The 56511-nt window shown below is 63.0% G+C and carries 53 protein-coding genes and 1 other RNA gene (2 of these 54 cut by a window edge); 30 read left to right on the top strand and 24 right to left on the bottom strand.

From position 1 onward, the window contains the following. Together fnrA and RYH74_RS06395 are read left to right on the top strand one after the other, a co-directional pair. Positions 1-581: the 3' portion of a Crp/Fnr family transcriptional regulator FnrA gene (fnrA, locus tag RYH74_RS06400; RefSeq protein WP_015271145.1), read on the top strand. The gene continues 154 nt to the left of window position 1, outside the view; only the last 581 of its 735 coding nucleotides appear in the window; the start codon falls outside the window, past its left edge; it ends in the stop codon at positions 579-581. A 55-nt stretch (positions 582-636) separates the two neighbouring features. Then, the gene (locus tag RYH74_RS06395; RefSeq protein ID WP_009683910.1) at positions 637-1185 is read left to right on the top strand and encodes an adenine phosphoribosyltransferase; all 549 of its coding nucleotides are present in this window, start codon (positions 637-639) and stop codon (positions 1183-1185) included. A gap of 135 nt (positions 1186-1320) precedes the next feature. Here the strand turns inward: RYH74_RS06395 and recR are convergent, their stop codons facing one another. The 3 genes from recR to dnaX all read right to left on the bottom strand — a co-directional run bounded on the left by recR (position 1321) and on the right by dnaX (position 4695). Continuing rightward, positions 1321-1923 carry a recombination mediator RecR gene (gene recR, locus RYH74_RS06390; RefSeq protein WP_003259670.1) on the bottom strand — a complete coding sequence of 201 codons (603 nt, stop codon included), beginning with the start codon at positions 1921-1923 and terminating at the stop codon, positions 1321-1323. A gap of 293 nt (positions 1924-2216) precedes the next feature. Then, a complete protein-coding gene (locus RYH74_RS06385; RefSeq protein WP_003259671.1) occupies positions 2217-2552 on the bottom strand; it encodes a YbaB/EbfC family nucleoid-associated protein in 336 nt (111 codons plus the stop codon). A 64-nt stretch (positions 2553-2616) separates the two neighbouring features. Beyond that, positions 2617-4695, bottom strand: coding sequence for a DNA polymerase III subunit gamma/tau (dnaX, locus tag RYH74_RS06380; protein ID WP_317409110.1), 2079 nt, complete (start codon positions 4693-4695; stop codon positions 2617-2619). A 123-nt stretch (positions 4696-4818) separates the two neighbouring features. Here dnaX and RYH74_RS06375 point away from each other — a divergent pair, with 123 nt between their 5' ends. Then, the gene (locus RYH74_RS06375; RefSeq protein WP_317409109.1) at positions 4819-5586 is read left to right on the top strand and encodes a substrate-binding periplasmic protein; all 768 of its coding nucleotides are present in this window, start codon (positions 4819-4821) and stop codon (positions 5584-5586) included. A gap of 181 nt (positions 5587-5767) precedes the next feature. On the opposite strand, the gene RYH74_RS06370 is transcribed toward RYH74_RS06375, so the two are convergent. Together RYH74_RS06370 and RYH74_RS06365 are read right to left on the bottom strand one after the other, a co-directional pair. Continuing rightward, a complete protein-coding gene (locus RYH74_RS06370; protein WP_013973508.1) occupies positions 5768-6043 on the bottom strand; it encodes a hypothetical protein in 276 nt (91 codons plus the stop codon). 359 nt (positions 6044-6402) lie between these two features. Then, positions 6403-6891: a DUF2938 domain-containing protein gene (locus tag RYH74_RS06365; RefSeq protein ID WP_085664012.1), complete on the bottom strand. Its 489-nt coding sequence runs from the start codon at positions 6889-6891 to the stop codon at positions 6403-6405. An 82-nt stretch (positions 6892-6973) separates the two neighbouring features. Between RYH74_RS06365 and RYH74_RS06360 the strand changes: the two genes are divergently transcribed. The 3 genes from RYH74_RS06360 (at position 6974) to RYH74_RS06350 (ending at position 8535) form a co-directional block, all read left to right on the top strand. After that, positions 6974-7396: a helix-turn-helix domain-containing protein gene (locus RYH74_RS06360; protein ID WP_286100267.1), complete on the top strand. Its 423-nt coding sequence runs from the start codon at positions 6974-6976 to the stop codon at positions 7394-7396. Between the two features lie 137 nt (positions 7397-7533). Further along, positions 7534-7959, top strand: a complete 426-nt coding sequence (locus tag RYH74_RS06355) for a hypothetical protein (RefSeq protein WP_085592845.1) — start codon at positions 7534-7536, stop codon at positions 7957-7959. Between the two features lie 249 nt (positions 7960-8208). Further along, entirely contained in the window at positions 8209-8535 is a 327-nt protein-coding gene (locus tag RYH74_RS06350) for a hypothetical protein (protein ID WP_075045883.1), read from the top strand. A 63-nt stretch (positions 8536-8598) separates the two neighbouring features. Here RYH74_RS06350 and ffs read toward each other — a convergent pair. The 5 genes from ffs to RYH74_RS06325 form a co-directional block, all read right to left on the bottom strand. After that, positions 8599-8695, bottom strand: an RNA gene (gene ffs / locus RYH74_RS06345) — signal recognition particle sRNA small type. A gap of 314 nt (positions 8696-9009) precedes the next feature. Continuing rightward, entirely contained in the window at positions 9010-11340 is a 2331-nt protein-coding gene (gene ligA, locus RYH74_RS06340; protein ID WP_025340021.1) for an NAD-dependent DNA ligase LigA, read from the bottom strand. A gap of 239 nt (positions 11341-11579) precedes the next feature. After that, a complete protein-coding gene (zipA, locus tag RYH74_RS06335; RefSeq protein WP_015271153.1) occupies positions 11580-12470 on the bottom strand; it encodes a cell division protein ZipA in 891 nt (296 codons plus the stop codon). Positions 12471-12675: 205 nt separating this feature from the next. Beyond that, positions 12676-16164: a chromosome segregation protein SMC gene (gene smc / locus RYH74_RS06330; protein WP_317409108.1), complete on the bottom strand. Its 3489-nt coding sequence runs from the start codon at positions 16162-16164 to the stop codon at positions 12676-12678. A gap of 3 nt (positions 16165-16167) precedes the next feature. Then, complete coding sequence (locus RYH74_RS06325) at positions 16168-16827, bottom strand: GntR family transcriptional regulator (RefSeq protein ID WP_015271155.1); 660 nt, start codon at positions 16825-16827, stop codon at positions 16168-16170. Between the two features lie 268 nt (positions 16828-17095). Between RYH74_RS06325 and xdhA the strand changes: the two genes are divergently transcribed. The 4 genes from xdhA (at position 17096) to guaD (ending at position 23270) form a co-directional block, all read left to right on the top strand. Continuing rightward, a complete protein-coding gene (gene xdhA, locus RYH74_RS06320) occupies positions 17096-18550 on the top strand; it encodes a xanthine dehydrogenase small subunit (RefSeq protein WP_317409107.1) in 1455 nt (484 codons plus the stop codon). After that, the gene (gene xdhB / locus RYH74_RS06315; RefSeq protein ID WP_317409106.1) at positions 18543-20942 is read left to right on the top strand and encodes a xanthine dehydrogenase molybdopterin binding subunit; all 2400 of its coding nucleotides are present in this window, start codon (positions 18543-18545) and stop codon (positions 20940-20942) included. Before xdhA ends, xdhB begins: the two co-directional genes overlap by 8 nt. Positions 20943-21109: 167 nt before the next feature. Next, positions 21110-21955 carry a xanthine dehydrogenase accessory protein XdhC gene (gene xdhC, locus RYH74_RS06310; protein ID WP_317409105.1) on the top strand — a complete coding sequence of 282 codons (846 nt, stop codon included), beginning with the start codon at positions 21110-21112 and terminating at the stop codon, positions 21953-21955. A 10-nt stretch (positions 21956-21965) separates the two neighbouring features. Further along, a complete protein-coding gene (gene guaD, locus RYH74_RS06305) occupies positions 21966-23270 on the top strand; it encodes a guanine deaminase (RefSeq protein ID WP_075045889.1) in 1305 nt (434 codons plus the stop codon). Here guaD and aqpZ read toward each other — a convergent pair. Further along, a complete protein-coding gene (gene aqpZ / locus RYH74_RS06300; RefSeq protein WP_046615033.1) occupies positions 23267-23965 on the bottom strand; it encodes an aquaporin Z in 699 nt (232 codons plus the stop codon). The genes guaD and aqpZ overlap by 4 nt on opposite strands. 232 nt (positions 23966-24197) lie before the next feature. After that, entirely contained in the window at positions 24198-24953 is a 756-nt protein-coding gene (locus RYH74_RS06295; protein WP_003259493.1) for a GntR family transcriptional regulator, read from the bottom strand. Between the two features lie 282 nt (positions 24954-25235). Here RYH74_RS06295 and RYH74_RS06290 point away from each other — a divergent pair, with 282 nt between their 5' ends. Beyond that, on the top strand, positions 25236-26585 hold the full coding sequence (locus RYH74_RS06290) for an NCS2 family permease (RefSeq protein WP_013973528.1): 1350 nt from the start codon (positions 25236-25238) through the stop codon (positions 26583-26585). Between the two features lie 244 nt (positions 26586-26829). Here the strand turns inward: RYH74_RS06290 and uraH are convergent, their stop codons facing one another. Then, complete coding sequence (uraH, locus tag RYH74_RS06285; RefSeq protein ID WP_003259496.1) at positions 26830-27183, bottom strand: hydroxyisourate hydrolase; 354 nt, start codon at positions 27181-27183, stop codon at positions 26830-26832. Between the two features lie 400 nt (positions 27184-27583). On the opposite strand from uraH, the gene puuE reads away from it, so the two are divergent. The 7 genes from puuE to RYH74_RS06250 all read left to right on the top strand — a co-directional run bounded on the left by puuE (position 27584) and on the right by RYH74_RS06250 (position 34595). Further along, positions 27584-28510, top strand: coding sequence for an allantoinase PuuE (gene puuE / locus RYH74_RS06280; protein WP_025340029.1), 927 nt, complete (start codon positions 27584-27586; stop codon positions 28508-28510). After that, positions 28510-29025 carry a 2-oxo-4-hydroxy-4-carboxy-5-ureidoimidazoline decarboxylase gene (uraD, locus tag RYH74_RS06275; protein WP_075045890.1) on the top strand — a complete coding sequence of 172 codons (516 nt, stop codon included), beginning with the start codon at positions 28510-28512 and terminating at the stop codon, positions 29023-29025. The genes puuE and uraD overlap by 1 nt, the downstream gene beginning before the upstream one ends. A 56-nt stretch (positions 29026-29081) precedes the next feature. Then, a complete protein-coding gene (locus tag RYH74_RS06270; RefSeq protein ID WP_003259500.1) occupies positions 29082-29585 on the top strand; it encodes an ureidoglycolate lyase in 504 nt (167 codons plus the stop codon). Between the two features lie 59 nt (positions 29586-29644). Beyond that, entirely contained in the window at positions 29645-30973 is a 1329-nt protein-coding gene (locus tag RYH74_RS06265) for a urate hydroxylase PuuD (RefSeq protein ID WP_286100281.1), read from the top strand. A 209-nt stretch (positions 30974-31182) separates the two neighbouring features. Continuing rightward, positions 31183-32538 (top strand): nucleobase:cation symporter-2 family protein, encoded by a 1356-nt coding sequence (locus RYH74_RS06260; RefSeq protein WP_085593158.1) that lies wholly within the window; start codon positions 31183-31185, stop codon positions 32536-32538. A 136-nt stretch (positions 32539-32674) separates the two neighbouring features. After that, complete coding sequence (locus RYH74_RS06255; protein WP_075045891.1) at positions 32675-33460, top strand: outer membrane protein OmpK; 786 nt, start codon at positions 32675-32677, stop codon at positions 33458-33460. Between the two features lie 352 nt (positions 33461-33812). Beyond that, the gene (locus RYH74_RS06250; protein WP_025340033.1) at positions 33813-34595 is read left to right on the top strand and encodes an outer membrane protein OmpK; all 783 of its coding nucleotides are present in this window, start codon (positions 33813-33815) and stop codon (positions 34593-34595) included. A gap of 137 nt (positions 34596-34732) precedes the next feature. Here RYH74_RS06250 and RYH74_RS06245 read toward each other — a convergent pair whose 3' ends face one another. Continuing rightward, positions 34733-35647, bottom strand: coding sequence for a DUF808 domain-containing protein (locus RYH74_RS06245; RefSeq protein ID WP_075045892.1), 915 nt, complete (start codon positions 35645-35647; stop codon positions 34733-34735). Positions 35648-35779: 132 nt separating this feature from the next. Here RYH74_RS06245 and RYH74_RS06240 point away from each other — a divergent pair, with 132 nt between their 5' ends. Further along, positions 35780-36391, top strand: coding sequence for a TetR/AcrR family transcriptional regulator (locus RYH74_RS06240; RefSeq protein ID WP_013973538.1), 612 nt, complete (start codon positions 35780-35782; stop codon positions 36389-36391). Between the two features lie 122 nt (positions 36392-36513). On the opposite strand, the gene RYH74_RS06235 is transcribed toward RYH74_RS06240, so the two are convergent. Further along, the gene (locus RYH74_RS06235) at positions 36514-36954 is read right to left on the bottom strand and encodes a GlcG/HbpS family heme-binding protein (protein ID WP_013973539.1); all 441 of its coding nucleotides are present in this window, start codon (positions 36952-36954) and stop codon (positions 36514-36516) included. 257 nt (positions 36955-37211) lie between these two features. Here RYH74_RS06235 and gcl point away from each other — a divergent pair, with 257 nt between their 5' ends. The 8 genes from gcl (at position 37212) to RYH74_RS06195 (ending at position 46988) form a co-directional block, all read left to right on the top strand. After that, positions 37212-38987 (top strand): glyoxylate carboligase, encoded by a 1776-nt coding sequence (gene gcl / locus RYH74_RS06230; protein WP_015271168.1) that lies wholly within the window; start codon positions 37212-37214, stop codon positions 38985-38987. Between the two features lie 68 nt (positions 38988-39055). Then, positions 39056-39838 (top strand): hydroxypyruvate isomerase, encoded by a 783-nt coding sequence (gene hyi, locus RYH74_RS06225; protein ID WP_085593168.1) that lies wholly within the window; start codon positions 39056-39058, stop codon positions 39836-39838. A gap of 181 nt (positions 39839-40019) precedes the next feature. Then, positions 40020-40913: a 2-hydroxy-3-oxopropionate reductase gene (locus RYH74_RS06220; RefSeq protein ID WP_025340037.1), complete on the top strand. Its 894-nt coding sequence runs from the start codon at positions 40020-40022 to the stop codon at positions 40911-40913. A 243-nt stretch (positions 40914-41156) separates the two neighbouring features. Beyond that, on the top strand, positions 41157-42431 hold the full coding sequence (locus RYH74_RS06215) for a glycerate kinase (RefSeq protein ID WP_025340038.1): 1275 nt from the start codon (positions 41157-41159) through the stop codon (positions 42429-42431). Beyond that, entirely contained in the window at positions 42428-43843 is a 1416-nt protein-coding gene (gene pyk, locus RYH74_RS06210; protein ID WP_025340039.1) for a pyruvate kinase, read from the top strand. Before RYH74_RS06215 ends, pyk begins: the two co-directional genes overlap by 4 nt. Before the next feature lie 187 nt (positions 43844-44030). Next, positions 44031-44903 carry an urea transporter gene (locus RYH74_RS06205; RefSeq protein WP_025340040.1) on the top strand — a complete coding sequence of 291 codons (873 nt, stop codon included), beginning with the start codon at positions 44031-44033 and terminating at the stop codon, positions 44901-44903. A 45-nt stretch (positions 44904-44948) separates the two neighbouring features. Next, positions 44949-45770 carry an ion transporter gene (locus RYH74_RS06200; protein ID WP_013973544.1) on the top strand — a complete coding sequence of 274 codons (822 nt, stop codon included), beginning with the start codon at positions 44949-44951 and terminating at the stop codon, positions 45768-45770. A gap of 216 nt (positions 45771-45986) precedes the next feature. Continuing rightward, complete coding sequence (locus tag RYH74_RS06195) at positions 45987-46988, top strand: sulfate ABC transporter substrate-binding protein (protein WP_015271174.1); 1002 nt, start codon at positions 45987-45989, stop codon at positions 46986-46988. 124 nt (positions 46989-47112) lie between these two features. On the opposite strand, the gene RYH74_RS06190 is transcribed toward RYH74_RS06195, so the two are convergent. Together RYH74_RS06190 and RYH74_RS06185 are read right to left on the bottom strand one after the other, a co-directional pair. After that, positions 47113-48039 carry a class I SAM-dependent methyltransferase gene (locus tag RYH74_RS06190; RefSeq protein WP_075047025.1) on the bottom strand — a complete coding sequence of 309 codons (927 nt, stop codon included), beginning with the start codon at positions 48037-48039 and terminating at the stop codon, positions 47113-47115. Positions 48040-48184: 145 nt separating this feature from the next. Beyond that, positions 48185-49081 (bottom strand): DMT family transporter, encoded by an 897-nt coding sequence (locus RYH74_RS06185; protein WP_024087447.1) that lies wholly within the window; start codon positions 49079-49081, stop codon positions 48185-48187. Between the two features lie 134 nt (positions 49082-49215). Between RYH74_RS06185 and RYH74_RS06180 the strand changes: the two genes are divergently transcribed. The 3 genes from RYH74_RS06180 to RYH74_RS06170 all read left to right on the top strand — a co-directional run bounded on the left by RYH74_RS06180 (position 49216) and on the right by RYH74_RS06170 (position 52489). Beyond that, the gene (locus RYH74_RS06180) at positions 49216-49653 is read left to right on the top strand and encodes an Lrp/AsnC family transcriptional regulator (protein ID WP_075047026.1); all 438 of its coding nucleotides are present in this window, start codon (positions 49216-49218) and stop codon (positions 49651-49653) included. 558 nt (positions 49654-50211) lie between these two features. Further along, positions 50212-51744: an NCS1 family nucleobase:cation symporter-1 gene (locus RYH74_RS06175; RefSeq protein ID WP_075045895.1), complete on the top strand. Its 1533-nt coding sequence runs from the start codon at positions 50212-50214 to the stop codon at positions 51742-51744. Between the two features lie 16 nt (positions 51745-51760). Continuing rightward, complete coding sequence (locus RYH74_RS06170) at positions 51761-52489, top strand: aspartate/glutamate racemase family protein (RefSeq protein ID WP_075045896.1); 729 nt, start codon at positions 51761-51763, stop codon at positions 52487-52489. Between the two features lie 204 nt (positions 52490-52693). Here RYH74_RS06170 and RYH74_RS06165 read toward each other — a convergent pair whose 3' ends face one another. The 7 genes from RYH74_RS06165 to RYH74_RS06135 form a co-directional block, all read right to left on the bottom strand. After that, a complete protein-coding gene (locus tag RYH74_RS06165; RefSeq protein ID WP_075045897.1) occupies positions 52694-53356 on the bottom strand; it encodes a histidine phosphatase family protein in 663 nt (220 codons plus the stop codon). 238 nt (positions 53357-53594) lie between these two features. Next, entirely contained in the window at positions 53595-54101 is a 507-nt protein-coding gene (locus tag RYH74_RS06160) for a hypothetical protein (protein WP_075045898.1), read from the bottom strand. 7 nt (positions 54102-54108) lie between these two features. Continuing rightward, on the bottom strand, positions 54109-54291 hold the full coding sequence (locus RYH74_RS06155; RefSeq protein WP_137164507.1) for a hypothetical protein: 183 nt from the start codon (positions 54289-54291) through the stop codon (positions 54109-54111). 99 nt (positions 54292-54390) lie between these two features. Continuing rightward, the gene (locus RYH74_RS06150) at positions 54391-54729 is read right to left on the bottom strand and encodes an FKBP-type peptidyl-prolyl cis-trans isomerase (protein WP_003254365.1); all 339 of its coding nucleotides are present in this window, start codon (positions 54727-54729) and stop codon (positions 54391-54393) included. Between the two features lie 113 nt (positions 54730-54842). Continuing rightward, a complete protein-coding gene (locus RYH74_RS06145; RefSeq protein ID WP_317409102.1) occupies positions 54843-55250 on the bottom strand; it encodes a GFA family protein in 408 nt (135 codons plus the stop codon). A 174-nt stretch (positions 55251-55424) separates the two neighbouring features. Continuing rightward, positions 55425-56213, bottom strand: coding sequence for a PhzF family phenazine biosynthesis protein (locus RYH74_RS06140; protein WP_075045901.1), 789 nt, complete (start codon positions 56211-56213; stop codon positions 55425-55427). Between the two features lie 50 nt (positions 56214-56263). Beyond that, positions 56264-56511: the end of a 2-hydroxyacid dehydrogenase gene (locus RYH74_RS06135; RefSeq protein WP_075045902.1), read on the bottom strand. 691 nt of this gene lie beyond the right edge of the window; only the last 248 of its 939 coding nucleotides appear in the window; the start codon falls outside the window, past its right edge; its stop codon occupies positions 56264-56266.

Genomic DNA, 56511 nt, shown 5'->3' with positions numbered 1-56511 from the left:
TCCTGTTCCGCCAGGGCGACAATTTCGGCTCGGTCTACGCGGTACGTTCCGGCGCGCTGAAAACCTTCAGCCTCAGCGACAGCGGCGAAGAGCAGATCACCGGCTTCCATCTGCCCAGCGAGCTGGTCGGCCTGTCGGGCATGGACACCGAAGCCTACCCGGTGTCGGCACAGGCCCAGGAAACCACCTCGGTGTGCGAAATCCCGTTCGAGCGCCTCGACGAGCTGTCGGTGCAGCTGCCGCAGCTACGCCGCCAGCTGATGCGGGTAATGAGCCGGGAAATCCGCGACGACCAGCAGATGATGCTGCTGCTGTCGAAAAAGACCGCTGACGAGCGTATTGCCACCTTCCTGGTCAACCTCTCGGCGCGCTTCCGCGCCCGCGGCTATTCGGCCAACCAGTTCCGCCTGAGCATGTCGCGCAACGAAATCGGCAACTACCTGGGCCTGGCGGTGGAAACCGTGTCGCGGGTGTTCACCCGCTTCCAGCAGAATGGCCTGATCCGTGCCGAAGGCAAGGAAGTGCACATTCTCGACCCGATCCAGCTGTGCGCGCTGGCCGGTGGCGCAATGGAGGCCTGAGGCCGGCGTTTAGCGGGTATACTTGGGCATTCGTTTTCCCAGGATACCCGCAACAATGCACAGCGACGCCTTCGACCTCAAAGCCCTGATCCGCCCGGTAGTGGACTTCCCCAAACCGGGCGTGATCTTCCGCGATATCACCCCGCTGTTCCAGTCGCCGCGCGGGCTGCGCTATGTGGCCGACCAGTTCATCGAACGCTATGTCGAAGCCGAGTTCAGCCACATCGGCGCCATGGACGCGCGGGGCTTCCTGATCGGCTCGATCATCGCCCACCAACTGAACAAGCCACTGATCCTGTTCCGCAAGCAGGGCAAGCTGCCGGCTGACGTGCTGAGCGAGGGTTACCAGACCGAGTACGGCGAAGCCTTCCTGGAAGTGCATGCCGACAGCCTGTGCGAAGGGGATTCGGTGTTGATCTTCGATGACTTGATTGCTACTGGCGGTACGCTGCTGGCAGCGGCCAACCTGGTGCGCCGGACCGGTGCGCAGGTGTTCGAGGCGGCGGCGATCATCGATCTGCCGGAGCTGGACGGGTCGCGCCGGCTGCAGGCGGCCGGGGTACCGACTTTCTGCCTGACCGAGTTTTCGCTCAGCGAATACTGAGTATTCGAGGGCGCTTTGCGCCCTATCGCCGGCAAGCCAGCTCCCACAAGTACGGCGCTGCCATCAGCCCTGCGGCAACCCTGTGGGAGCTGGCTTGCCGGCGATGGGCCGCAAAGCGGCCCCAACAATTCTCGATCAGAGCGAAATCGGCCGACGCCCCGCAAACGCATGGGCCAAGGTCCCACCATCCACCAGCTCCAGCTCGCCGCCCAGCGGCACGCCATGGGCAATCCGCGACGCCACCAGGCCCTTCTCGCTCAGCAACTGGGCAATGTAATGCGCCGTCGCCTCCCCTTCCACCGTCGGGTTGGTCGCCAGGATCACCTCGGTGAAGGTGCCCTGCTCCTCGATCCGCGCCATCAGCTGCGGAATCCCGATCGCCTCAGGCCCCAGCCCGTCCAGCGGCGACAAGTGGCCCTTGAGCACGAAGTAGCGGCCACGGTAGCCGGTCTGCTCCACTGCATACACATCGGTCGGCCCTTCGACCACACACAACTGGGTATCGTCACGGCGCGTGTCGGCGCATTGCGGGCACAGCTCCTGCTCGGTCAGGGTGCGGCACTGACGGCAATGCCCAACCCCCTCCATGGCCTGGGTCAAGGCCTGGGCCAGGCGCAGGCCGCCGCTGCGGTCACGTTCGAGCAGTTGCAGGGCCATGCGCTGGGCGGTTTTCTGGCCGACACCCGGGAGAATTCGCAGGGCATCGATCAGTTGGCGGATGAGAGGGCTGAAGCTCATGGGAAAGGCCTGACAAATCAATAAGAGGCGGTTTATACCCAGCGGGGGCAGTGGCGTCAAATCAGCCATGCGACCTACGCGGTCCGCTTTTTTGTGGGAGCGGCCTTGTGTCGCGAAAGGGGCGCGAAGCGGCCCCGGGATTTCAGCCTCGCAGCGTGAATTGCCGGGGCTGCTGCGCAGCCCTTTCGCGACACAAGGCCGCTCCCACAAAAAACAGACCGCGCCTGGGTTGAAATCTCTGTAAAAAAAAACGCCGCTGTCATCAGCGGCGGTTTTCGATAACGCAAATGCCCTTAGAACGGCATCTTGAAGCCCGGCGGCAGCTGCATGCCGGCGGTCATGCTGCCCATCTTGTCCTGGCTGTTCTGCTCGACCTTGCGCACGGCGTCGTTCAGCGCGGCGGCGATCAGGTCTTCCAGCACTTCCTTGTCGTCTTCATCAGTCGACATCAGGCTTTGGTCGATGCTGACACGCTTGACGTCGTGACGACCGGTCATCACCACGCTCACCAGGCCACCACCGGACTGGCCGGTGACTTCGGCGTTGGCCAGCTCTTCCTGCATCTTCTGCATCTTTTCCTGCATCTGCTGGGCCTGCTTCATCAGGCCGGCCATGCCACCTTTCATCATGGGGGTATACCTCGATTGGGTCATGTGATGCGGCCCGGCACCGGGCCGGCCGCATGGTTATCCGTTACTGGCCCTGATTAACCAGGGCTTCTACAGGCTCAATAGTATCCTGCCGCACCTTGGCGCCGAACAACTTGATCATCTGCTGGATCAACGGATCCTGCTCGATCGAGGTGACTGCGTCCTGCTGGCGCTCGGCGCGTTTGCGCGCCGCCGCCTGGGCCGGGGTTTCCTGCTCGGGCAGGATCAGCTCGATGCGCAGGTTCAGCGTTCGCCCCAGGTGCTGGTTGAGCGCTTCGTTAAGGCGCCGCTGCTGGGTGGCGTTGAACAGCGCACCCTGGCCAGGGTCCAAGTGCAGCAGCCAGTCGTCGCCATCGGCGGCAATCAACGTACAGTTTGCCGCGATGTTGCCTGTCATCCCGGATACAGGCAACTGTGGGAATAATTCCAGCCATTGCAGGGCCAGGCCGGTGGCCGGCTTGGCTGCGGGCAGCGGTTCGGCTGCCGGCTTGGGTGCTTCTTCCTGGACGTGTTCGGCCAGTTCGTCCAGGTAGCTGAAGCCGACCGGGTCGCTTTCGCCGCCGTAATAGTCTTCGTCCAGGGGCGGTTCATCGTCGCGGTCCATGCCTACTGCGGCATAAGCGGACGGGTCAAAGGGTGGCTCGTCGTCGTGTGCCGGGGCGGCAGGTGCCGGCGTGGGTGCAGCGGCCGGTGCAGGAGCAGGAGCCGGCGCAGGCTCGGCCACTACCGGTGCGGGCGCTGGCGCGGGCTCTTCCCATGGCAGGTCAACCACCTCTGCCACGGGTTCTGGTGCTGGCTCAGGTTCGCTGACCGGTGCAGGTTCAGCCGCCACCACAGGCTCGACAACCGGCTGTGGCGCTGGCTCGACCGGTGCGGGCGCCTGCACTTGTTGCGCGGCAACCGGTGCAACAGGCTCCACGACAGCAGCGGCCGGCGGCGCCACGGCAACCGCCGGCACTGCCACCGGTGTTGCAGGATCAGCTGTGGCCTGGCTGATCCCCACTGGCTTTAGTACCGGCTTCGGCGCGTCGTCGGTGTCGGCCGGGCGGAACGCCAGCATGCGCAGCAGGACCATTTCGAAACCACCGCGCGGATCCGGCGCCAAGGGCAGGTCACGGCGGCCGATCAGGCCCATCTGGTAATAGAACTGCACATCCTCGGCTGGCAATGCCGAGGCCAGCGCCAGCACCCGCTCACGGTCGCCCTGGCCGTTGTCCACCGCTTCCGGCAGCGCCTGGGCAATGGCCACGCGGTGCAGCACATTGAGCATCTCGGCCAGCACGCCAGCCCAGTCCGGCCCCTGCTCGGCCAGGTTGCGCACGGCCTCGAGCAAGGCCCGGGCATCACCTTCGAGCAGCGCCTGCAGCACCCCGTAAACCTGACCATGATCGAGGCTGCCGAGCATGGCCCGCACATCGGCGGCCAATACCTTGCCTTCGCCAAAGGCGATGGCCTGGTCGGTCAGGCTCATGGCGTCGCGCATCGAACCATCGGCCGCGCGCCCCAGCAGCCACAGGGCATCTGGCTCGAACGGCACGTTCTCGGCAGCCAGAACATGGCTGAGGTGCTCGACCACCCGCTCCGGGCTCATGTTCTTCAGCGAGAACTGCAGGCAGCGCGACAGGATGGTGGCCGGCAGTTTCTGCGGGTCGGTGGTGGCGAGGATGAACTTGACGTAGGGCGGCGGCTCTTCCAGCGTCTTGAGCAAGGCGTTGAACGAGTGTGTCGAGAGCATGTGCACTTCGTCGATCAGGTAGACCTTGAAGCGCCCACGGCTCGGGGCGTACTGCACGTTATCGAGCAGTTCGCGGGTGTCCTCGACCTTGGTGCGGCTGGCGGCGTCGATCTCGATCAGGTCGACGAAACGGCCTTCGTCGATCTCCCGGCACACCGAGCAGGTGCCGCAGGGCGTGGAGGTGATGCCGGTTTCGCAGTTCAGGCACTTGGCGATGATACGGGCGATGGTGGTCTTGCCCACACCCCGGGTACCGGTGAACAGGTAGGCATGGTGCAGGCGCTGGTTGTCCAAGGCATTGATCAAGGCCTTGAGCACATGGGTCTGGCCGACCATTTCGCGGAACGAGCGCGGACGCCATTTACGTGCAAGAACCTGATAACTCATCGAAAAACCATCGTAGCCTGATCGAGCGGAAGATCGCTAATGCTAGCGGAGCGGGGGCAAAATTGCACCCTGCGCAAGTCGTCTAAGCTTTGAAACTGGCGCGCCATCCAGGGAGGATTGCCTTTGCGAAGACTGCTGGCCCTGTTGCTGCTGTGGAGCACCTACAGCCAGGCTGAACAGCCCGTGTTGCGTTTTTCTGTCGCCGAGAGCTGGAGCATGCCGCTGGTGCGCATCGAAAGCGACCAGCCGGTAGAAGGTTTGCTGTACGACCTGATGCAGGCCTTGGCCAAGGAGGTGGGCGTACGCCCCGAATACCACGTCATGGCCCGCCTGCGCCTGCAGGAGGCGATGAACAGCGGTGATATAGATGTGCGCTGCTATGTCAGCACCCAGTGGTTCAATGATCGGCCGGGGGATTTTGTCTGGAGCATCCCGCTGCTGCACCAGCGAGACCTGCTGGTAGGCCGCGCTGGCGACAGTACTCCGCTGCCCCCGGAGCAACTGCCTGCCCAGGCGATCGGCACAGTGCTTGGCTACACCTATTCGACCTTGCAACCGCTGCTCGACCAGGGCCGCCTGCACCGCGAGGACAGCCGCAGCCAGTTGCTGGTGCTGCAGAAGCTGCAAGCCGGGCGCTATCGGCATGCGGTAAGCAACCAGCTGTCGTTGCAGTGGTTCAACCAGGGTCTGCCCGCCGAGCAGCAATTGCAGGCGCTGGCGGTGCTAGAGGACCAGGACCTGGGGTGCATGGTACGCAATGACCCGGCGATACCGACCCAAGGGCTGCTGCGGGCACTGGTGCGGATGAAGCAGTCGGGGGAGATCGAGCAGATTGTGCAGCGGTATGGGGGGATGGGCAACCAAGAACCCATGTCTGTGGCTCGCCCCTGAGCCACGCATACCTGATGAAAGACAAACCCGCCCGAAGCTTGCACGCCCGCTGTGGGAGCGGGTTCACCCGCGAACACCGGCAAAGCCGGTGCCATCCATCGCGTCGCGTTCTTCGCGGGTAAACCCGCTCCCACAGGGTTAATTGATATCCCTGCTATCTCTACTTACTCCAAGGCCGACTTCACTGGCTTCTACGCTCAACTGCCAGTGCCACAGCATCCGCCTGCCCCCAGGCAATCTGCATGGCCCGCAACCCGTGCTCCAGCAACTGCCGCGTCTCCTCGTCCTGGATACGCTCCAGCGCCCGCCGGCTGTCGCTATAGGCAAACATCAGATAGTGGGTGACATTCATCAACGCGAACTCCATCGGCACGATGCCTTCGCTGATGGCGCGGGAAAGGGATTTACCTTGGGGAAGCTCGAAGACGTGGGGTGGATCGGGGACTAGTTTTTTCATGGGTTCACCATACCGGGCTGAGAACACCCTTTCGCTTCCACACGTAGGGCGACAGTTGTACGCGGGGTGGAAGACCAGGGGTATGGTGAGCCCGGCAGGCCGGAGGCCTCCCACGTACAACTGTCATGACGACAGCCACCACACCCCAGGCTTCCACACCCGATCGCTGAACCGACAGCGACCGCAAAAGCCTAGTGGGTGGTGATTCCCGGGACAATCAGACGGGAGTCGACGCAGTGCGTAGGATATTTCGACACCTCCTACAGAAAAAGCGGGAAATTGCCCTGACCGTTGTAGGAAGCATCCTGAAAGCAGATCGCATTACTGCTACCGATTGCTCGTCTTGAGGAATGTCGCTCTCACACAGCCGCAACCAAACCCGCACTCAAGAACATCCCCACGCCAAACACAGAATGCGTGGCCAGGCTCTTCAGGCAGTTGCGCGCAGGCGTCGGCGTCCTCGACGCAAAGAACCCCGCACCCATCGCCGGTTGCATGAAGCACAAAGGCGCCACGACCGTCACCACACCAACAACCAGCGCAGGCAACAATGTAGGTGCCAGCAACCAGCCCTCCCCCACGATCATGACCAGCAGCATCGCGAACAGCACGCCGATGGCGTAATGAATCCCCCATCCCAACGCCAGCTCATGCCGCACCGGTTCCGCCTTGGCAATCGCCTGGTGCCGCACACGCCCGTGCAGTAAATGCCCCGCCCAACGCCCGACCATGGCGAAGTTCAGCGTGGCGACACCCATCCGCCTCAGCAGCAGCCCCCACAAGTCCATCACCATCGTGGCACCGATACCAATTGGCAAAGCAGCGGAAAACATCGCAGTAAACGTCATTGAACAAGCCCTCGAAGATTGACGGTCATCACCATGCCGCGCAGCATAGAAGTTGAAGTCAACTTCAAGTCAAGGGCCCGAAATGGACATTGCCGACGTCGCCAAACGCACAGGCGTACCCGCCTCGACGCTGCGCTACTACGAGAAGAAAGGCCTGCTCAAGTCACTCGCCGGGCCTGGCCAGCGGCGGCAGTTCGCAGCCGATGTTGCAGACCGGCTGGCGTTGATCGCCCTGGGCCAGGCTGCGGGGTTTTCGCTGGATGAAGTGGGAGCAATGCTGGTGGACCTGCAGGTCGACCGGCAGATGCTGATCGCCAAGGCCAACGAACTGGATGCACGGATCAGGCGCTTGCAGGCGATGAGCAAGGGCCTGCGGCATGCGGCGCAGTGCCCTGAGGAAGATCATCTGGAATGCCCGAAATTCCAGCGGCTGATGAAGCTGTCGGCGGCGGGGCATGGGAAAAAACAGGGCAGTTCAACAGTTGCCTTTAAGCGGCCAGGATAAAACCACCATTTGGATGCATCATCATCTGAATAGAGTAATGGCAATACGATATCAATGTGCCACTACTCAGTGTAGAGTTACGCGCCTCCGCGCCAAGCCGTGCGCCGAGAACAGTACTTACACTCAGGAAATGTTGCATGTCCACAATTCGAAATCTGACCGCTGCCGCACTGATAGCGCTGACCACTGGTTGTGCTACCGGCCTCAATTCGGCCCAAGAGTCGGAACTTGCCAGCTATCGCGCCAGAAACCTCGCGGTTGAAGAAAAAAGCCCAGGGCTTGCTGCCGGCCTTGGCCTGCTTCCAGGTGGTGGTTCGTTCTACGGTCGCGCATATGGCTTTGGTGTGGTGAACCTGCTGTTCTGGCCGCTTTCCATTCTGTGGGACCCGGTGAGTGGGCATGACGCTGCAGAGATGATCAACTACCAAGCCAGCAAAGCCCATGTTGCAACGCTGAAAAAGCACGACATGGACGAACTCGATGCCAAGCTGGAATCCGACTCGATCGACCTCAAACGCTACACGCTCGACAAACGCAGGATCGATGAGAAGTACAACCTGTAAAGGCATCTGCCGCACAGCGCAACGCTCGGCCTGAGGTCTGTACATTCCTGACGATGCCGCGACGCGGCCTTTTCCATAGTTGAAGCCATACATGATGTATGGCTTCCGTTGACCTTGAATTCGCTGTGCTCGCCTGCGAGGCGCCCGTCACTCATCAAGATCGATGATAGGTAATATCGATATTTGCCCGTTTTCTATCAGCCAAATGAAATGGAAAATAGCGCCTGAACTCAAATCTGGAACCGTCTGATGCGCTTTCTGCCTCTTGCTGCTGCCTCCTTCACTCTCACGCTGCTGGCGGGGTGCGCATCCGCGCCTAACCAGCCGACAAAGGAGTTGCTGACCGCGAAATCTCCAGAAGCTTTTTCCGCCTGCGTCATGCAGAAGTTGCAAGAGAATCAGCAATCGCCGAACGTTACCCATACGAGCCGAAGCTATCGCGTGATCCTGAGCAGCCCTGTTGCGGCAGACAATGTGATCGAGACGTTCAAAGGGGACACGGGCGGGAAAGTCTACGTTTATCAGCGAGGGCTCTTTTCTGAAAACCTCGTTCGCGTAGCTTCTCAATGCGCTTGAGGAGAAGTCGAGTAGGGTAATGCGAGGAATCCTTGAAAATTCAAGGACCTGAAATGGAGGCGGCCCCACCAGCCACACCCCGGCACTCGATGTTCCCGCTATGGCTGCTCCCTTCCGGGCCTGACCAGGTTAACGGGTAATCAATGCGGGGGGACCGATGGGGCCACCACTACAAGGCTCGCTGAACAGCGAGTGGCGCCATTGTACCGGTCTTGGGGGCAGATACAACCTCTGGAGGAGAAAAAGTCATCATTTCTCAATGACTTGTCCGGGCCGGGGTGGCCTGGAGCTGCCAATTCGCGGGTGAACCCGCTCCTACAGGGTTAGCGCTGACAGCAAGACCAGCGCAGGACCTGTGGGAGCGGGTTCACCCGCGAAGCAGGCGCCGCGGTGGATGGCACGGGCTTCGCCCGTGTTCGCGGGCATGCCCGCTCCCACAAGGACCGCGCAAGCCACAGGGGATTGCGCAGGGCGTTAGACAGCGATGCCCTGCTCGCCCAGGAAGGTGACGAAGGCATCTTCATCAAGTACCTTCACGCCCAACTCGCTGGCCTTGGCCAGCTTGGACCCTGCCCCCGGCCCCGCCACCACGCAGTGGGTCTTGCCGGAAACCGAACCCGCCACCTTGGCCCCCAGGCTTTCCAGCTTTTCCTTGGCGATATCACGGCTCATGCGTTCCAGGGTGCCGGTCAGCACCCAGGTCTGGCCGGCCAGCGGCAAGCCTTCGGCGACTTTCTTCTCGCTGCTCCAGTGCATGCCGAACGCCAGCAACTGTGCCTCGATGTCCCGGGCCAGCTTCTGGTTGGCTTCATCCTTGAAGAACTCGCGCACGGCTTCGGCCTGCTTGGCCGCCAGGGCCTGGCGCAGGTCGATGCCGTCGGCGGCGATGATCTTGTCCAGGCTGTCGAGCTTGGCCACCAGCTTCTCGGCACCGGTCGGGCCAACCGAGGCGATGTCGAGCTTGGCGATCATGCCGGCCAGGGTGGTGCTGGCGGCGAATTCGGCAGCCAGCTCGCCTTCGTCCTGCAGTTGCATGCCGCTGTCGAGCAACTGCTTGATGACCTTGCGGTTGTGCTCGTCCTCGAAGAAGTTGTGGATCTCGTACGCCACCTCCAGGCCGATGTCCGGCAGGTAGGTGAGCACTTGCGGCAGCGCTTGCTGCACGCGCGCCAGGCTGCCCAGCGAGCGGGCCAGCACCTTGGCGGTCTCCTCGCCTACGTCCGGGATGCCCAGGGCGTAGATGAAGCGCGCCAGGCCCGGGCGCTTGCTGGCTTCGATGGCATCCAGCAGCTTCTTGCTGGACACTTCGGCAAAACCTTCCAGGCCGACGATCTGGTCGAATTCCAGCTTGTACAGGTCGGCTGGCGAGCCGATCAGGCCTTCGTCCACCAGCTGCTCGACGCTCTTCTCGCCCAGGCCGTCGATGTCCATGGCGCGGCGTGACACGTAGTGGATGATCGCCTGTTTGAGCTGGGCGCCACAGGCCAGGCGACCGACGCAGCGGTACACCGCACCCTCGCTGGTGGTTTCCTTGCCCTTGCTACGCTTGACCAGCTGGGTACGCTCGACCTGCGAGCCGCATACCGGGCATTCGCTCGGCACCTGCACCGGGCGCGCATCTTCCGGGCGGCGCTCCAGCACCACCTGCATCACCTGCGGAATCACATCACCGGCGCGGCGGATGATCACCGTGTCGCCAATGCGCAGGCCCAGGCGGGCGATTTCGTCCATGTTGTGCAGGGTGGCGTTGGACACGGTCACACCGGCGACCTTGACCGGCTTCAGGCGTGCCACGGGCGTTACCGCGCCGGTGCGGCCGACCTGGAACTCGACATCCAGCACCTCGGTCAGTTCTTCCATGGCCGGGAACTTGTGGGCGATCGCCCAGCGCGGCTCACGGGCGCGGAAGCCCAGTTCACGCTGGGCGGCCAGGCTGTTGACCTTGAACACCACGCCGTCGATTTCGTAGGGCAGGCTGTTGCGTCGCTCGCCGATGTCGCGGTAGTAGGCCAGGCATTCTTCGATGCCAGCGGCATGCTTGAGTTCGCGACTGATCGGCAGGCCCCAGGCCTTGAGCTGCTCGAGGATGCCGATGTGGCTGTCGCCGATGCTCGCGGACACCTGGCCGACGCCATAGCAGCAGAATTCCAGCGGGCGGCTGGCGGTGATTTTCGAGTCCAGCTGACGCAGGCTGCCGGCGGCGGCGTTGCGCGGGTTGGCGAAGGTCTTGCCACCGGCTTCGGCCTGGGCGGCGTTGAGCCGGTCGAAACCGGCCTTGCTCATGTACACCTCGCCGCGCACCTCCAGCACCGCCGGCCATCCCTCGCCTTGCAGCTTGAGCGGGATGTTGCGCACGGTACGCACGTTGGCACTGATGTCTTCGCCAGTGGTGCCGTCGCCACGGGTGGCGCCCTGCACCAACTGGCCGTCGCGGTACAACAAGCTCACGGCCAGGCCGTCGAGCTTGGGCTCGCAGCTGTAGTCGACCGCACCGGGCTGGTCGAGGCCGTCTACCACGCGGCGGCCGAACTCACGCAAGTCTGCTTCTTCGAAGGCGTTGCCCAGGCTGAGCATGGGCACTTCGTGGCGTACCTGGCTGAACGCAGCCAGGGCTTCGCCACCCACGCGCTGGGTGGGCGAGTCGGGAGTTACCAGGTGCGGGTGTTCGGCTTCAAGCGCCTTGAGCTCGTTGAACAGGCGGTCGTATTCGGCATCGGGCACGCTTGGCTCATCGAGCACGTAGTAGCGGTAGTTGTGCTGGTCGAGCTCGGCACGCAGTTCGTGGATACGGGTTTCGGCGGTCATGGGATTTGTCTTCTCTTGCAAAGCAAAAGAGCAGCCTGGGGGTGGGTGCCGGGGGCTTAAGGTATTTATTGCCTGTGCCGGCCTCTTCGCGGGTAAACCCGCTCCCACAGGGACATCACAGCCCTTGAGGTTTGTGGTGTCCCTGTGGGAGCGGGTTTACCCGCGAAGAGGCCGGCACAGGCGATAACAACACCTGAACCGACCAGCACGCCCTCAGGCTGCTCTTTCGTCTGGATCTGTCAGCGCTTCTGGGTCAGCGCACGGCGCTCGAACTCGACGATGCGCTGGCGGTAGTGCTCGATGGTCTGGGCGGTCAGCACACTGCGCTGGTCGTCCTTGAGCTCACCGTTCAGTTCGTGCGCCAGCTTGCGCGCCGCAGCCACCATCACGTCGAAGGCCTGCTTCGGATGACGTGGGCCCGGCAGGCCGAGGAAGAAGCTCACCGCGCGGGTGCTGAAGTGGTCGATGTCGTCCAGGTCGAACACGCCGGGCTTGACGGCGTTGGCCATGGAGAACAGCACCTCGCCGTGACCGGCCATGCTCTCGTGACGGTGGAAGATGTCCATTTCGCCGAAGCGCAGGCCGCTTTCCAGAATGTTCTGCAGCAGCGCCGGCCCCTTGAAGCCACCCTCGTCGCGGGAGATGACGCTGATCACCAGCACTTCCTCGGCCGGCGGCAGCTCCTTGACGCTGCTGCTGGCAGGCGCCGCACCGTTGCTGCGGGTGTTTTCCGCGGCAAAGTCGTCATCGCTGTCGGCAAACAGGTCGGGCTCGCGTGGCTCGGCGCTCAGGTTCAGGTCGCCCTGCTGTGCATCCGCAGCAGCGGTGGCGCGCTTGCCACGCTTGGCAGCCTTGGCCGGCTTGGGCTCGCGCTCGCGATCACGCGCAGAAGCACTGAGCGACGGCAGGTCGCTTTCGTCCAGCTCAGGCTCCTTGTGGGTATCCAGCACCCGCGAAGGGCCAAGCACTTCGGCATTGCCCTCTTCGTCCGGCAGGTTGGAATAACTGCGATCCAGACGGAATTTCAACTTGCCTTTCCCGCCGCGCATGCGGCGCCAGCCGTCGAAAAGAATCCCGGCAATGACAATGATGCCGATGACGATCAGCCACTCGCGCAGACCGATTTCCATGTAATCCCGTGCCTCTATAAAAATATGCTTGAAAACAAAGGGTTCAAAGCCCTTTAACACGTGGCGCCAACTCTATGTTCTGACAGGCGTTTTACCCACGCAAAAAACGAGTGACATTAAGCTAGCACGACCAAAGACAACTTTACACCGTCTGTCGCACATGGCGGGGGCATTTCGCTACGGAATATGCCCTTATCGTCGAGCATCAGGCATCGACCATGGCCATGGCCTCCTCCACATCGACGGCAACCAGACGTGAACAGCCCGGTTCATGCATGGTCACCCCCATCAATTGATCCGCCATCTCCATGGCAATCTTGTTATGGGTGATGTAGATGAACTGCACGCTTTCACTCATTTCCTTGACCAGACGGGCGTAGCGCCCGACGTTGGCATCGTCCAGCGGCGCGTCGACTTCGTCGAGCATGCAGAACGGTGCGGGGTTCAACTTGAAGATGGCAAACACCAGCGCCAATGCGGTCAGTGCCTTCTCGCCGCCGGACAGCAGATGGATGGTGCTGTTCTTCTTGCCCGGTGGCCGCGCCATGATCGTTACCCCTGTATCGAGTAGATCTTCGCCCGTCAGTTCCAGATAAGCGCTGCCACCACCGAAAACTTTTGGGAAAAGTGCCTGTAATCCGGCATTTATCTGATCAAAGGTATCCTTGAAGCGGTTGCGGGTTTCCTTGTCGATCTTGCGAATGACGTTTTCCAGGGTCTCCAGGGCTTCGACCAGGTCGGCGTCCTGGGCGTCCAGGTAGCGCTTGCGCTCGGACTGCTGCTCGTACTCTTCGATGGCCGCCAGGTTGATCGCCCCCAGGCGCTGGATACGCGCCTCGAGCTGCTCCAGCTCCTGTTCGGTGCCCTGCTCGCTGGCCTCGGCCTCCAGGGTGGCGAGCACGCCTTGCAGGTCGTAGCCATCGGCCAGCAACTGCTCCTGCAGGGTCTTGCGCCGCACATCCAGGCCCTGGCACTCCAGGCGCAGCTGTTCCAGCTGGCCACGCAGCAACTGGGCCTGCTGCTCGGCCTGGGTACGGCGCTTTTCGGCGTCGCGCAGTTCGCGGTCGGCTTCGTCCATGTGCAGGCGGGCCTGGCGCATTTCCTCGTCGACGCTCATGCGCCGCTCCAGCAGTTCTTCCAGCTTCAGGCGCAGTTCTTCCTGCGGGGCCTCGCCCTCCTCCAGGTTCAGGCTTAGTTGCTCCTGGCGCTCGGTCAGGCGCGCGGCCTGCTGCTCAAGACGCTCCAGGGCCTGGCGGGTGGAATCATGCTGCGCGCGCAGCGAGCCCAGGCGCACAGCCAGCTGGTGAGCGTGATCCTTGTGCTGGCGGGCCTCCTGGCGCACGCGATCGAGGCTTTCGCGCAGGGTGTCGCGGCGAGCCATCAACTGCTCGCGCTGCTCGGTGTCCTGGGCCATCAGCTCCAGGGCCTCCTGCAGCAGCAGGCGGGCTTCGCCCAGCTGCTCATGTTCCAGGGCGCGCTGTTCTTCCAGTTCGGTCAGCTCTTCCTGCAGGCGCCGGCGGCGCAGCTCGACCTGCTCGGCACGTGCGCGGCCAGCCGACAGGTTGGCCTTCAGCTCGCCATGCACGCGGTTTTCTTCCTGGGTGCGACGGCGCAGTTGTTCACGCTGTTCTTCAAGGTCCAGCTGCTGCTCGCGCAGGGCCTGCAGTTGCTGTTCCAACTGTTCCAGCGCCGCTTCCTGCTCCAGTTGCTCCTGGCCCAGGCGCTCGATCTCCTGGCCGCGTGCCAGCACGCCGCCTTCGGCTTCGCCGCCACGGCGCACCCGCAGGAAGTGTCGGCCAACCCAGTAGCCATCGCGGCTGACCAGGCTCTGGCCTTCGCCGAGCGACGCGCGCTGCGCCAGCGCCTGGGCAAGGTCTGCCACGGGCTTGACCTGGCCCAGCCAGGGCGCCAGGTCGACACGGCCTTCGACCTTTTCCAGCAGGCTGCCGGGCAGCGACGAACCGGTACCGCTCGCCAGCAGCAAGCGCAACTCGCCCTGCTCCAGGCCGGCAAAATCGAGGTTACTGAAGTCGTCCACCAGCACAGCCTGCAGGTCGGCGCCGAGCACGGTTTCTACCGCAAGCTCCCAGCCTGGCTCAACCCGCAACCCTTCAGCCAGCCGCGGCTGTTGCTCCAGGCCTTGGCCCTGCAGCCAGTCCGCAGCACCTGCACCCGGCTCCAGGGCAGCCTGCTGCAAGGCTTCGAGCGAGGCCAGGCGGCCGCCCAGGCGTTGCAGGTCGCCCTGCGCCTGCTGTTGGGCCTGGGTGGCCTGCTGCAGTTGCTCACGCGCGCCTTCCAGGCGCTCGACCACCTGCACTTCCGACAACTGCAACTCTTCAAGCAACATTTCGCTGCTGGCCAGCTGCTCGGCCAGTTCGAGCATGGCCGCATCCTGCGGGTCGCTGCCCAGCAGTTCACGCTCCTCGCCCAGCTTGCGCTGGCGCTCGGCCTGGCGTTCCAAGCTGGCCTCCAGCTGTTGCAGGCGCGCCTGCTGCACTTCGGCCTGGCGGCGCGGCTCGGCGGAACGGCTGTTGAAGCTGTCCCACTGTTCCTGCCAGCCGTGCATGCCCAGCTCGGCCTCTTCAAGGGCAGCAGTGGCTTCTTCGGCAGCGGCCAGGGTCATTTCCTGCTCGGGTTCGAGCATGGCCAGCTCTTCGCCCAAGGTAGCCAGCAGGTTACGGTCGTGGCCCAGGTGCGACTCGGTTTCCAGGCGCGTGCGCTCGGCTTCCTTGAAGTCATCCTGCAACTGGCGCAGGCGCTGCTGGCCGTGCTGGATGCTCTGCTCGACCCGGGCGATGTCACCGGCCACCGAGTAGAAACGGCCCTGCACCTGGTTGAAGCGTTCGGACAATTCGTGATGGCCATCGCGCAGGCGCTCGATGCTGGCATCGGCATTGCGCTGCTCGGCCACCAGCGCCTCATGGGACACATCCTGGTCGCCGATCACCGCCTCGCGCTGGCGCACCCGTTCGTCCAGGTCGCGCCAGCGCAAGGCCGACAGGCGTGCCTTCAGCTGGCGTTCCTGGGCCTTGTATTCGCGGTACTTCTCGGCCGCCTGGGCCTGGCGGTGCAGGCGCTCCAGCTGGCGCTCCAGCTCTTCGCGCAGGTCGGTCAGGCGCGCCAGGTTTTCCTGGGTGCGGCGGATGCGGCTCTCGGTTTCACGGCGGCGTTCCTTGTACTTGGAAATGCCGGCGGCTTCCTCGATGAAGTTGCGCAGCTCCTCGGGCTTGGCCTCGATCAGCTTGGAGATCATGCCCTGTTCGATGATCGAGTAGCTGCGCGGCCCTAGGCCGGTACCGAGGAAGATGTCGGTGATATCTCGCCGGCGGCACTTGGTGCCGTTGAGGTAGTAGCTGTTCTGCCCGTCGCGGGTGACCTTGCGGCGGATCGAGATCTCGGCGTAGGCGGCATATTCGCCGACCAGGGTGGTTTCGCTGTTGTCGAACACCAGCTCGATGCTGGCCTGGCTGACCGGTTTGCGGCCACTGGAGCCATTGAAGATGACATCGGTCATCGACTCGCCGCGCAGGTTCTTCGCCGAACTCTCGCCCATCACCCAGCGCACGGCATCGATGATGTTGGACTTGCCACAGCCGTTGGGGCCGACCACGGCCGCCATGTTGCTGGGGAAGTTGACCGTGGTCGGGTCGACGAACGACTTGAACCCGGCCAGGCGAATGCACTTCAGGCGCATCGGTCAGCCTCGGGCCAACGCCGCCAGCACCAGTTCGCAGCTGCGCTGGCCATAGGCGGTGAGCACCTCGCGAATGCGCGGCAGGTCACGGGCGATCACGGCGTCGAGCAGGCGGGCGAACAGGTCCAGGTAATCGATCATGTTGGCCTGGCGCTGGTCCAGCGACAGGTAGTAGGCACGGCTCATCGCCGGCTGCAGGTTTTCCACGGTTTCCTGCAGGAACGGGTTGTCGGCGAACGGATAGGCCGCCCGCATGACCGCGAAGCTGTCGGCGACGAAGGCCTTGATGTCCAGCTGGTCATGGGCCCGCTGCAGGCGCTGCTGGATCTCCAGGAACGGGCGCAGGTCGGCATCGGTGCGCCATTTTTGCGCAACCGCGTTACCCAGCAGGATGTAGAACTCGCCCATCAGTGCGCACAGGCTGCGCACACTGCGCTCGTCGAGCTCGGTCACATGGGCACCCCGGCGCGGCAGGATCGCCACCAGGTGACGGCGTTCGAGGATCAGCAGCGCTTCGCGCACCGAGCCGCGGCTGACGTTGAGTGCCTGGGTGACCTTCTGCTCCTGGATACGCTCGCCTGGCGCCAGCTCGCCGCGGATGATGCGTTCGGCCAGGTAATCGGCAATCTGCTCGGAGAGGCTGTCCGGGGCCTTGAACGTCATGGTTTTCCTTCAAAATCATTGAACTGGGCACAAGGAGCGGATTGTAGCGTACTTGGCCGGTAATCGCGCAGAGGGGCCTGGCGGTTTATTTGACCTGCAAGGCATCCAGGCACCCGGCGCGATCTATGCTTGGAATATGGGCAATGTGTGCGGCCGGGCTTGGACATGAGCAATTTCTTGACCTTTGAGTCAGAAAAATATTGACCAGCTGGACAGCTCTTGCTTAGAGTCCGCCCAACAACAATAAAACCATTGCGAGGCCATCCCCGTGATCCAGTTTCTCGTCAACCAGGAGCTGCGTAGTGAGCATGCCCTGGACCCAAACATGACGGTGCTGCAGTACCTGCGCGAGCACCTGGGCAAACCTGGCACCAAGGAGGGCTGCGCCAGTGGTGACTGCGGCGCCTGCACCGTGGTGGTCGGCGAACTGACCCAGGACGACCAGGGCAACGACAGCCTGCGCTACCGCAGCCTCAACTCGTGCCTGACCTTCGTTTCGTCGCTGCACGGCAAGCAACTGATCAGCGTCGAAGGCCTCAAGCACCAAGGCCAGCTGCACAGCGTGCAACAGGCCATGGCCGATTGCCATGGCTCGCAATGCGGCTTCTGCACCCCCGGCTTCGTCATGTCGCTGTTCGCCCTGCAGAAGAACAGCAGCGGCCCCGACCTGCACCAGGCCCAGGAAGCCCTGGCCGGCAACCTGTGCCGCTGCACCGGCTACCGGCCGATCCTCGACGCCGCCGAGCAGAGCTGCCGCCAGCCTTGCCGCGACCAGTTCGATGCCCAGCAGGCACAGACCATCAGCCGCCTCAAGGCCATTGCGCCAACCCAGACCGGCGAGCTGAACAGCGGCGACAAGCGCTGCCTGGTACCACTGACCGTGGCCGACCTGGCCGACCTGTACAGCTCGCACCCCGAGGCGCGGCTGCTGGCCGGCGGCACCGACCTGGCCCTGGAGGTCACCCAGTTCCACAAGACCTTGCCGGTGATGATCTACGTCGGCCATGTGGCCGAGCTCAAGCGCATCGAGAAAACCGCCAGCCACCTGGAAATCGGCGCCGCCACCCCGCTCACCGACTGCTACGGCGCACTGAACGAGGAATACCCGGACTTCGGCGCCCTGCTGCACCGCTTCGCTTCGCTGCAGATCCGCAACCAGGGCACCCTGGGCGGCAATATCGGCAACGCTTCGCCAATCGGCGACTCGCCACCCCTGCTGATTGCCCTGGATGCGCAGATCGTCCTGCGCCAGGGCGAGCGCCAGCGGGTCATGCCGCTGGAAGACTACTTCATCGACTACCGCATCACTGCCCGCCAGGACAGCGAGTTCATCGAGAAGATCATCGTGCCGCGCGCCACCAGTGATTGGGCGTTCCGCGCCTATAAAGTCTCCAAGCGCCTGGACGATGACATTTCCGCCGTGTGCGGCGCCTTCAACCTGAGCATCGAAGACGGCGTGGTCAGCGGTGTGCGTATCGCCTTCGGCGGCATGGCGGCAATCCCCAAACGGGCCCGTGCCTGCGAAGCGGCGTTGCGCGGCAAGCCGTGGAACCAGGCCGCCATCGAGCGTGCCTGCCAGGCCCTGGTGGAAGACTTCACCCCGCTCAGCGACTTCCGCGCCAGCAAGGAATACCGCCTGCTGACCGCGCAGAACCTGCTGCGCAAGTACTTCATCGAACAGCAAACGCCGTACATCGAAACCCGGGTGACCGCTTATGTCTAACCATCACGTAGCCAAGAGCCAGGCCGAGATGGCCGAACTGTTCAGCCAGGACCTGACCACCGGGGTCGGCCGCAGCGTCAAGCACGACAGCGCCGACAAGCATGTGTCCGGCGAGGCGGTGTACATCGACGACCGCCTGGAATTCCCCAACCAGTTGCACGTCTATGCACGCACCGCAGACCGCGCCCACGCGCGCATCCTGCGCATCGACACCACGCCGTGCTATGCCTTCGAGGGCGTGCGCATCGCCATCACCCACGAAGACATCCCCGGCCTCAAGGACATCGGCCCGGTGGTAGCCGGCGACCCGCTGCTGGCCATCGACAAGGTCGAGTTCTTCGGCCAGCCGGTGCTCGCCGTGGCCGCCCGCGACCTCGACACCGCACGCCGTGCGGCCATGGCCGCCATCGTCGAGTATGAAGACCTGGAGCCGGTGCTGGATGTGGTCGAAGCATTGCGCAAGAAGCACTTCGTGCTCGACAGCCACACCCACCAGCGTGGCGACTCCGCTGCTGCCCTGGCCAGTGCCCCGCACCGCATCCAGGGCACCCTGCACATCGGTGGCCAGGAGCACTTCTACCTGGAAACGCAGGTTTCCTCGGTGATGCCCACCGAAGACGGCGGCATGATCGTCTACTGCTCCACGCAAAACCCCACCGAAGTGCAAAAGCTGGTCGCCGAAGTACTCGACGTGCCAATGAACAAGGTGGTGCTGGACATGCGCCGCATGGGTGGCGGTTTTGGTGGCAAGGAAACCCAGGCCGCCAGCCCGGCGTGCCTGTGCGCCGTGGTCGCGCGCCTGACCGGCCAGCCCACCAAGATGCGCCTGCCACGGGTCGAAGACATGACCATGACCGGCAAACGCCACCCGTTCTACGTCGAGTACGACGTGGGCTTCGACGACGACGGGCGCCTGCACGGCATCAACTTCGACCTGGCCGGCAACTGCGGCTACTCGCCCGACCTGTCCGGTTCGATCGTCGACCGCGCCATGTTCCACTCCGACAACGCCTACTACCTGGGCGATGCCACCGTGCACGGCCACCGCTGCAAGACCAACACCGCCTCCAACACCGCCTACCGCGGCTTCGGCGGCCCGCAGGGGATGGTCGCCATCGAGCAGGTGATGGACCACATCGCCCGCCACCTGGGCCGCGACCCGCTGGCGGTGCGCAAGGCCAACTACTACGGCAAGACCGAGCGCAACGTCACCCACTACTACCAGACCGTCGAGCACAACATGCTCGAAGAGATGACCGCCGAACTGGAAGCCAGCAGTGACTATGCCGAGCGCCGCGAGTCGATCCGCCGCTTCAACGCCAACAGCCCGATCCTGAAGAAGGGCCTGGCGCTGACCCCGGTCAAGTTCGGTATCTCGTTCACTGCCACCTTCCTCAACCAGGCCGGTGCGCTGATCCATATCTACACCGACGGCAGCATCCACCTGAACCACGGTGGCACCGAGATGGGCCAGGGCCTGAACACCAAGGTGGCACAGGTGGTGGCACAGATCTTCCAGGTCGATTTCAGCCGTATCCAGATCACCGCCACCAATACCGACAAGGTGCCCAACACCTCGCCGACCGCAGCCTCCAGTGGTGCCGACCTGAACGGCAAGGCGGCGCAGAACGCTGCCGAAATCCTCAAGAAGCGCCTGACCGAGTTCGCCGCGCGGCACTACCAGGTGACCGAGGAAGACGTCGAGTTCCGCAACGGCCATGTGCGCGTGCGCAACCAGATCGTCAGCTTCGAGCAACTGGTGCAGCAGGCCTACTTCGCCCAGGTGTCGCTGTCCAGCACCGGCTTCTACCGCACGCCGAAGATCTACTACGACCGCAGCCAGGCACGTGGCCGGCCGTTCTACTACTTCGCCTTCGGCGCCGCCTGCGTGGAAGTGGTGGTCGACACCCTGACCGGCGAATACAAGATGCTGCGTGCCGACATCCTGCACGATGTGGGTGATTCGCTGAACCCGGCCATCGACATCGGCCAGGTGGAAGGCGGCTTCATCCAGGGCATGGGCTGGCTGACCACCGAAGAGCTGGTGTGGAACGCCAAGGGCAAGCTGATGACCAACGGCCCGGCCAGCTACAAGATCCCGGCAGTGGCCGACATGCCGCTGGATCTGCGGGTAAAGCTGGTGGAGAACCGCAAGAACCCGGAAGACACCGTGTTCCACTCCAAGGCCGTGGGCGAGCCGCCGTTCATGCTCGGCATCGCTGCCTGGTGCGCGATCAAGGACGCCGTGGCCAGCATCGCCGACTACCGCGTGCAGCCACAGGTGGATGCGCCGGCGACGCCGGAGCGGGTGTTGTGGGGTTGCGAGCAGATGCGCAAGGCAGTGGCAGCAGCGCAACATGCCGAGCCGGAGCTGGAAACCGTCACCCAGTAACACCGCCGCTCCGCTTTTTTTGTGGGAGCGGCCTTGTGTCGCGAAAGGGCCGCGCAGCGGCCCCAGAAATCTTCAATGCTGCACAAATCCCGGGGCCGCTGCGCGCCCCTTTCGCGACACAACGCCGCTCCCACAGGGATCGCGACGCAACATAGAGAGGTTGCATCATGCACCAATGGATCAACGCCCTCGCCGACCACCAGTCCCGTGGCGAAGCCTGCGTGCTGGTTACCATCATCGAGGAACGCGGCTCGACCCCGCGCAATGCCGGCTCGAAAATGGTCGTCAGCGCCAGCGGCCTGTTCGACACCATCGGCGGCGGCCACCTGGAATACAAGGCCCTGCACATCGCCCGGCAGATGCTCGAAGAGCACCGTAGCACCCCGCACCTGGAGCGCTTCAGCCTCGGTGCCAGCCTTGGCCAGTGCTGCGGCGGCGTCACGGTGCTGCTGTTCGAACCCATGGCCGCGGTGCAGGCGCAGATCGCGGTGTTCGGCGCGGGCCATGTCGGCCGGGCTCTGGTACCCTTGCTCGCCGCGCTGCCCTGCCGGGTGCGCTGGATCGATTCGCGCGAGCAGGAATTCCCTGCCCTGATCCCCGACGGGGTGACCAAGGTGGTCAGCGAGGAGCCGGTCGACGAAGTGACAGACCTGCCGCCAGGCTGCTACTGCATCGTCATGACCCACAACCACCAGCTCGACCTGGAACTGACCGCCGCCATTCTCAAGCGCAACGACTTCACCTGGTTCGGCCTGATCGGTTCGAAGACCAAACGGGTCAAGTTCGAGCACCGCCTGCGCGAGCGCGGCTACGACGATGCCGTGATGGCGCGCATGCGCAGCCCGATGGGCCTGGCCGAGGTCAAGGGCAAGCTGCCCATCGAGATCGCCGTGTCCATCGCCGGTGAAATCATCGCCACCTACAACGCCTGCTTCGGCCAGCACGACGCTGCCGCCAATGCCGGCCCCATTGCCCAGTTGCTGCCGCCTTCCCGGCGCAGCCAAGCCATTTGACGAGTGTGTTATGACCGTTACCCGCAAAGCCTACCGTGCCGCCATCCTGCACAGCATCGCCGACCCGGCCGAGGTGGGCCTGGAGGCTTCCCATGAATACTTCGAGGACGGCCTGCTGGTAGTCGACGACGGCCGCATCCGCGCCGTAGGCCACGCCGCCGAACTGTTGCCGACCCTGGACGCCGATATCCCGGTCGAGCACTACCAGGACGCGCTGATCACCCCGGGCTTCATCGACACCCACATCCACTTCCCGCAGACCGGCATGATCGGCTCCTACGGCGAACAGCTGCTGGACTGGCTGAACACCTACACCTTCCCCTGCGAAAAGCAGTTCGCCGACAAGGGCCACGCCGACCAGGTGGCGAAGATCTTCCTCAAGGAATTGCTGCGCAACGGCACCACCACCGCCCTGGTGTTCGGCAGCGTGCACCCGGAATCGGTCAATGCCCTGTTCGAGGAAGCCGAGCGCCTGGACCTGCGCCTGATCGCCGGCAAGGTGATGATGGACCGCAACGCCCCGGACTACCTGACCGACACCGCCGAGTCCGGCTATGCCGAAAGCAAGGCACTGATCGAGCGCTGGCACGGCAAGGGCCGCCTGCATTACGCAGTCACCCCGCGCTTCGCCCCGACCAGTACGCCTGAGCAGCTGACGCTGGCAGGCCAACTGCTGAAGGAACACCCGGGCGTGTACATGCACACGCACCTGTCGGAAAACCTCAAGGAAATCGATTGGGTCAAGTCGCTGTTCCCCGAGCAGAAGGGTTACCTGGACGTATACGACCACTTCGAGTTGCTGGGCGAACGCTCGGTATTCGCCCATGGCGTGCACCTGTGCGATGACGAATGCCAGCGCCTGGCCGAAACCGGCTCGGCCGTGGCCTTCTGCCCCACCTCCAACCTGTTCCTCGGCAGCGGCCTGTTCAACCTGCCCCAGGCCGAGCGCTTCAAGGTCAATGTGGGCCTGGGCACCGACGTTGGCGCCGGCACCAGCTTCTCGCTGCTCAACACCCTCAACGAAGCGTACAAGGTGATGCAGCTGCAGGGCGCGCGCCTGCACCCGTACAAGTCACTGTACCTGGCCACCCTCGGCGGCGCCCGCGCGCTGCGCCTGGACGACCGCATCGGCAGCCTGCGCCCGGGCAACGATGCCGACTTCGTGGTACTGGACTACAAGGCAACGCCGCTGCTGGACTACCGCATCCAGCAGTCCAACAGCATCGAGGAAACCCTGTTCGTGCTCACCACCCTCGGCGACGACCGCACCGTGCGTGAAACCTACGCCGCAGGGCGTTGCGTGCACCAGCGCTAAGGTTCTTTTGCCAGGCCCCGGTACAGTGCGCCGCCGATCGCAGCACCAATCAGCGGCGCCACCCAGAACAGCCACAGCTGTTGCAGGGCCCAGCCACCGACGAACAAGGCCGGCCCCGTGCTACGCGCGGGGTTGACCGAGGTATTGGTCACCGGGATCGAGATCAGGTGGATCAGGGTCAGGGCCAGGCCGATGGCGATCGGTGCAAAGCCCGCCGGTGCCCGGGCGTCGGTGGCGCCCATGATCACCACCAGGAACATCGCCGTCATCACCACTTCACTGACAAAGCCCGCCCCGAGCGTGTAGCCGCCGGGCGAGTGGTCGGCGTAGCCGTTCGAAGCCAATCCCGCAGACAGCTCGAAACCTGCCTTGCCGCTGGCAATGAGGTAGATCACACCTGCCGCCAGGATGGCGCCGATCACCTGGGCGATCACGTAGGGCAACAGCTCTTTGGCCGGGAAGCGCCCGCCCACCACCAGCCCGAACGACACGGCGGGGTTGAGGTGGCAGCCGGAGATATGACCGATGGCGAAGGCCATGGTCAGCACGGTGAGGCCGAAGGCGAAGGCGACGCCGAGTACACCGATGCCGATGGGGGAACTGGCGGCGAGTACCGCACTGCCGCAGCCGCCAAGCACCAGCCAGAAGGTGCCGACCAGCTCGGCGCCCATGCGTTTACCGAGGGACATGCTCATGAGTCCATTCCTCAAGAAGTTGAACGCAACGAATGCGCAAGCCCAACTGCTTGATGAAGGTTTGCTCACAAGAATTTAGCAGACCTTTGATCAATGACCAGACATGGCCGTGCTTCTTGTGGGAGCGGGTTTACCCGCGAAGAAGGCGACACCGTGTATGGCACCGGCTGCGCCGGTGTTCGCGGGTGAACCCGCTCCCACAACGGCGCACTACGTTCACTTGAGCAAACGATCAACCCTTGACCGACACCTTGGGCTTTTTCAGCAGATGCGAGAACACCGCATGCAGATCGTCCGAGGCACTCTCCTCGTCCAGGTTCAGCTTGCTGTCGATGTGGTCCATGTGGTGCATCATCAGGCTCACCGCCTGCTCGGCATCGCGCGCCTCGATGGCATCGATCAGCTGCATGTGTTCGTCATACGAGCAATGCGAGCGGTTGCCGCTTTCGTACTGGGCAATGATCAGCGAGGTCTGCGACACCAGGCTGCGCTGGAAGCTGACCAACGGCGCATTACCCGCGGCCTCGGCCAGCTTGAGGTGAAATTCGCCGGAAAGACGAATGCCGGCACCGCGGTCACCACGGGAGAAGCTGTCGCGCTCCTCACGCACCATCTGCCGCAGCTCGTTGAGCTGCTCGAGGGTAGCGTGCTGCACGGCCAGTTCGGTGATGGCCCGTTCGACCATGCGCCGGGAGAAGAACACCTGGCGGGCCTCTTCCACCGTCGGGCTGGCCACCACCGCGCCGCGGTTCGGCCGCAACAGCACCACGCTTTCGTGGGCCAGGCGCGACAAGGCGCGGCGGATGATGGTGCGGCTGACGCCGAAGATCTCGCCCAGCGCTTCCTCGCTCAACTTGGTGCCCGGTGCCAGACGCTGCTCGAGGATCGCCTCGAAAATATGCGCGTAGACGATGTCGTCCTGGGTACCACTGCGGCCAGCCTTGCCGGTACGCGCAGGTTTCTTCAGAGGTTGCAGCTGTTCGTTCATGGGCTCTCGAGGCACGAAGGAAAGTATGGCGCCATTGTACACAGGCTGAGCCGTTTCTGCAGGTGGCCTTTTACCTATATAGCCGTTGTACGACGCATTGCGCACACAAAACATAAAACATTATTTGCATTCTTTGTACACAAAAGCATAATCCACCGAGCAACTTCTTGACCCACAAGTCAACAAACCGGTCAGACGTCTGCCTTCCCTCGCGGAGCCGCCAAGTGCATTGCTCAGGCCCCTGGCTCCATAACAACAAGAAAGACTTGAGGAGTACTCGCTGTGGAAAGCCGCAAATCCGAAGCCCCTACGCTGGATCTTGCCCCACCGCTCGAAACGAGCTGGCTGGAGCGGATTTTCAAACTCAAGCAACACGGCAGCACCGTCAGAACCGAAATGATCGCCGGGGTGACCACCTTCATCACCATGGCCTACATCATCTTCGTCAACCCCAACATCATGGCCGACGCCGGTATCGACCACGGTGCCGCCTTTGTCGCCACCTGCATCGCCGCCGCGCTGGGCTGCCTGCTGATGGGCCTGTACGCCAACTGGCCGGTAGGCCTGGCGCCGGGCATGGGGCTTAACGCCTTCTTCACCTACACCGTGGTCGGCACCATGGGCTACAACTGGGAAACGGCACTGGGCGCAGTATTCGTCTCGGGTGTGCTGTTCATGTTCCTGACCTTGTCGAAAGTGCGCGAATGGTTGCTCAACAGCATCCCGGTCAGCCTGCGCCATGCCATGGGGGCCGGCGTCGGATTGTTTCTCGGGCTGATCGGCCTGAAGACGGCAGGCATCATCGTCGACAGCCCGGCCACGCTGATCAAGCTGGGCTCGCTGCATGAACCGGGGCCGCTGCTGGCTGCGGTGTGCTTCCTGCTGATCGCCATCCTCAGCTACAAGCGGGTGTTCGGTGCGATCCTGATCAGCATCATCGGTGTCACCCTGGCCGGCTGGGGCCTGGGCCTGGTGAAATTCGGCGGGGTGATGTCGATGCCGCCAAGCCTGGCACCGACCTGGATGGCCATGGATGTGGCTGGCGTGTTCAACGTCAGCATGATCAGCGTGGTGCTGGCGTTCCTGTTCGTGCACATGTTCGACACCGCCGGCACCCTGATGGGCGTGGCGCAGCGGGCCAACCTGGTGGCGCCGGACGGGCGTATCGAGAACCTGTCGAAGGCGCTGAAGGCTGACAGTGCTTCAAGTGTGTTCGGCGCCGTGGTCGGCGTGCCGCCGGTGACCAGCTATGTGGAAAGTGCTGCCGGCGTGGCCGCTGGTGGCCGTACCGGCCTGACTGCCGTGGTGGTCGGCCTGCTGTTCATCGCGGCGATGTTCTTCGCCCCGCTGGCCGGGATGATTCCGGCCTATGCCACCGCCGGTGCGCTGATCTACGTGGCAATGCTGATGATGGGCAGCATGGCGCATATCCATTGGGACGAGGCCACCGACAGCATTCCGGCGATCGTCACGGTGATCATGATGCCGCTGACTTTCTCGGTCGCCGACGGTATTGCCCTGGGCTTCATCAGCTATGTGGCGCTGAAGGCAGGTACTGGCAAATACAAGGAAATCTCCGCCAGCCTGTGGGTGCTGTGCGCGATCTTCATTGCCAAGTTCGTGTTCCTCTGAACCCTGCTGCACCAACCAAGGGCGCCTAGGCGCCCTTTCTTTATTGCTACAGCCTGTACCGGCCTCTTCGCGGGCTTGCCCGCTCCCACAGGATCACCACAGCCTTCAAACCCGGCGCCGTACCTGTAGGAGCGGGCAAGCCCGCGAAGAGGCCGGTGCAGGCGATACAAAAACAGCAGACGAAAAAAAGCCCGCCAGTGTGAGAGCGGGCCAAAGGACCTACGAAGATTCTTCTAGCGACCAACTAGCTTCCACGATAGGTCGAATAGCTGTACGGCGAGATCAGCAGCGGCACGTGGTAGTGCTCCTGCTGCTCGTCGATGCCAAAGCGCAGCACGACAACATCCAGGAACGCCTGGGCCGGCAGCTGTACACCGCGAGCGCGGTAGTAGTCGCCAGCGCTGAACTGCAACTGGTAGACGCCGGTACGGTAGTCGTCACCCTGCAGCAGCGGCGCGTCGACACGGCCATCGCTGTTGGTCAGGGCAGTGTTCACCAGCTCCAGCTGCTGGCCTTCGACACGGTACAGCTCGACCTTGATCGAGCTGCCCGGGCAGCCATGCGCGGCATCCAGTACGTGTGTGGTCAAACGTCCCATTGCTTGTCGCCTCTTGTTCAATCTGTGGGCAAAAAATACACGGCCATCATCACGCCAAAGGGCCTGAGATGTGCGGGAATGACGCCATTAAGACATTCCATCGCCAAATTGTACACAATTTTTTGAGCCCTTCTGTCGTACCTGCCGTTTCTTGCCCATAAACGACCCATCGGTCGCAAATACAGGCGCCGTAAAGACGCCAACGTCATTAGCTGACCAATCAGGCAGGTTTCTTGCACTGTTTTTCCAGGTCGCTGCGAGGCGACAAAAGGGAAGAAATGCGGAAAAACAGGCTTACAAAAGATTTCAGAAGTTGTATACAATCAGCCCATCCGGTGGTGCGACATACCGACGCGGCCCGCCCACCCCCCCGCACTAACGCACAAGAAGGAAGACTGCAGTGAGCGCTGACTACCCTCGCGACCTGATCGGTTACGGCAACAACCCTCCTCACCCGCAATGGCCGGGCAACGCTCGCATCGCGCTGTCTTTCGTCCTCAACTACGAGGAAGGTGGCGAACGCAACATCCTGCACGGCGACAAGGAGTCTGAAGCATTCCTCTCGGAAATGGTCGCCGCCCAGCCACTGCAGGGCGTGCGCAACATGAGCATGGAATCGCTGTACGAATACGGCAGCCGCGCCGGCGTATGGCGCCTGCTGAAGCTGTTCAAGGACAGCGGCGTGCCACTGACCATCTTCGCCGTGGCCATGGCCGCCCAGCGCCACCCCGACGTGATCCGCGCCATGGCCGAGGCCGGCCATGAAATCTGCAGCCACGGCTACCGCTGGATCGACTACCAGTACATGGACGAGGCCCAGGAGCGCGAGCACATGCTCGAAGCCATCCGCATCCTCACCGAAATCACCGGCGAGCGCCCGCTGGGCTGGTACACCGGCCGCACCGGCCCGAACACCCGTCGCCTGGTGATGGAGGAAGGTGGCTTCCTGTACGACAGCGACACCTATGACGACGACCTGCCCTACTGGGAGCCGAACAACTCTACCGGCAAGCCGCACCTGGTGATCCCTTACACCCTCGACACCAACGACATGCGCTTCACCCAGGTACAGGGCTTCAACTGCGGCGAGCAGTTCTTCCAGTACCTGAAGGACGCCTTCGATGTGCTGTACGCCGAAGGCGCCGAAGCACCGAAAATGCTGTCCATCGGCCTGCACTGCCGCCTGGTCGGCCGCCCGGCACGCCTGGCTGCACTGAAGCGCTTCGTCGACTACGCAAAAAGCCATGACCAGGTCTGGTTCGCCCGTCGCGTGGACATCGCCCGCCACTGGCACGCCACCCACCCGTACAAGAAAGAGAACGCCTGATGACCGCCTTCAACACCCTCAAGCCATCCGCCCTGGGCCGTGACGCCTTCGTCAAGGCATTCGCCGACATCTACGAGCACTCGCCGTGGGTAGCCGAAAAAGCCTATGACCTGGGCCAACTGGGCGAGCTGGACGAGATCGAGGCGCTGCACCAGCGCATGAGCGACATCCTGCTCAGCGCCAACCACGCCGACCAGCTGGCGCTGATCAACGCTCACCCGGACCTGGCCGGCAAGGCCGCCATCAAGGGCGAGCTGACCGAATCGAGCACCAACGAGCAGGCCGGCGCCGGTATTCACCAGTGCACCGCCGAAGAGTTCGCCCGTTTCACCGAGCTGAACGACGCCTACAAGGCCAAGTTCCAGTTCCCGTTCATCATGGCGGTTAAAGGCAGCAACCGGCACCAGATCCTCGCCTCCTTCGAAAAACGCATCCACAACGATGCCGATGCCGAATTCAAGGAAGCCCTGGCGCAGATCAACCTGATCGCCCTGTTCCGCCTGCTGCAGCTGTAAAGCCGCCGCAACGCTTGAGCCTTATCCAGAACAACGAACATAGAAGAGATATCCGCATGCGCACCCTGATGATCGAGCCCCTGACCAAAGAAGCCTTCGCCCCTTTCGGAGACGTGATCGAAACCGACGGCAGCGACCACTTCATGATCAACAACGGCTCGACCATGCGCTTCCACAAGCTCGCTACGGTCGAAACCGCCGAGCCTGAAGACAAGGCGATCATCAGCATCTTCCGCGCCGACGCGCTGGACATGCCGCTGACCGTGCGCATGCTGGAACGCCATCCGCTGGGCAGCCAGGCTTTCATCCCGCTGCTCGGCAACCCCTTTCTGATCGTGGTCGCGCCAGTTGGCGATGCACCTGTATCAGGTTTGGTCCGAGCCTTCCGCAGTAATGGCAGGCAGGGCGTCAATTACCATCGCGGCGTCTGGCACCACCCGGTGCTGACGATCGAAAAGCGGGATGACTTCCTGGTGGTTGATCGCAGTGGTTCCGGCAACAACTGCGACGAGCATTACTTCACCGAGGAACAGATGCTGGTCCTCAATCCCCACCAATAAGAAAAGGTCGGTCATTCAAGGGCAATGCCCGAGCGGGTGACCGGCAAGAGGTACATACTGTGGAAGCACACCTTCACGAATGGCTGAACCTGAGCATTCGCTGGGTTCACATGATCACCGGTGTCGCCTGGATCGGTGCATCGTTCTACTTCGTCTGGCTGGAGAACCACCTGAACCGAAGCAACCCGCGCGATGGGTTGTCGGGTGATCTCTGGGCAATTCACGGCGGTGGTATCTACCACCTGGAGAAATACAAGCTCGCACCCCCGAAAATGCCCGAGAACCTGCACTGGTTCAAATGGGAAGCCTACTTCACCTGGATGTCCGGTATCGCCCTGCTGTGCGTGGTGTTCTACTGGAACCCGACCCTGTACCTGCTGGCCCCTGGCAGCACCCTTAGCGGTGCCGAAGGCGTGGCCATCGGTATCGGCTCGCTGATCGCCGGCTGGTTCATCTACGACTTCCTGTGCGACTCGCCCCTGGGCAAGAAGCCAGCGCTGCTCGGTGCTGTACTGTTCGTGCTGATCATCGCCGCATGCTGGGGCTTCAGCCTGGTGTTCAGCGGCCGTGGTGCGTACCTGCACACCGGCGCGATCATCGGCACCATCATGGTCGGCAACGTGTTCCGCATCATCATGCCGGCCCAGCGCCAGCTGGTGGCTGCGATCGAGAACAACCAGACCCCAGACCCGGTACTGCCGGCCAAGGGCCTGCTGCGCTCGCGCCACAACAACTACTTCACCCTGCCGGTGCTGTTCATCATGATCAGCAACCACTTCCCGAGCACCTACGGTAGCCAGTACAACTGGCTGATCCTGGCCGGTATCGCAGTAGCCGCGGTCCTGATCCGCCACTACTTCAACACCCGCCACGACAGCAACAAGTACGCCTGGACCCTGCCGGTCGGCGCCCTGGCGATGATCTGCCTGGCCTACGTCACCGGTCCGAAACCGATGGCCGTCAGCCCTGAGCAAGCCGCGGCGAAGGTCGAGTACCAGCCACTGCCTGCGACCGCTGTAGGTGGCAAGACCGCTGCCGAGCAACGCGCCGAGGACGCCGCCAAGGCTGCCGCAGTGCCTGCCGCGCCGGCCGAAGCCCCTGCCCAGGCCACGGCCCAGGCTGGCGGCGAGAGCTTCGACAAGATCCACAATGTCATCCAGGAACGCTGCACCGTGTGCCACTCGTCCAAGCCGACCAGCCCACTGTTCAGCGCCGCCCCTGCCGGCGTGATGTTCGACACCCCGCAGCAGATCCAGGCCCAGGCCGCGCGCATCCAGGCGCAAGCGGTCGCCAGCCAGATCATGCCGCTGGGCAACATCACCCAGATGACCACCGAAGAGCGCAAGCTGGTCGGTGACTGGATCGCCAAAGGCGCCCCGGTCAACTGAAACACAATTGTCGGGATAACACCGCCCCCTGTGGGAGCGGGTTCACCCGCGAAGAGGCCGGCACTCCCGGCCTCTGTTTCAAGACATACGCAACAAGCAAGCATCGAGCGTTCAGCCTCAAGCGGGAACCTCAGGCTCTCTTAACCGGAAGCCTGCCGCCTGAGGCCGGCGCTTGGATCCGAGAATAAAAACAAAACTCGAGGTGCTGCATGTCCGAGTCACGCAAGGCGTACATCCCAGTTGCGCCGCCGCGCGAGCCCTTGCCCCTGTTCCAACTGATCCTGGTTGGCCTGCAACACGTTCTGCTGATGTACGGTGGCGCCATCGCCGTGCCATTGATCATCGGCCAGGCCGCCGGGTTGTCCCGTGAAGAAGTCGCTTTCCTGATCAACGCCGACCTGCTGGTCGCTGGCGTCGCTACCATCATCCAGTCCTTCGGTATCGGCCCGGTGGGCATCCGCATGCCGGTAATGATGGGCGCCAGTTTCGCTGCCGTCGGCAGCATGGTGGCCATGGCCGGCATGCCTGGCGTGGGCCTGCAGGGGATCTTCGGCGCGACCATCGCCGCCGGGTTCTTCGGCATGCTGATCGCGCCGTTCATGTCCAAGGTCGTACGCTTCTTCCCGCCACTGGTCACCGGCACGGTGATCACCTCGATTGGCCTGTCGCTGTTCCCGGTGGCAGTCAACTGGGCCGGTGGCGGCCACCAGGCAGATACCTTCGGCTCGCCGATCTACCTGCTGGTGGCCGGCCTGGTGCTGGCGGTGATCCTGCTGATCAACCGTTTCATGCGCGGTTTCTGGGTCAACGTGTCGGTGCTGGTGGGCATGGGCCTGGGCTACATCCTGGCCGGCTCCATCGGCATGGTCGACCTGTCGGGCCTGAACGACGCGCCGTGGCTGCAAGTGGTGACCCCACTGCACTTCGGCATGCCGACCTTCAGCCTGGCACCGATCCTGTCCATGTGCCTGGTGGTGGTGATCATCTTCGTCGAGTCCACCGGCATGTTCCTGGCCCTGGGCAAGGTGACCGATCGTGAAGTTACCCCAGGGATGCTGCGCCGCGGCCTGCTGTGCGATGCCGGCGCGTCGTTCATCGCCGGCTTCTTCAACACCTTCACCCACTCCTCGTTCGCCCAGAACATCGGCCTGGTGCAGATGACCGGGGTGCGCTGCCGCTATGTCACCATCGTGGCCGGTGCACTGCTGATCCTGCTCAGCCTGCTGCCCAAGGCGGCCTTCCTGATTGCCTCGATCCCGCCTGCGGTACTGGGCGGCGCGTCCATCGCCATGTTCGGCATGGTCACCGCCACCGGGATCAAGATTCTCCAGGAGGCGGACATCGGCGACCGTCGCAACCAGCTGCTGGTTGCGGTGAGCGTCGGCTTCGGGTTGATCCCCGTGGTGCGTCCGGAGTTCTTCGCCCAGATGCCCCAGTGGATGGAACCCATCACCCACAGTGGCATCGCCATGGCCACGGTCAGTGCCCTGGTGTTGAACGTGCTGTTCAACATCCTTGGTGGTGCCGACCGCGCGGTGCACAACGAAGCCTGTCACCAGCATTGAGCAAGGGGGGCGGCGCACTGCCGCCCCGCCTCGAATTCGCCGTAAACGCTACACCGTCGGCCCGCCGGAATGGGCCGTCCGGGGCGCCTGCGCGCCAAAAAAACCCAACAAAAACAATAAGTCCGGGAACCACAACATGAAACGCATCACCTCGTCCCTCTTGCTGGGCAGCAGCCTGCTGGCCACCCTCCCCGCCCACGCTGGCGAATGGCTGCAGTGGCATGGCGAAAGCCTGACCTACCTGTACGGCAAGGATTTCAAGGTCAACCCACGCATCCAGCAGACGGTGACCTTCGAGCACGCCAACAAATGGAAGTACGGCGATACCTTCATGTTCGTCGACAAGGTCTTCTACAACGGCAAGCCCGACCCGGGCAAAGGCGTCACCTCCTACTACGGTGAGTTCAGCCCGCGCCTGTCGTTCGGCAAGATCTTCGACCAGAAGCTGGCGTTCGGCCCGATCAAGGACGTGCTGCTGGCCATGACCTACGAGCGTGGCGAGGGCGACAACGAGGCCTACCTGATCGGCCCCGGCTTCGACCTGGACATCCCCGGTTTCAACTACTTCACCCTCAACTTCTACCTGCGCAACACCGAAGGCAGCCGCCCCGGTGACAACGTCTGGCAGATCACCCCGGCCTTCTCGTACACCATTCCGGTGGGCAAATCCGACATTCTGATCGACGGTTACATGGACTGGGTGGTCGACAACGACCAGACCCGCCGTGGCACCTACCACGCCAACCTGCAGTTCAACCCACAGGTCAAGTACGACCTGGGCAAAGCCCTGAACCTGGGCGCCAAGCAGCTGTACGTGGGCATCGAGTACAGCTACTGGAAGGACAAGTACGGCATCGACAGCCAAGGCAATATCGACAGTAACCAGAGCGTCACCAGTGCCCTGATCAAGGTGCACTTCTAGAAAACTGACCAAACGCACAAGTTTGTACCACACTGCTCCAGGACGGAGCACTTGAGGCAAGGCGCGCAAGCCAGTAATCTGCGCGCCCCCTCGATCAGGGCAGAAGGGATTCTGCCTGCGTTTACTGACCGCTCAGTCAATGAATTCGGGCGGTTGGCCAACGTGTTGCCAGCCTGAAAGACCCTTTTCATCCGTTCAGAACGAAGTCGAGCAGGAAGGTTTTGCCAGCCCAGGAAAGTTGGCTCAACCCTTGCCAAACAGCTGTGGCCTATCGAAAAAAGCTGACTCAAAAGACAAAAAAGCGCCAACAACGAGCGCTGACAATAGATCAATCAAGGGAGCGACACTCGCAATGCGTACCATCAACAGCCTGATCCTCGCCGGCGGCCTGCTGGCCTGTGGCACCACCTTCGGCGGCGACCTGCTGCAATGGCAGAACAACAGCCTGACCTACCTGTGGGGCAAGAACTTCAAGGTCAACCCGTCGATCCAGCAAACCGTGACCTTCGAGCACGCTGATGGCTGGAAGTACGGCGATAACTTCATCTTTGTCGACAAGATCTTCTACCAGGGCCAGAAAGATGAGGGCAATGGCCCGAACACCTACTACGGCGAAATCAGCCCGCGCCTGTCGTTCGGCAAGATCTTCGACCAGAAGCTGGCCTTCGGCCCGGTCAAGGACGTGCTGCTGGCGATGACCTACGAGTTCGGCGAAGGTGATACCGAGTCGTACCTGATCGGCCCTGGCTTCGACCTGGACATCCCTGGCTTCGACTACTTCCAGCTGAACTTCTACAACCGCACCACCGACGGCAGCCGCGCCGGCGACAACGTGTGGCAGATCACCCCGGTGTGGTCTTACACCATTCCGGTCGGTTCGTCCGATGTGCTGATCGACGGTTTCATGGACTGGGTGGTGGACAACGACGAGAACCGCCGCGGCACCTACCAGGCCAACCTGCACTTCAATCCGCAGATCAAGTATGACCTGGGCAAGGCCTTGCACCTGGGCGAGAAGCAGCTGTATGTGGGTGTGGAGTACGACTACTGGAAGAACAAGTACGGCATCAAGGATTCCGATGCCTTCACCACCGACCAGAACACCATGAGCTTCCTGCTCAAGGTTCACTTCTGATCTGAGTATAGGGGCCGCCTTGCGGCCCCTTCGCGGGTAAACCCGCTCCCACAGGGTCCGCACCGGATTCATGGCAGACGCTATACATGTGGGAGCGGGTTCACCCGCGAACCGGGGCAAAGCCCCGGCCATGCAACTCAGTTGGCCGGCCGAACCGCCCGCCACAGTTTCCCCGCAATGCCCACCACCGCCAGCACCACGGCACCGGCCACAACCCCGACACCGCCGTTCAGCAGCGCCACGGTCAACGCCCCGCCACGCCCTTCACTGAACGCCTCGATGGCGTGATGCAGCGGCCCGATGCCATGCACCAGGATCCCGCCACCGACCAGGAACATGGCCGCCGTGCCGATCACCGACAGGCTCTTCATCATGTATGGCGCGGCACGCAGAATGCCGTTACCCACCGCCCTGGCCAGGCGTGAAGCCTTCTGGGTCATCCACAGCCCCAGGTCATCGAGCTTGACGATACCGCCCACCAGCCCGTACACGCCGATGGTCATGACCACCGCGATACCCGACAGCACGACGATCTGCTGGGTCAACGGCGAGTCGGCAACGATGCCCAGGGTGATGGCGATGATTTCCGCCGAAAGGATGAAGTCGGTACGTACCGCGCCCTTGATCTTGGCTTTCTCGAACGCCACCAGGTCGACATTGGCATCGGCCACCGCCTCCTTGAGCGCTTCATGCTCGGCGTCAGTCTCGGCCTTGCTGTGCAGGAACTTGTGCGCCAGCTTCTCGAAACCCTCGAAGCACAGGTAGGCGCCGCCCAGCATCAGCAACGGCGTCACCGCCCAGGGGATGAACGCACTGATCAGCAGCGCCGCCGGCACCAGGATGGCCTTGTTCACCATCGAGCCCTTGGCCACAGCCCACACCACCGGGATCTCGCGCTCGGCACGCACCCCGGTGACCTGCTGGGCATTCAGCGCCAGGTCATCGCCCAGCACGCCTGCGGTCTTTTTCGCCGCCACCTTGGTCATCACCGAGACGTCATCAAGCACCGTGGCGATGTCGTCGATCAGTACCAGTAGACTGCTTCCTGCCATGTTTGCCTGTATCCAGAAGAGTGAGTGCCCAGGATTCTAGCCCAAAGCCGCTGCCTTGAGCGCCCGTCGAGCCCGGTGCTACCATGCCCGATCCCTCTTAGAGGTGGCCAGACACGAGGAAGATCCCTGACCATGAGCACCATTCGCGAGCGCAACAAGGAACTGATCCTGCGCGCGGCCAGCGAGGAATTCGCCGACAAGGGCTTCGCCGCCACCAAGACCAGCGATATCGCGGCCAAGGCCGGCCTGCCCAAGCCGAACGTGTATTACTACTTCAAATCCAAGGACAACCTCTACCGCGAGGTCCTGGAAAGCATCATCGCGCCGATCATGCAGGCGTCGACCCCGTTCAATGCCGACGGTGACCCGAAGGAAGTGCTGAGTGCGTACATCCGCTCGAAGATCCGCATTTCCCGCGACCTGCCGCATGCGTCCAAGGTGTTCGCCAGCGAGATCATGCACGGCGCCCCGCACCTGTCGCCGAACCAGGTAGCGCAGCTGAACGAGCAGGCGCGGCATAACATCGAGTGCATCCAGCGCTGGATCGACCGCGGGCAGATCGCCCATGTGGATGCGCATCACCTGATGTTCAGCATCTGGGCAGCGACCCAGACCTATGCCGATTTCGACTGGCAGATCTCTGCGGTGACCGGCAAGGCCAAGCTGGCCGACAGCGATTATGATGCGGCGGCAGAGACCATCATCCGCATGGTGCTCAAGGGGTGTGAGCCCGAGGTGGCCTGACCCCCGGCGTTGGCTTCTTCGCGGGTGAACCCGCTCCCACAGGGCCACCACGAGCTTCAAGCCTGTGATGATCCTGTGGGAGCGGGTTCACCCGCGAATAGGCCGGAACAGAAGATAGAGAATTAGGCTGCTACACCGGCATCCGCCTTCAACCCCACCTCCTCGATCGCACTGATCGCGCACTGCTCGTCGATATCCGACGTATCCCCGCTGATCCCTACCGCGCCCAGCACCTTGCCGTCCTGATCACGCACCAGCACGCCACCCGGCGCTGGCACCACCGGTCGCTCGCCCAACCCGTTCAGCGCGGCAAAAAATGCCGGCCGCTGCTGCGCGTCCAGCGCCAGCAGGCGCGAGCCCTTGCCCAGGGCAATCGCGCCCCAGGCCTTGCCGGTGGCCACCTCCGGCCGGATCAGGCTGGCGCCATCCTCGCGTTGCAGCGCCAGCAAGTGGCCGCCGGCATCCAGCACCGCCACGGTCAGTGGCGCGGCATTGATCTTGCGGCCCGCCGCCAGCGCGGCATTCACCAGGCTGACCGCGACTTTCAGGTTCAAAGCGTTCATGGAAAGGTCCTCTTCTTGTTGTGAGAAGCCCTGAGGGCAGTTGAAAACCGATAGAACAAATAGAACACAACGGAAGATATTTTTGTATACAATATTTTGAAACGATCGTATGCGATGGCGCAAACCTCCGTTTTCACGGGCGCTCGAACGAAAGCGACGTCCGCCGACGAAAACCCGTTGACCTAAGCGGCCAGCCGTGAATACACTCTGGCACAAAGCAAGTTGTATACAATTACAAAATCGATGAGGCACAAACCATGAGCAAAATGAGAGCAATCGATGCAGCCGTTCTGGTCATGCGCCGTGAAGGTGTAGATACCGCGTTCGGCATCCCGGGGGCTGCCATCAACCCGTTGTACTCGGCCCTGAAGAAAGTCGGTGGCATCGATCACGTCCTCGCTCGTCACGTCGAAGGCGCCTCGCACATGGCCGAGGGTTACACCCGTGCCAACCCGGGCAACATCGGCGTGTGCATCGGCACCTCCGGCCCAGCCGGCACCGACATGGTCACCGGCCTGTACAGTGCCTCCGCCGACTCCATCCCGATCCTCTGCATCACCGGCCAGGCCCCACGTGCCCGCCTGCACAAGGAAGACTTCCAGGCTGTCGACATCACCAACATCGTCAAGCCGGTCACCAAGTGGGCCACCACCGTTCTGGAGCCAGGCCAGGTGCCTTATGCCTTCCAAAAGGCCTTCTATGAAATGCGCACCGGCCGCCCAGGCCCGGTACTGATCGACCTGCCGTTCGATGTGCAGATGGCCGAAATCGAATTCGACATCGACGCCTACGAACCGCTGCCAGTGCACAAGCCGTCCGCCACCCGCGTACAGGCCGAAAAAGCCCTGGCCCTGCTCAATGACGCCGAGCGCCCGCTGCTGGTAGCCGGTGGCGGCATCATCAACGCCGACGCCAGCGACAAGCTGGTCGAGTTCGCCGAACTGACCGGTGTACCGGTAATCCCGACCCTGATGGGCTGGGGCACCATCCCGGACGACCACGCACAGATGGTCGGCATGGTCGGCCTGCAGACTTCGCACCGCTACGGCAACGCCACCCTGCTGAAATCCGACCTGGTGTTCGGTATCGGTAACCGCTGGGCCAACCGCCACACCGGTTCCGTCGACGTCTACACCGAAGGCCGCAAGTTCGTGCACGTGGACATCGAGCCGACCCAGATCGGCCGCGTGTTCACCCCGGACCTGGGTATCGTTTCCGACGCCGGCAAGGCACTGGACGTGTTCCTCGAAGTGGCCCGCGAGTGGAAAGCCGCTGGCAAGCTGAAGTGCCGCAAGGCCTGGCTGGAAGACTGCCAGGAGCGCAAGGCCACCCTGCAGCGCAAGACCCACTTCGACAACGTGCCGGTCAAGCCGCAGCGCGTCTACGAAGAAATGAACCAGGTATTTGGCAAGGACACCTGCTACGTCAGCACCATCGGTCTGTCGCAGATCGCCGGCGCGCAGTTCCTGCACGTGTACAAGCCACGCCACTGGATCAACTGCGGCCAGGCCGGCCCGCTGGGCTGGACCATCCCTGCCGCCCTCGGTGTGGTCAAGGCCGATCCGAAGCGCAAGGTGGTCGCACTGTCGGGTGACTACGACTTCCAGTTCATGATCGAAGAGCTGGCGGTGGGCGCACAGTTCAACCTGCCGTACGTGCACGTACTGGTGAACAACGCCTACCTGGGCCTGATCCGTCAGGCGCAACGTGGCTTCGACATGGATTACTGTGTACAACTGGCGTTCGAGAACATCAACTCGACCGACGCCGCCACCTACGGTGTCGACCATGTCGCCGTGGTCGAAGGTCTGGGCTGCAAGGCCATCCGTGTATTCGAGCCGGCCGAGATCGCCCCTGCCCTGCTCAAGGCACAGAAGATGGCCGAAGAGTTCCGCGTACCGGTGGTGGTCGAAGTGATTCTCGAACGTGTGACCAACATTTCCATGGGCACCGAGATCAACGCGGTCAACGAGTTCGAAGACCTGGCCCTGGTCGGCAACGACGCGCCAACCGCCATCTCGCTGCTGGACTGATCGCCTGACGCCCCCGTGCCGGCCCCTACCTGAGGGCGCCGGGGGCCTTCATCGCAAGGAGACACAACATGCCTCGCTTCGCTGCCAACCTGTCCATGCTGTTCACCGAACAGGACTTCCTGGCCCGCTTCAAGGCTGCCGCCGATGCTGGTTTCAGCGGCGTCGAATACCTCTTCCCGTACGACTTCAGCGCTGCCGAGATCAAGCAGCAGCTGGAGGCCAACGGCCTGACCCAGGTGCTGTTCAACCTGCCGGCGGGCGATTGGGCCAAGGGTGAGCGCGGTATCACCTGCCACCCTGACCGCGTCGAGGAATTCCGCGCCGGTGTCGACAAGGCCATCGAATACGCCAAGGTGCTGGGCAACACCCAGGTCAACGCCTTGGCCGGCATTCGCCCACAAGGCCCGGACTGCGCCACCGTGCGCAAGACCTTCGTGGAAAACCTGCGCTACGCCGCCGACAAGCTGAAAGCCGCCGGGATCCGCCTGGTCATGGAAATGATCAACACCCGCGACATCCCCGGCTTCTACCTGAACACCACCAAGCAGGCCCTGGAAATCCAGGCCGAGGTTGGTAGCGACAACCTGTTCCTGCAGTACGACATCTACCACATGCAGATCATGGAAGGTGACCTGGCTCGTACCATGGAAGCCAACCTGAAACTGATCAACCACATCCAGCTGGCCGACAACCCCGGCCGCAACGAGCCAGGCACCGGCGAGATCAACTATCGCTTCCTGTTCGAGCACCTGGACCGCATCGGCTACCAGGGCTGGGTGGGCGCGGAGTACAAGCCGCTGACCACCACCGAAGCGGGCCTGGGCTGGCTGAAGACACATAACGCAATCTAAGGCTGATCGTGGTCCTGTGACACATGCCTGACCCTGTGGGAGCGGGTTCACCCGCGAATGCGATGTTGGCTTCACTGCCGCTTTCGCGGGTAAACCCGCTCCCACAGAGTTTTGTGTCCAACAAGGGGGCCTGTGCAGCCTGCTCCATCGAGATTCAACAAATACAACGAGGTAATCTCTCATGGCTAAAATCGGTTTCATCGGCACCGGCATCATGGGCAAGCCCATGGCTCAGAACCTGCAGAAAGCAGGTCACAGCATCTTCGTCTCCACTCACCACGACGCTGCCCCGGCCGACCTGATCGCCGCCGGTGCCGTGGCCCTGGCCAACCCGAAGGAAGTTGCCCAGGAAGCCGAGTTCATCATCGTCATGGTCCCCGACACCCCGCAGGTCGAGAGCGTCCTGTTCGGTGACAACGGCGTGGCTGAAGGCGTGGGCCCGAACAAGGTCGTGATCGACATGAGCTCGATCTCCCCTACCGCTACCAAAGCCTTCGCCGAGAAGATCAAGGCCACTGGCGCTGCCTACCTGGACGCACCTGTGTCCGGTGGCGAAGTCGGTGCCAAGGCCGCGACTCTGAGCATCATGGTCGGTGGCTGCCCGAAAGCCTTCGAGCGCACCCTGCCGCTGTTCGAAGCCATGGGCAAGAACATCACCCGCGTCGGTGGCAATGGCGACGGCCAGACCGCCAAGGTGGCCAACCAGATCATCGTTGCCCTGAACATCCAGGCCGTTGCCGAAGCCCTGCTGTTCGCCGCCAAGAACGGCGCCGACCCGGCCAAGGTACGTGAAGCACTGATGGGCGGCTTCGCCTCGTCGAAGATCCTCGAAGTGCACGCCGAGCGCATGATCAAGGGCACCTTCGACCCAGGCTTCCGCATCAACCTGCACCAGAAGGACCTGAACCTGGCCCTGCAGGGTGCCAAGGAACTGGGCATCAACCTGCCCAACACCTCCAATGCCCAGCAAGTATTCAACACCTGCCAGGCCCTGGGCGGCGGCAACTGGGACCACTCGGCGCTGATCAAAGGCCTGGAGCACATGGCCAACTTCTCGATCCGCGACGACAAGTAAGTAATTTTTAGCCTTCACCGGCCTCTTCGCGGGTGAACCCGCTCCCACAGGATTTACGCCGTCTTCAGCCTCTGTGAAGTCCCTGTGGGAGCGGGTTTACCCGCGAAGAAGCCAACACCGTTGAACCTGCGACCACAGCTTCAAAGGTGGCACCGAGCAACACCCGCCCCTGGTTCGGCCTGCACGGAGGCAGTTCCAGGGGCGTTTTTGATTCTGCAGAACAACAATAATTGGGAGCCTGCCATGTCGGTCGATCCGCAAAAACTTCTCCGCGAGCTGTTCGACACAGCCATCGCCGCCGCCCACCCCCGTCAAGTCCTCGAACCTTACCTGCCCGCCGACCGCAGCGGCCGGGTCATCGTCATCGGTGCCGGCAAGGCCGCAGCCGCCATGGCCGAAGTGGTCGAGAAAAGCTGGCAGGGCGAAGTCTCCGGGCTTGTTGTCACACGGTACGGTCACGGCGCCAACTGCCAGAAGATCGAGGTGGTCGAAGCTGCCCATCCGGTCCCCGATGCCGCCGGCCTGGCCGTGGCAAAACGCGTGCTGGAACTGGTCAGCAACCTCAGTGAAGACGACCGCGTCATCTTCCTGCTGTCCGGCGGTGGCTCGGCGCTGCTGGCCCTGCCCGCCGAAGGCCTGACCCTGGCCGACAAGCAGCAGATCAACAAGGCGCTGCTGAAATCCGGCGCCACCATCGGCGAGATGAACTGCGTGCGCAAGCACCTCTCGGCGATCAAAGGCGGCCGCCTGGCCAAGGCCTGCTGGCCGGCCACGGTGTACACCTATGCCATTTCCGATGTCCCGGGCGACCTCGCCACGGTGATCGCCTCCGGCCCTACCGTGGCCGACCCGAGCACCTCGGCCGATGCCCTGGCCATCCTCAAGCGCTACAACATCGAAGCGCCCAAGGCCGTTATCGACTGGCTCAACAACCCAGCCTCGGAAACCGTCAAGGCCGATGACCCGGCCCTGGCCCGCAGCCACTTCCAGCTGATCGCCAAGCCCCAGCAGTCGCTCGAAGCCGCCGCGGTCAAAGCCCGCCAGGCCGGGTTCAGCCCGCTGATCCTCGGCGACCTGGAAGGCGAATCACGCGAAGTGGCCAAGGTGCACGCCGGTATCGCCCGGCAGATCGTCCAGCACGGCCAGCCGCTGAAGGCACCCTGCGTGATCCTGTCCGGCGGCGAAACCACCGTGACCGTACGCGGCAATGGCCGTGGCGGGCGCAACGCCGAGTTCCTGCTCAGCCTCACCGAAAGCCTGAAAGGCCTGCCGGGCGTGTACGCCCTGGCCGGTGACACCGACGGTATCGATGGCTCGGAAGAAAACGCCGGCGCCTTCATGACCCCGGCCAGCTACGCCCGTGCCGAAGCCCTGGGCCTGTCGGCCAGCGACGAGCTGGACAACAACAACGGCTACGGCTATTTCGCCGCCCTGGATGCGCTGATCGTCACCGAGCCGACCCGCACCAACGTCAACGACTTCCGCGCCATCCTGATCCTCGAGACTGCCCAATCATGACGCCTGATAAAAAAGTCAAAATCCTCGCCACCCTTGGCCCTGCGATCAAAGGCATCGACGACATCCGCCAACTGGTAGAAGCCGGGGTGAACATCTTCCGCCTCAACTTCAGCCACGGCGAGCACGCCGACCACGCCCTGCGCTACCAGTGGATCCGCGAAGTCGAGCAGCAACTGAACTACCCGCTGGGTATCCTCATGGACCTGCAAGGGCCGAAGCTGCGCGTCGGCCGCTTTGCCGACGGCAAGGTGCAGTTGCAACGCGGCCAGGCCCTGCGCCTGGACCTGGACAACACCCCGGGCGACAGCCGCCGGGTCAACCTGCCGCACCCCGAGATCATCGCCGCCCTCGAGCCGGGCATGGACCTGCTGCTGGACGACGGCAAGCTGCGCCTGCGCGTCACCGCCAAGCACAGCGACGCCATCGACACCGAAGTGCTGGCCGGTGGCGAGCTGTCCGATCGCAAGGGAGTCAACGTGCCGCAAGCGGTGCTCGACCTCTCCCCGCTCACCGAAAAAGACCGCCGCGACCTGGCCTTCGGCCTGGAACTGGGCGTGGACTGGGTGGCCCTGTCGTTCGTGCAGCGCCCCGAAGACATCACCGAAGCACGCCAGCTGATCGGTGACCGTGCCTACCTGATGGCGAAGATCGAAAAGCCATCGGCAGTCGAACAGCTGCAAGCCATCGCGGAGCTTGCGGATGCGATCATGGTGGCCCGTGGCGACCTGGGCGTGGAAGTGCCGGCCGAAAGCGTGCCGCAGATCCAGAAACGCATCATCGGCACCTGCCGCCAACTGGGCAAACCAGTGGTGGTGGCCACGCAGATGCTCGAATCCATGCGCTTCTCGCCAGCGCCGACCCGCGCCGAAGTCACCGACGTGGCCAACGCCGTGGCCGAAGGTGCCGATGCGGTGATGCTGTCGGCCGAGACTGCCTCGGGTGAGTACCCGCTGGAAGCCGTGCAGATGATGAGCAAGATCATCCGCCAGGTGGAGAACGGCCCGGACTACCAGGCCCAGCTCGACGTTGGCCGGCCGAAGGCCGAGGCCACCGTGTCGGACGCCATCAGCTGCGCCATCCGCCGTATCAGCGGCATCCTGCCGGTGGCAGTGCTGGTCAACTACAGCGAGTCGGGCGCCTCGACCCTGCGCGCGGCCCGCGAGCGGCCACGGGCCCCGATCCTCAACCTGACCCCGAACCTGACCACCGCGCGCCGCCTGAGCGTAGCGTGGGGCGTGCACTCGGTGGTCAACGACCGCCTGCGCCAGGTGGACGAGGTTGTTTCCACTGCACTGGAGATTGCCCAGGCACAAGGCATGGCCAGCCGTGGCGACACGCTGCTGATCACTGCCGGTGTGCCTTTTGGCAAGCCAGGGTCGACTAACACGCTGCGGATCGAGACCTTGATCTGACCGCATCGCCGGCAAGCCGGCTCCCACAGGGATCGCACCACTTCAAAGGCCTGTGCAATCCCTGTGGGAGCTGGCTTGCCGGCGATTGGAGGGCAAAGCCCTCCTTGTACACAGAAACACCAGACCTGCGGAAAACCCGAGGCCCAAAGAGGCCCACCGCTCCCCATCAACCTCACTGACTGCCCCGATGTACACCAAAAATTTCGTCAACCCGTGCCCCGACTGGGCCACGGCGTTACTCAACGGCTTCAGCCAGGTGCTGCTGCTGCGCACCCCCCTATGCGGCCTGTGCTGCCTGCTGGCCATCCTGCTGACCGCCCCCGGCCTGGTCGGTGGCGCCCTGCTCGGCGCCCTGGCCGGCCTGCTCACCGCCCAGGCACGCAGCTACGACCGTGCCGACCGCCAGGCCGGGCTGTACTGCTACAACGGCGTGCTGATCGGCATCCTGATCAGCGCCGTGCTGCCCTGGTCGGTCATCCTGCCGCCACTGATCATCGCCGCTGGCGGCCTGTCCAGCATCATCACCCACCAGTGGCGCAAGCGCGGCGGCAAGCTGCTGATCGCCTACACCGCACCCTTCGTGCTGCTGGGCTGGGCCGTATTGCTGATAGCCACCCCCTCGCCCAGCGGCTTCGTCGAAGCCGACCCGCTGTACGCGTTGGCGCGCGGCGTGGGCCAGATCTTCCTGCTCGACCAGCCGCTGGCCGGTCTGCTGATCATCATCGGCATGTTCATCGCCAACCCTTATGCCGCAATGTGGGCGGTGATCGGCTCGGCCATCGGCGGCGGCGTGGCACTGTTCGCCGACCAGGCGCAAGCCGCCTGGCTGGGCCTGTACGGTTTCAACGCCGCGCTGGCGGCACTGGCGTTCAGCAGGCAAGGTGAAAAGCCGTGGGTGACACTGCTGGCCATTGCCCTGGCCCTGCTACTGCAACCGCTGTTCAAGCTGCTACCGGTGCCCGGCCTGACCGCGCCCTTCGTCGCCGCCTGCTGGCTGATGCACCTGGGCAACCACCTGGCCCAGCCCAGGCAGCGTGACGCCAGCCGCTTGCACAGCTGAAATGCAGCCCCTAGGCTCAGCCCATCACTTTTGTGGAACGAGCCAATGAACAACCCTGCGAGCCTGCGCGAGCAGCTCTACATCATCGTCTTCCAGACCGATACCGTGGCTGGAAGACGCTTCGACAAGATCCTCCTGCTGATCATCCTGGCCAGCCTGGTTACCGTCATCCTCGACAGCATCGACGAAGTGCACCAGGGCTACGCCGGCCTGCTGGCCGGCATCGAGTGGGGCTTTACCGCGATCTTCCTGGCCGAATACCTCACCCGCCTGTACTGCTCGCCCAAGCCTTTGCGCTATGCCTTCAGCTTTTATGGCCTGGTCGATCTGCTGGCGATCGTGCCGGGGATCATTGCGCTGTACTACAGCGACGCCCAGTACCTGCTGATCATCCGCGTGATACGGATGCTGCGGATCTTCCGTGTGCTCAAGCTCAGCCCGTACCTCAAGCAGGCCCATTACCTGATGGAGGCGCTGCGCGGCAGCAAGCAGAAGATCATCGTGTTCCTGGTGACGGTATCGACCCTGGTGACGGTGTTCGGCACCTTGATGTATGTGATCGAAGGGCCTGAGCATGGCTTTACCAGCATTCCCAAGGGCATCTACTGGGCCATCGTTACCCTGACCACGGTAGGCTTTGGCGACATCGTGCCGAAGACCCCGCTGGGGCAGGTGCTGTCGTCGCTGGTGATGATTACCGGTTATTCGATCATCGCCGTACCGACCGGGATCTTTACCGCCGAGCTGGCCAATGCCATGCGCGGGGAGCAGCTGCAGCATGATTGCCCGACCTGCAGCAAGAAGAGCCATGAGCATGGCGCAGCGTTCTGTTCGCGGTGCGGGAATGTGCTGTTTCCCAAGCAATGATTCCGCCTGTTCCGGCCCTTTCGCGGGTAAACCCGCTCCCACAGGATCACCACATACCCGAACCGTGCGCGGTCCCTGTGGGAGCGGGTTTACCCGCGAAAGGGCCAGAACAGGCAGAAGCATAACCAAAGTGTTTTTTGTTCTTTAACCCCCACAAACCCACCCGCTATAGTCGCAGGCAAACTGCCAACACCTTCTCGATAACAAGGAAGCAACGTGAAAAAACTCTTCACCGCCTCGCTGCTCGCCGCAGGCCTTGCCCTGGGCAATTTCGCCCAGGCCGCCCCCACCCTGCTCAACGTTTCCTACGACGTGATGCGCGACTTCTACAAGGACTACAACCCGGCCTTCCAGAAGCACTGGGAAGCCGAGCACAACGAGAAGGTCAACGTGCAGATGTCCTTCGGCGGCTCGAGCAAGCAGGCGCGAGCGGTGATCGATGGCCTGCCGGCCGATGTCATCACCATGAACATGGCCACCGACATCAACGCCCTGGCCGACAACGGCAAGCTGGTGCCGGACAACTGGGTAACCCGCCTGCCGAACAACAGCGCGCCGTTCACCTCGGCCACTGTGTTCATCGTGCGCAAGGGTAACCCCAAGGCGTTGAAAGACTGGCCCGACCTGCTCAAGGATGGCGTTCAGGTGATCGTGCCAAACCCCAAGACCTCGGGTAACGGCCGCTACACCTACCTGTCGGCCTGGGGCTATGTGCTCAAGCAAGGCGGTGATGAAAACAAAGCCAAGGACTTTGTCGGCAAGCTGTTCAAGCAGGCGCCGGTATTGGACACCGGTGGCCGCGCCGCCACCACCACCTTCATGACCAACCAGATCGGCGACGTGCTGGTGACCTTCGAGAACGAAGCCGAAATGATCGCCCGCGAGTTCGGCCGCGACCAGTTCGAAGTGGTCTACCCGAGCGTGTCGGCCGAAGCCGAGCCGCCGGTCAGCGTGGTCGACAAGGTGGTGGCGAAGAAAGGCACCCAAGCCGCGGCCGAGGAATACCTGAAGTACCTGTGGTCGCCAGCCGCCCAGGAAATCGCCGCACAGAACTACCTGCGCCCGCGTGATGCGACGGTACTGGCCAAGTACACCGACCGCTTCCCGAAAGTGGACTTCCTGTCGGTGGAGAAGACCTTTGGTGACTGGCGCACCGTGCAGAAGACCCACTTCAATGATGGTGGGGTGTTTGACCAGATCTACACCAACAATCAGTAATTGATGTAAGCCTTACCGGCCTCTTCGCGGCTAAAGCCGCTCCCACAGGAACCCCACAGCCCTCAGGTTTTGCACTGTACTTGTGGGAGCGGGTTTACCCGCGAAGAGGCCAGCAAGGGCAACATCAGACCTGACGGAATACCAGGGCCTTCAAGCCCCCCGCCGGGTCCACGTCAGGAAACTCCGGCGGGTTCTCCAGCCGCTCGACGAATGCCAGCGACGGCGCCTGCTCCGCCATCCCATCGATCAGAAACTCCGGCCCGATGCCCGGGTCGTTCACGCACGCCAGCACCGTCCCGCCCTCGCTCAACAACTCCGGCAAGCGCCGCAGGATCTTCGCGTAATCCTGGGTCAGCACAAAGCTGCCGCGCTGGAAGGTCGGCGGGTCGATGATGATCAGGTCATAAGGCCCGTACTTGCGCACCTTGCCCCACGACTTGAAAAGCTCGTGCCCCAGGTACGCCACCCGCGCCGCATCGTGGCCATTGAGGCGGTGGTTGTCGCGGCCCCGGGACAACGCCGACTTGGCCATGTCCAGGTTCACCACCTGCTCGGCGCCACCGGCAATCGCCGCCACCGAGAAACCGCAGGTGTAGGCGAACAGGTTCAGCACGCGCTTGCCCGCCGCCTGCTCGCGCACCCAACGCCGACCATAGCGCATGTCGAGGAACAGGCCATTGTTCTGCCGCACGCCCAGGTCCAGCAGGTAGGTCAGCCCATCCTCGACCACCTCGCGCTGCTGGCACGGCTCGCCCAGCAGCCACTGGCCCGGGCTGTCGGGCAGGTACCGATGCTGGAGAAGGATGGCTTGACCAGTCCACTGCGGGCGCTCGGCGAGAGTACGCAGCATGGCCTCCAGTTCGGCCAGTTGGCCTTGCGCCGGCTCGCGGAACAGGGCGACCGACAGCACGCCTTGCAGCCAGTCGACGGTGACCTGCTCCAGGCCCGCCCAGCAGCGGCCGCGGCCGTGGAACAGGCGACGGGTTTCCTGCGGGGCAGGGTCGAGGGCGGCGAGCAGGTGTTGCTCCAGAGTCTGGATCGGCGAAGTCATCATGGGTCGCAAGCTGGTAAAAGCGGCATTCTACCTTGCGGGCCCTTTCGCGGGTAAACCCGCTCCCACAGGATCACCACAGGCCCGAACCGTGTGCAGCACCTGTGGGAGCGGGTTTACCCGCGAAAGGGCCCGCAAGACCACCTCATTCCTCTGCCACAACCCGCGCTGGCCTGAACCACCACCCCTGCTGCATCCCTGCCGCCGCCAGCAGGATCAACGCCACCCCCAGCCACTGCAACGGTGCCAGCCGGTGCCCGAACGCCACCCAGTCCACCAGAATCGCCGCAATCGGGTAGATGAACGACAGTGCCCCGGTCAGCGCCGTGGGCAGGCGCTGGATGGCGCTGTACAGCAACACATACATCAAGCCGGTGTGCACCATGCCCAAGGTCACCAGGCTGGCCAGCGCCGGCACTTCACCCGGCAACCCGCCAAGCTTGACCCACGGCGCCAGCAACAGCACACCCGTGGCCACCTGGATCAGCGCGATCAGGTGCGGTGGCGTGCCACTCAGGCGCTTGATGATCAACGCCGCGATGGCATACAGGAAGGCCGCCCCCAGCGCCAGCGCAATGCCCAGCAAATAGTCCTCACCGCCACCCTGCCCCGCGCCATGGGCACTGACGATGGCCAGCATGCCGAGGAACGCCACGCTCAGCCAGGTGACCTTGGCCAGGGTGATCTTCTCGCCCAGGAATACCGCCGCCAGCCCCACCAGCATGAACGGCTGCACGTTGTACACCGCCGTGCCGATGGCAATCGACGCCCGCGAGTAGGAGGCGAACAGCAGCACCCAGTTGCCAACGATGGCCACACCGCTGGCAATCGCCAGCAGGAACGCCGTGCGGCTGATCACGCCCGGCCGCAGGAAGCCGAACCCCGCGCAGATCGCCAGCAAGGTCACGGCACCGAACACGCAGCGCCAGAACACCACCTCGAGCACCGGCTGGCCGGACACCAGCACGAACCAACCGATGGTCCCGGAAATCAGCATGGCAGCGACCATTTCCAGCGAGCCACGACGCAATGAACTGTCCATCTCACACCTCCTGTTGAAGACGGCAACAGTATGCAAAGGTTGCTGGCCGGCCTTCCAGCGGATAACGAAGGAAGATTGGCATGTTTGCCTTTACTATCAAGGCAAATCACACGAACTACCTGCTTGAGGTGACCATGACCGATGCCATCGACCAACTGCTGATCAACGCGCTCATGGAAGACTCGCGCCGCTCGCTCAAGGCCCTGGCGCAAATCAGCGGGCTGTCGGCACCCAGCGTCAGCGAACGCCTGCGCCGCCTGGAGGAACGCGGCGTGTTGCGCGGTTACACCGTAGAGGTCGACCCGCGCGCCTTCGGCTACCAGCTGCAGGCCATCGTGCGCATCCGCCCGCTACCCGGGCAGCTGCAGGAGGTGGAACGGCAGATCGTCGCCATTCCCGAGTTTACCGAGTGCGACAAGGTTACTGGCGAGGACTGCTTCATCGCTCGGCTGCATGTGCGCTCGATGGAGCAGCTGGATACCCTGCTCGACCGCATCAATGTGCTGGCCGAGACCAACACCGCCATCATCAAGAAAAGCCCGGTGAAGCGGCGGTTGCCGCCGATGGATTGAGTTTAGCCTGTACGGGCCTCTTCGCGGGTAAACCCGCTCCCACAGGATCTCGACGGGCCTGAATGCTGTGGAGTACTTGTGGGAGCGGGTTCACCCGCGAAGAGGCCGGCACAGGAAAAAGCTGACTAATTTTTGTACACAAGAATGTCACCTTAAGTGCCGTTTTTGTGTGCACTTTCCAAAATCACGCCCCAATACGTTACACACTTCCCACAACTTATTTTGACCAAATGATCAACTAAATCATCCTCGAAAAATTTAAACCTGTTCATTTGGTCAACTTATATCCCCTTCATTTCATCAACTTATATTTCAACAAGATAGATTCGAAATGATGGCCAGCTGAAGTTTGCTTTTTCCTTGGCATGGAACTCGCTTTTGTGTGTTCGTGTTTTGTATACAAACCAAGCAAAACATAAATACACAAGAACCCGCGACGCCGACCCAACATCGGCCGCCGCGCCCCAAACCCTGAGATGCCAACGCTGCACCGACGAGATGGCGAGCCCGTGCGCATGCCCGCTCATCGCAGTCCACGTGCATCAGGAGCCCGCCGGAATGAGTACCAGCCTCGACCTTGCCCCTGAACTATCCGTCGCCAGCACCCACCCCGCTTCCCCTCTCGCCGGCAGCCAGCCGGAACTTGCCCTGAGCCCGCGCCTGCATAACCGCGACCTCGCCCCGACGCGCATCGAAGGCCGCCGCTGGGGCGGCTACAGCATCTTCGCGCTGTGGACCAACGATGTGCACAACATCGCCAACTACTCGTTCGCCATGGGCTTGTTCGCCCTCGGCCTGGGTGGCTGGCAGATCCTGCTGTCGCTGGCCATCGGCGCGGCGCTGGTGTACTTCTTCATGAACCTGTCCGGCTACATGGGGCAGAAGACCGGCGTGCCGTTCCCGGTCATCAGCCGCATCGCCTTCGGCATCCACGGCGCGCAGATCCCGGCGCTGATCCGCGCGGTCATCGCCATCGCCTGGTTCGGCATCCAGACCTACCTGGCTTCGGTGGTGCTGCGCGTGCTGCTCACCGCCGTATGGCCGCAAATGGCGGCCTATGACCATGACAGCATCCTCGGCCTGTCGAGCCTGGGCTGGGCATGCTTCGTGTCGATCTGGCTGGTGCAGCTGGTGATCCTGGCCTACGGCATGGAGATGGTGCGCCGCTACGAGGCCTTTGCCGGCCCGGTGATCCTGCTGACCGTCGCCGCCCTGGCGGTGTTCATGTACTTCAAGGCCGACGCCCGCATCGCCTGGTCGGTGGCCGAACCGCTGACCGGCTACGAGATGTGGCGCAACATCTTTGCCGGCGGCGCGCTGTGGCTGGCGATCTACGGCACCCTGGTGCTGAACTTCTGTGACTTCGCCCGCTCCTCGCCATGCCGCAAGACCATCCGCGTCGGCAACTTCTGGGGCCTGCCGGTGAACATCCTGGTATTCGCCGTGATCACCGTGGTGCTGTGCGGCGCGCAGTTCCAGATCAACGGCCAGATCATCGACAGCCCTACCCAGATCGTCGCCGCCATCCCCAGCACAGCGTTCCTGGTACTGGGCTGCCTGGCCTTCCTGATCGTCACCGTGGCGGTGAACATCATGGCCAACTTCGTCGCCCCGGCCTTCGTCCTCAGCAACCTGGCACCGCGTCACCTGAACTTCCGCCGCGCCGGGCTGATCAGCGCCACCCTGGCAGTGCTGATCCTGCCGTGGAACCTCTACAACAGCCCGCTGGTGATCGTGTATTTCCTGTCCGGCCTGGGTGCCCTGCTCGGCCCGCTGTACGGGGTGATCATGTCCGACTACTGGTTGCTGCGCAAAGGCTGCATCAACGTGCCGCAGCTGTACAGCGAAGACCCGGCTGGCGCCTACCACTACACCAAGGGCATCAACCTGCGCGCGGTGGCCGCCTTCGTGCCGGCCGCACTGCTGGCCATCGTCCTGGCCCTGGTGCCCAACTTCCATGGCGTGGCGCCGTTCTCCTGGCTGATCGGTGCCGGCATCGCCGCCGCCCTGTACCTGCTTATCGCCCCACGCAAACGCCAATACCACGACGTCAGCGGCGAATGCATCGCCGTTGACCACAGCAGCCATTGACCAGGGAGGACTACCCATGCGCATTCTGATCGCCAACGTCAACACCACCGAAGCCATCACCGAAGCCATTGCTGAACAGGCCCGTACGGTGGCCGCACCCGGCACCGAAATCATCGGCCTCACCCCATGGTTCGGTGCCGAGTCGGTGGAAGGCAACTTCGAAAGTTACCTGGCCGCCATCGCGGTGATGGACCGGGTGCTGGCCTACGAAGGCCCTTACGACGCCGTGATCCAGGCGGGTTACGGCGAACATGGCCGCGAAGGCCTGCAGGAACTGTTGAACGTGCCGGTGGTGGACATCACCGATGCCGCCGCCAGCACGGCGATGTACCTGGGCCATGCCTACTCGGTGGTGACCACCCTGGACCGCACCGTGCCGCTGATCGAGGACCGCCTGAAGCTCTCCGGCCTGTATGACCGCTGCGCATCGGTACGCGCCAGCGGGCTGGCGGTGCTGGAGCTGGAAGCCGACCCGCAGCGCGCCGTGGAGGCGATTGTCGAGCAGGCAGAACGCGCCGTGCGCGACGACAAGGCCGAGGTGATCTGCCTGGGGTGCGGCGGCATGGCCGGGCTGGACGAGCAGATCCGCCAGCGCACCGGCGTGCCGGTGGTGGATGGTGTGAGTGCGGCGGTGACCATAGCCGAATCGCTGGTGCGCATGGGCTTGAGTACCTCCAAGGTACGTACCTATGCCACGCCACGGGCGAAGAAAGTGGTGGGTTGGCCGGTGCGGTTCGGGCGTTAGGCATCTTTCGCCTGACCTGGCCTCTTCGCGGGTAAACCCGCTCCCACAGGGACCGCATTGCTCTCAGGGCCTGTGCAGTACTTGTGGGAGCGGGTTTACCCGCGAAGAGGCCGGTCCTGCCGAAGCATCATTCTGGCCAACCGCTGTGTACTCAACTTCATCGTCACTCTGTTCAGGGCTTCCTGGCAGAGCAGTACCAGCGGATCAGGTCGGGCAGCTATGCGCACCATCATTCAGGCCCTGACGCACGTTGCGGCTGAGCAGGCTGGCCTTGCCGTCGTGCCAGGTAAGGGTCAGGACGTAGAGGGTGTCGAAGTCGTCGCCGCTCCAGTCCTCGGTGATTACCCGCTCCTCACCGAGGGCCTTGCCAGCCACGGTATTGATCAGGTCAGGGAGGTAGCCATGCGACCAGGCGGTGTACACGGTCGCGTTACGGTACTTGTCGCGCAGCAGCTCTTCGGCCAGCGCGTCGGTGTCGTTGGCGCCATAGTCGATGTTTACAGGCAGGCCCAGGCGAATGGCGCTGGGGCTGATGGTCATCAGCGGGCGAATGTAGCTGTAGCTTTCGTCCTTGCTGCCTTCCTCGACATGCCGCGAGGGGTTGGCAGCGAATACGTAGTCGGCCTTGCCAAAGCGCTCGGGCAGCACGGTAGCCAGGTCCAGCGCACGGTTGAGGCCCTGGCAGTTCAACTGGCCCAGCCCCTCGCCCGGCTTCTCGGCGTGGCGCAGAAACACAAGGGTCTGGGTGCCATCCACCGGTTGCGCCCGGCTTTCGACAGCTTCCAGCGCCAGCGGTACGGCTATGGCTGTAAGCGTCAGGCTCAGCAACCAGTGACGACGACGGCGGAAGAATGTTGGCAACTTCATCAAGACAGGCCCATGTGGCAGAAAGAATCGGGTAGACCCGCCACATCACCCCGCCAACAGCACCGCGGGGCATCCTTGTAGTGAATGCCGTCCATGGCAACGAGTGAGGGTGAGAGTGCCCTGAACCCGTTTGGTTCCTCCCTGGAGGTGGATGCCGTTCCCTAGGCAAGGCTTAGATTAGAGGATGGGTGTTGCTGAAATGTGTCCGTTCGTTACTCGTTGCTCTCGCTGATTACCGTTACGGTGGCCCGGCTGCTTCTTCCATAGAGACTGAATCGAGAATGGTTACATCAAATACCTGCTCGATAACCTGCTTCGGGCCTTGATTCAGACTCCAGGTAAAGAACACCAGAAAGCCCAGCAAGAACACGAAGAGAACCGAGCCCACGAGACTTTGTGCCACACCCGACCAAAATCCTGGTTTGGCTTGCCTGACTTCGCTGCTCGCTTTATCGGAATAGTACTGTTCAAGCTCCACAGCTTGCGCCGCGATCGAGGCATCAAGAAAGCCTTGAGCGAGTTGGCTGGCCTGATTGCGGTAGCTCTCGATCTGCGAGGGGCTGTTGCTGACATCATGGAAAGGGGCCAAGTCTTCATCCTTCGGCTCCCGGTCATGCTTTATCTTGAAAGCCTGGATAAACTCGATTTTCTGCCTCTTGTACAACGAATAGGCAATGATACCGAGTGTATCTTGCTCATTCTCTACAAGCACCGAGTATATGTGGTTGTAACAGCCATCGGCCATATGGCTCTTACCCTTTGCGCAGGCGGGAATACGCAGCCGCGAATGCTGCCTTCAGTTCCGAACGGGTTTTTCGGGAGTTGGTAACCACACTCGCCAGTTCGCGTGGTAACGAGATTTCCATTCGCGCGCCTGATGCCACCAGCAGCGCGTTCGCTTCGCGTACCACCCGAGAGGAAAAATGCGATTTCATGGATAGGCTACCCTCTTCACTCAATGAGTCTGCAAGGTTAGCCGTACCTGGGAGACGCCTCAATCAGACACTGGCCGACAGCGCGTGTAGTCCTTTTCCTCAATCATCCCGCGTCAGCACTTCCAGCAATTCGATCTCGAAGGTCAAATCCGAATTCGGCGGAATCGCCCCCACGCTGCGTTCGCCATAGCCCAGGTGCGCCGGTACCAGCAGCTTGCGCTTGCCGCCAACGCGCATGCCCATCAGGCCTTGATCCCACCCCTTGATTACCCGACCCGTGCCGATCACGCACTGGAACGGCTTGCCGCGCGACCAGGACGAATCGAACTCGCTGCCGTCGGCCAGCCAGCCGGTGTACTGGGTGGTGATCAGGGCGCCTTTGACGGCGGCTTTGCCATCCCCCTCCACAAGGTCGATGATCTGCAGTTCTTGGCTCACGGGGCATACTCCAACGCTGGAAACAAAGCCGCCCTTTTTCTCAGGAATGCACCGGTTTGGCAAGTTCGCGTGGCGTTTCGTGCTGGCGCATCGATCACAGCACGCCGCCTGAATCAGCCGAGCTGCTCGAAGGCTTCCTGGCCAGTCAGTTCCTTGGTCTGGTTGGCGAAGCAATACCAGGCGGGTTTCTGTTCGACGAAGATTTGCAAGTCGAAATGCCATTCCTGGTCGCCGTCGAGCAGGCCGACCGGCACGGCGTGGAAGTCATTGGCCTTGAGCCGGTAGTACAGGTGCGTGCCGCACTGGCCGCAGAAGCCGCGCTGGGCCCAATCGGAAGACTCATAGACGCTGGGCGCGCGCCCTTCGATCACCGGTGGCTTGCTGCAATGCACCACCAGCAATGGGCCGCCGGTCCATTTGCGGCACATGCTGCAGTGGCAGGCGCTGATATGGGTGTTGTCGACGGTGACCTTGAGCTTGGTGGCGCCGCACAGGCAGGTGCCGTGTTTTTCCAGGGTCATGGCTGGCACCTTCAGCGGAAGATGGGCCAGCAAGTATAGATGCCTGTACCGGCCTCATCGCCGGCAAGCCGGCTCCCACCCCGACCGCGCCGCTCTCAGGCCAGTGCAGTACCTGTGGGAGCTGGCTTGCCGGCGATGAGGCCGGCACAGGCAGCACAAGAGAGTTGCCCGAGGTCAGATGTACACCGTACCGCGCAGGTACAACGCCGCCCGCCCGCTGATGATCACCCGGCCGTTACCCGGCACTTCGCACTGCAGCTGTCCTTTGCGCGCCCCACCCTGCTCGCAGCTCAGCACGTTCCTACCCAGACGCTCTGCCCATATCGGCGCCAGCGAGGTGTGCGCCGAGCCAGTCACCGGGTCTTCGTTCACGCCGACCCGCGGGCCGAACCAGCGGGTGACGAAATCAAAGCCACGGCCTGCTGCGGTAACGGCGATACCGCGCACATCGAAAGCCGACAGGGCAACGAAATCCGGCTTCAGGGTGTCGAGCAACAGGGCGTCATCGATCACCACCACATAGTCGTCACTGCGGTACAGCGCCTGTGCCTGGCCAAGGCCCAGCGCCTGCAACAGGCCCGGCAGCATGTCCACGGCGACCGGCTGCTTGGCCGGGAAGTCCATGGCCAGCAGCCCGTCGGCGTTACGGCTGACCCGCAGCTCGCCACTGCGGGTGTTGAAACGCAGCACCTGCACCTGCTCGCCCAGCTGTTCGAACAGCACATAGGCAGAGGCCAGGGTGGCATGGCCGCACAGGTCGACTTCCACGGTCGGGGTGAACCAGCGCAGGTCGAAGGTTTCGCCGTTGCGCACGAAGTAGGCGGTTTCCGACAGGTTGTTCTCTTCGGCAATGCGCTGCAGCACGTCGTCCGGCAGCCAGCTTTGCAGCGGGATCACTGCCGCCGGGTTGCCCCCGAACGGTTCGGCGGAAAACGCATCGACCTGGAAGATTTCAAGTTGCATGCACACACTCCTTGTTGCCCGATCGCTGCCAGGCAGATGTATGAAAAGGGTTACTGGCGTACCGGGGTCAACACGGCTTCGCCGGCAAAGAACGCCTGCAGGTTGCGCAGCACCAGGGTCACCGTGTCGCGCGCCGCCTCCGGCGACTGGCCGGCCACGTGGGGGGTGAGCACGGTGTTGCCAAGGGCCTTGAGGGCATCGGGTACAGCCGGCTCGTCGTCGAACACATCCAGTGCCGCACCAGCCAGTTGGCCATGCTGCAGCGCGGCGACCAGGGCCTGGGTGTCGACCACGCTGG

Source organism: Pseudomonas sp. LSJ-87 (genome assembly GCF_032971465.1).
GTDB classification, from domain to species: domain Bacteria; phylum Pseudomonadota; class Gammaproteobacteria; order Pseudomonadales; family Pseudomonadaceae; genus Aquipseudomonas; species Aquipseudomonas putida_Z.
The sequence above is the reverse complement of the archived record's forward strand: the minus strand, read 5'-3'. Positions and strand labels throughout refer to the sequence as shown.

What these genes read in the sequence shown, in the direction of transcription:
- RYH74_RS06395 (WP_009683910.1), top strand. Translation starts at nt 637, where the DNA reads ATGCACAGCGACGCCTTCGACCTCAAAGCCCTGATCCGCCCGGTAGTG.
- recR (WP_003259670.1), bottom strand. Translation starts at nt 1,923, where the DNA reads ATGAGCTTCAGCCCTCTCATCCGCCAACTGATCGATGCCCTGCGAATT.
- RYH74_RS06385 (WP_003259671.1), bottom strand. Translation starts at nt 2,552, where the DNA reads ATGATGAAAGGTGGCATGGCCGGCCTGATGAAGCAGGCCCAGCAGATG.
- dnaX (WP_317409110.1), bottom strand. Translation starts at nt 4,695, where the DNA reads ATGAGTTATCAGGTTCTTGCACGTAAATGGCGTCCGCGCTCGTTCCGC.
- RYH74_RS06370 (WP_013973508.1), bottom strand. Translation starts at nt 6,043, where the DNA reads ATGAAAAAACTAGTCCCCGATCCACCCCACGTCTTCGAGCTTCCCCAA.
- RYH74_RS06365 (WP_085664012.1), bottom strand. Translation starts at nt 6,891, where the DNA reads ATGACGTTTACTGCGATGTTTTCCGCTGCTTTGCCAATTGGTATCGGT.
- RYH74_RS06360 (WP_286100267.1), top strand. Translation starts at nt 6,974, where the DNA reads ATGGACATTGCCGACGTCGCCAAACGCACAGGCGTACCCGCCTCGACG.
- RYH74_RS06355 (WP_085592845.1), top strand. Translation starts at nt 7,534, where the DNA reads ATGTCCACAATTCGAAATCTGACCGCTGCCGCACTGATAGCGCTGACC.
- RYH74_RS06350 (WP_075045883.1), top strand. Translation starts at nt 8,209, where the DNA reads ATGCGCTTTCTGCCTCTTGCTGCTGCCTCCTTCACTCTCACGCTGCTG.
- ligA (WP_025340021.1), bottom strand. Translation starts at nt 11,340, where the DNA reads ATGACCGCCGAAACCCGTATCCACGAACTGCGTGCCGAGCTCGACCAG.
- zipA (WP_015271153.1), bottom strand. Translation starts at nt 12,470, where the DNA reads ATGGAAATCGGTCTGCGCGAGTGGCTGATCGTCATCGGCATCATTGTC.
- smc (WP_317409108.1), bottom strand. Translation starts at nt 16,164, where the DNA reads ATGCGCCTGAAGTGCATTCGCCTGGCCGGGTTCAAGTCGTTCGTCGAC.
- RYH74_RS06325 (WP_015271155.1), bottom strand. Translation starts at nt 16,827, where the DNA reads ATGACGTTCAAGGCCCCGGACAGCCTCTCCGAGCAGATTGCCGATTAC.
- xdhB (WP_317409106.1), top strand. Translation starts at nt 18,543, where the DNA reads ATGTCTAACCATCACGTAGCCAAGAGCCAGGCCGAGATGGCCGAACTG.
- xdhC (WP_317409105.1), top strand. Translation starts at nt 21,110, where the DNA reads ATGCACCAATGGATCAACGCCCTCGCCGACCACCAGTCCCGTGGCGAA.
- guaD (WP_075045889.1), top strand. Translation starts at nt 21,966, where the DNA reads ATGACCGTTACCCGCAAAGCCTACCGTGCCGCCATCCTGCACAGCATC.
- aqpZ (WP_046615033.1), bottom strand. Translation starts at nt 23,965, where the DNA reads ATGAGCATGTCCCTCGGTAAACGCATGGGCGCCGAGCTGGTCGGCACC.
- RYH74_RS06295 (WP_003259493.1), bottom strand. Translation starts at nt 24,953, where the DNA reads ATGAACGAACAGCTGCAACCTCTGAAGAAACCTGCGCGTACCGGCAAG.
- uraH (WP_003259496.1), bottom strand. Translation starts at nt 27,183, where the DNA reads ATGGGACGTTTGACCACACACGTACTGGATGCCGCGCATGGCTGCCCG.
- uraD (WP_075045890.1), top strand. Translation starts at nt 28,510, where the DNA reads ATGACCGCCTTCAACACCCTCAAGCCATCCGCCCTGGGCCGTGACGCC.
- RYH74_RS06270 (WP_003259500.1), top strand. Translation starts at nt 29,082, where the DNA reads ATGCGCACCCTGATGATCGAGCCCCTGACCAAAGAAGCCTTCGCCCCT.
- RYH74_RS06260 (WP_085593158.1), top strand. Translation starts at nt 31,183, where the DNA reads ATGTCCGAGTCACGCAAGGCGTACATCCCAGTTGCGCCGCCGCGCGAG.
- RYH74_RS06255 (WP_075045891.1), top strand. Translation starts at nt 32,675, where the DNA reads ATGAAACGCATCACCTCGTCCCTCTTGCTGGGCAGCAGCCTGCTGGCC.
- RYH74_RS06250 (WP_025340033.1), top strand. Translation starts at nt 33,813, where the DNA reads ATGCGTACCATCAACAGCCTGATCCTCGCCGGCGGCCTGCTGGCCTGT.
- RYH74_RS06245 (WP_075045892.1), bottom strand. Translation starts at nt 35,647, where the DNA reads ATGGCAGGAAGCAGTCTACTGGTACTGATCGACGACATCGCCACGGTG.
- RYH74_RS06240 (WP_013973538.1), top strand. Translation starts at nt 35,780, where the DNA reads ATGAGCACCATTCGCGAGCGCAACAAGGAACTGATCCTGCGCGCGGCC.
- RYH74_RS06235 (WP_013973539.1), bottom strand. Translation starts at nt 36,954, where the DNA reads ATGAACGCTTTGAACCTGAAAGTCGCGGTCAGCCTGGTGAATGCCGCG.
- gcl (WP_015271168.1), top strand. Translation starts at nt 37,212, where the DNA reads ATGAGCAAAATGAGAGCAATCGATGCAGCCGTTCTGGTCATGCGCCGT.
- hyi (WP_085593168.1), top strand. Translation starts at nt 39,056, where the DNA reads ATGCCTCGCTTCGCTGCCAACCTGTCCATGCTGTTCACCGAACAGGAC.
- RYH74_RS06220 (WP_025340037.1), top strand. Translation starts at nt 40,020, where the DNA reads ATGGCTAAAATCGGTTTCATCGGCACCGGCATCATGGGCAAGCCCATG.
- RYH74_RS06215 (WP_025340038.1), top strand. Translation starts at nt 41,157, where the DNA reads ATGTCGGTCGATCCGCAAAAACTTCTCCGCGAGCTGTTCGACACAGCC.
- pyk (WP_025340039.1), top strand. Translation starts at nt 42,428, where the DNA reads ATGACGCCTGATAAAAAAGTCAAAATCCTCGCCACCCTTGGCCCTGCG.
- RYH74_RS06205 (WP_025340040.1), top strand. Translation starts at nt 44,031, where the DNA reads ATGTACACCAAAAATTTCGTCAACCCGTGCCCCGACTGGGCCACGGCG.
- RYH74_RS06200 (WP_013973544.1), top strand. Translation starts at nt 44,949, where the DNA reads ATGAACAACCCTGCGAGCCTGCGCGAGCAGCTCTACATCATCGTCTTC.
- RYH74_RS06190 (WP_075047025.1), bottom strand. Translation starts at nt 48,039, where the DNA reads ATGACTTCGCCGATCCAGACTCTGGAGCAACACCTGCTCGCCGCCCTC.
- RYH74_RS06185 (WP_024087447.1), bottom strand. Translation starts at nt 49,081, where the DNA reads ATGGACAGTTCATTGCGTCGTGGCTCGCTGGAAATGGTCGCTGCCATG.
- RYH74_RS06180 (WP_075047026.1), top strand. Translation starts at nt 49,216, where the DNA reads ATGACCGATGCCATCGACCAACTGCTGATCAACGCGCTCATGGAAGAC.
- RYH74_RS06175 (WP_075045895.1), top strand. Translation starts at nt 50,212, where the DNA reads ATGAGTACCAGCCTCGACCTTGCCCCTGAACTATCCGTCGCCAGCACC.
- RYH74_RS06170 (WP_075045896.1), top strand. Translation starts at nt 51,761, where the DNA reads ATGCGCATTCTGATCGCCAACGTCAACACCACCGAAGCCATCACCGAA.
- RYH74_RS06165 (WP_075045897.1), bottom strand. Translation starts at nt 53,356, where the DNA reads ATGAAGTTGCCAACATTCTTCCGCCGTCGTCGTCACTGGTTGCTGAGC.
- RYH74_RS06160 (WP_075045898.1), bottom strand. Translation starts at nt 54,101, where the DNA reads ATGGCCGATGGCTGTTACAACCACATATACTCGGTGCTTGTAGAGAAT.
- RYH74_RS06155 (WP_137164507.1), bottom strand. Translation starts at nt 54,291, where the DNA reads ATGAAATCGCATTTTTCCTCTCGGGTGGTACGCGAAGCGAACGCGCTG.
- RYH74_RS06145 (WP_317409102.1), bottom strand. Translation starts at nt 55,250, where the DNA reads ATGACCCTGGAAAAACACGGCACCTGCCTGTGCGGCGCCACCAAGCTC.
- RYH74_RS06140 (WP_075045901.1), bottom strand. Translation starts at nt 56,213, where the DNA reads ATGCAACTTGAAATCTTCCAGGTCGATGCGTTTTCCGCCGAACCGTTC.